The sequence below is a fragment of the Micromonospora sp. NPDC000089 genome, from assembly GCF_042899365.1.
In the GTDB taxonomy this organism is placed as follows: domain Bacteria; phylum Actinomycetota; class Actinomycetes; order Mycobacteriales; family Micromonosporaceae; genus Micromonospora.
The window spans coordinates 57,672-115,342 of the sequence record NZ_JBIAZT010000014.1; the positions used below are offsets into that span (position 1 = coordinate 57,672).

The 57,671-nt window shown below is 72.9% G+C and carries 41 protein-coding genes and 1 tRNA gene (2 of these 42 cut by a window edge); 14 read left to right on the forward strand and 28 right to left on the reverse strand.

Annotation, left to right across the window (positions count from 1 at the left end):
- The 11 genes in view from ACFY3U_RS22510 to ACFY3U_RS22560 are tightly spaced (at most 10 nt apart) and all read right to left on the reverse strand, a layout consistent with a single transcriptional unit that may run on beyond the window.
- Positions 1-142, reverse strand: partial view of an amino acid adenylation domain-containing protein gene (locus ACFY3U_RS22510; protein ID WP_387204955.1) — the beginning only. The gene continues 8,123 nt to the left of window position 1, outside the view; 142 of the gene's 8,265 nt are visible here — the first part of the coding sequence; its start codon is at positions 140-142; its stop codon lies off the left edge, out of view.
- Positions 139-4,407 carry an SDR family NAD(P)-dependent oxidoreductase gene (locus ACFY3U_RS22515; RefSeq protein ID WP_387204958.1) on the reverse strand — a complete coding sequence of 1,423 codons (4,269 nt, stop codon included), beginning with the start codon at positions 4,405-4,407 and terminating at the stop codon, positions 139-141. Before ACFY3U_RS22515 ends, ACFY3U_RS22510 begins: the two co-directional genes overlap by 4 nt.
- A gap of 10 nt (positions 4,408-4,417) precedes the next feature.
- Positions 4,418-5,155, reverse strand: a complete 738-nt coding sequence (locus tag ACFY3U_RS22520; RefSeq protein WP_387204961.1) for an aspartyl/asparaginyl beta-hydroxylase domain-containing protein — start codon at positions 5,153-5,155, stop codon at positions 4,418-4,420.
- Positions 5,152-11,265, reverse strand: a complete 6,114-nt coding sequence (locus ACFY3U_RS22525) for an amino acid adenylation domain-containing protein (RefSeq protein WP_387204963.1) — start codon at positions 11,263-11,265, stop codon at positions 5,152-5,154. The genes ACFY3U_RS22520 and ACFY3U_RS22525 overlap by 4 nt, the downstream gene beginning before the upstream one ends.
- Complete coding sequence (locus ACFY3U_RS22530; protein WP_387204966.1) at positions 11,262-12,875, reverse strand: AMP-binding protein; 1,614 nt, start codon at positions 12,873-12,875, stop codon at positions 11,262-11,264. Before ACFY3U_RS22530 ends, ACFY3U_RS22525 begins: the two co-directional genes overlap by 4 nt.
- Positions 12,872-13,546, reverse strand: a complete 675-nt coding sequence (locus ACFY3U_RS22535; protein WP_387204969.1) for an aspartate/glutamate racemase family protein — start codon at positions 13,544-13,546, stop codon at positions 12,872-12,874. Before ACFY3U_RS22535 ends, ACFY3U_RS22530 begins: the two co-directional genes overlap by 4 nt.
- Positions 13,543-15,381 carry an asparagine synthase (glutamine-hydrolyzing) gene (gene asnB, locus ACFY3U_RS22540; protein WP_387204971.1) on the reverse strand — a complete coding sequence of 613 codons (1,839 nt, stop codon included), beginning with the start codon at positions 15,379-15,381 and terminating at the stop codon, positions 13,543-13,545. The genes ACFY3U_RS22535 and asnB overlap by 4 nt, the downstream gene beginning before the upstream one ends.
- A complete protein-coding gene (locus ACFY3U_RS22545; RefSeq protein WP_387204974.1) occupies positions 15,369-16,130 on the reverse strand; it encodes a thioesterase II family protein in 762 nt (253 codons plus the stop codon). Before ACFY3U_RS22545 ends, asnB begins: the two co-directional genes overlap by 13 nt.
- Positions 16,123-17,334, reverse strand: coding sequence for an MFS transporter (locus tag ACFY3U_RS22550; protein WP_387204977.1), 1,212 nt, complete (start codon positions 17,332-17,334; stop codon positions 16,123-16,125). The genes ACFY3U_RS22545 and ACFY3U_RS22550 overlap by 8 nt, the downstream gene beginning before the upstream one ends.
- Positions 17,331-24,386 (reverse strand): amino acid adenylation domain-containing protein, encoded by a 7,056-nt coding sequence (locus ACFY3U_RS22555; protein ID WP_387204980.1) that lies wholly within the window; start codon positions 24,384-24,386, stop codon positions 17,331-17,333. The genes ACFY3U_RS22550 and ACFY3U_RS22555 overlap by 4 nt, the downstream gene beginning before the upstream one ends.
- Entirely contained in the window at positions 24,386-24,835 is a 450-nt protein-coding gene (locus ACFY3U_RS22560) for a GNAT family N-acetyltransferase (protein WP_387204983.1), read from the reverse strand. The genes ACFY3U_RS22555 and ACFY3U_RS22560 overlap by 1 nt, the downstream gene beginning before the upstream one ends.
- 341 nt (positions 24,836-25,176) lie before the next feature.
- Here ACFY3U_RS22560 and ACFY3U_RS22565 point away from each other — a divergent pair, with 341 nt between their 5' ends.
- The 4 genes from ACFY3U_RS22565 (at position 25,177) to ACFY3U_RS22580 (ending at position 28,160) form a co-directional block, all read left to right on the forward strand.
- Positions 25,177-25,929: a hypothetical protein gene (locus ACFY3U_RS22565; RefSeq protein ID WP_387204986.1), complete on the forward strand. Its 753-nt coding sequence runs from the start codon at positions 25,177-25,179 to the stop codon at positions 25,927-25,929.
- Between the two features lie 15 nt (positions 25,930-25,944).
- On the forward strand, positions 25,945-27,018 hold the full coding sequence (locus ACFY3U_RS22570) for a branched-chain amino acid aminotransferase (protein ID WP_387204989.1): 1,074 nt from the start codon (positions 25,945-25,947) through the stop codon (positions 27,016-27,018).
- Positions 27,019-27,056: 38 nt separating this feature from the next.
- A complete protein-coding gene (locus ACFY3U_RS22575) occupies positions 27,057-27,272 on the forward strand; it encodes an MbtH family protein (RefSeq protein WP_387204992.1) in 216 nt (71 codons plus the stop codon).
- Positions 27,273-27,641: 369 nt separating this feature from the next.
- A complete protein-coding gene (locus tag ACFY3U_RS22580; protein WP_387205101.1) occupies positions 27,642-28,160 on the forward strand; it encodes a hypothetical protein in 519 nt (172 codons plus the stop codon).
- A gap of 344 nt (positions 28,161-28,504) precedes the next feature.
- On the opposite strand, the gene ACFY3U_RS22585 is transcribed toward ACFY3U_RS22580, so the two are convergent.
- From ACFY3U_RS22585 to ACFY3U_RS22595, 3 genes are all read right to left on the reverse strand, one after another.
- A complete protein-coding gene (locus ACFY3U_RS22585; RefSeq protein ID WP_387204995.1) occupies positions 28,505-28,882 on the reverse strand; it encodes a DUF3037 domain-containing protein in 378 nt (125 codons plus the stop codon).
- Positions 28,879-29,637, reverse strand: a complete 759-nt coding sequence (locus tag ACFY3U_RS22590; RefSeq protein ID WP_387204998.1) for a HipA family kinase — start codon at positions 29,635-29,637, stop codon at positions 28,879-28,881. The genes ACFY3U_RS22585 and ACFY3U_RS22590 overlap by 4 nt, the downstream gene beginning before the upstream one ends.
- A 217-nt stretch (positions 29,638-29,854) precedes the next feature.
- On the reverse strand, positions 29,855-30,652 hold the full coding sequence (locus ACFY3U_RS22595) for an MFS transporter (protein WP_387205000.1): 798 nt from the start codon (positions 30,650-30,652) through the stop codon (positions 29,855-29,857).
- A 436-nt stretch (positions 30,653-31,088) separates the two neighbouring features.
- Here ACFY3U_RS22595 and ACFY3U_RS22600 point away from each other — a divergent pair, with 436 nt between their 5' ends.
- From ACFY3U_RS22600 to ACFY3U_RS22620, 5 genes are all read left to right on the forward strand, one after another.
- Positions 31,089-32,270 (forward strand): LLM class flavin-dependent oxidoreductase, encoded by a 1,182-nt coding sequence (locus ACFY3U_RS22600; RefSeq protein WP_387205003.1) that lies wholly within the window; start codon positions 31,089-31,091, stop codon positions 32,268-32,270.
- 48 nt (positions 32,271-32,318) lie between these two features.
- Positions 32,319-33,608 (forward strand): ABC transporter substrate-binding protein, encoded by a 1,290-nt coding sequence (locus tag ACFY3U_RS22605; protein WP_387205006.1) that lies wholly within the window; start codon positions 32,319-32,321, stop codon positions 33,606-33,608.
- 48 nt (positions 33,609-33,656) lie between these two features.
- Positions 33,657-34,607, forward strand: a complete 951-nt coding sequence (locus ACFY3U_RS22610; protein ID WP_387205009.1) for a carbohydrate ABC transporter permease — start codon at positions 33,657-33,659, stop codon at positions 34,605-34,607.
- A gap of 10 nt (positions 34,608-34,617) precedes the next feature.
- Positions 34,618-35,433: a carbohydrate ABC transporter permease gene (locus ACFY3U_RS22615; protein ID WP_387205012.1), complete on the forward strand. Its 816-nt coding sequence runs from the start codon at positions 34,618-34,620 to the stop codon at positions 35,431-35,433.
- Between the two features lie 457 nt (positions 35,434-35,890).
- Entirely contained in the window at positions 35,891-37,372 is a 1,482-nt protein-coding gene (locus ACFY3U_RS22620) for an NADP-dependent isocitrate dehydrogenase (protein WP_387205104.1), read from the forward strand.
- A gap of 151 nt (positions 37,373-37,523) precedes the next feature.
- Here ACFY3U_RS22620 and ACFY3U_RS22625 read toward each other — a convergent pair whose 3' ends face one another.
- Positions 37,524-37,922, reverse strand: a complete 399-nt coding sequence (locus tag ACFY3U_RS22625; RefSeq protein ID WP_387205015.1) for a hypothetical protein — start codon at positions 37,920-37,922, stop codon at positions 37,524-37,526.
- A gap of 747 nt (positions 37,923-38,669) precedes the next feature.
- Here ACFY3U_RS22625 and ACFY3U_RS22630 point away from each other — a divergent pair.
- The 5 genes from ACFY3U_RS22630 (at position 38,670) to ACFY3U_RS22650 (ending at position 42,333) form a co-directional block, all read left to right on the forward strand.
- On the forward strand, positions 38,670-39,122 hold the full coding sequence (locus tag ACFY3U_RS22630) for a hypothetical protein (protein WP_387205018.1): 453 nt from the start codon (positions 38,670-38,672) through the stop codon (positions 39,120-39,122).
- Positions 39,119-39,736: a hypothetical protein gene (locus tag ACFY3U_RS22635; protein WP_387205021.1), complete on the forward strand. Its 618-nt coding sequence runs from the start codon at positions 39,119-39,121 to the stop codon at positions 39,734-39,736. The genes ACFY3U_RS22630 and ACFY3U_RS22635 overlap by 4 nt, the downstream gene beginning before the upstream one ends.
- A gap of 186 nt (positions 39,737-39,922) precedes the next feature.
- A complete protein-coding gene (locus ACFY3U_RS22640; RefSeq protein WP_387205023.1) occupies positions 39,923-40,432 on the forward strand; it encodes a hypothetical protein in 510 nt (169 codons plus the stop codon).
- 23 nt (positions 40,433-40,455) lie between these two features.
- On the forward strand, positions 40,456-41,712 hold the full coding sequence (locus ACFY3U_RS22645; protein ID WP_387205107.1) for an MAB_1171c family putative transporter: 1,257 nt from the start codon (positions 40,456-40,458) through the stop codon (positions 41,710-41,712).
- Positions 41,713-41,721: 9 nt separating this feature from the next.
- Positions 41,722-42,333: a phosphatase PAP2 family protein gene (locus tag ACFY3U_RS22650; protein WP_387205026.1), complete on the forward strand. Its 612-nt coding sequence runs from the start codon at positions 41,722-41,724 to the stop codon at positions 42,331-42,333.
- 316 nt (positions 42,334-42,649) lie between these two features.
- Here ACFY3U_RS22650 and ACFY3U_RS22655 read toward each other — a convergent pair whose 3' ends face one another.
- The 13 genes from ACFY3U_RS22655 to ACFY3U_RS22715 form a co-directional block, all read right to left on the reverse strand.
- A complete protein-coding gene (locus tag ACFY3U_RS22655; protein WP_387205029.1) occupies positions 42,650-43,624 on the reverse strand; it encodes an FAD-binding oxidoreductase in 975 nt (324 codons plus the stop codon).
- A gap of 429 nt (positions 43,625-44,053) precedes the next feature.
- A tRNA-Pro gene (locus ACFY3U_RS22660) sits at positions 44,054-44,127 on the reverse strand.
- 176 nt (positions 44,128-44,303) lie between these two features.
- Positions 44,304-45,710, reverse strand: coding sequence for a ribosome biogenesis GTPase Der (der, locus tag ACFY3U_RS22665; protein ID WP_387205032.1), 1,407 nt, complete (start codon positions 45,708-45,710; stop codon positions 44,304-44,306).
- A 58-nt stretch (positions 45,711-45,768) separates the two neighbouring features.
- Positions 45,769-46,449 carry a (d)CMP kinase gene (gene cmk / locus ACFY3U_RS22670; RefSeq protein ID WP_387205035.1) on the reverse strand — a complete coding sequence of 227 codons (681 nt, stop codon included), beginning with the start codon at positions 46,447-46,449 and terminating at the stop codon, positions 45,769-45,771.
- A gap of 184 nt (positions 46,450-46,633) precedes the next feature.
- Complete coding sequence (locus ACFY3U_RS22675; protein WP_387205038.1) at positions 46,634-47,404, reverse strand: pseudouridine synthase; 771 nt, start codon at positions 47,402-47,404, stop codon at positions 46,634-46,636.
- Positions 47,391-48,386 (reverse strand): SMC-Scp complex subunit ScpB, encoded by a 996-nt coding sequence (gene scpB, locus ACFY3U_RS22680; protein ID WP_387205041.1) that lies wholly within the window; start codon positions 48,384-48,386, stop codon positions 47,391-47,393. The genes ACFY3U_RS22675 and scpB overlap by 14 nt, the downstream gene beginning before the upstream one ends.
- Before the next feature lie 4 nt (positions 48,387-48,390).
- Positions 48,391-49,497: a segregation/condensation protein A gene (locus ACFY3U_RS22685; RefSeq protein ID WP_387205044.1), complete on the reverse strand. Its 1,107-nt coding sequence runs from the start codon at positions 49,495-49,497 to the stop codon at positions 48,391-48,393.
- Positions 49,498-49,540: 43 nt separating this feature from the next.
- Entirely contained in the window at positions 49,541-50,464 is a 924-nt protein-coding gene (locus ACFY3U_RS22690) for a ParA family protein (RefSeq protein WP_387205047.1), read from the reverse strand.
- A gap of 363 nt (positions 50,465-50,827) precedes the next feature.
- The gene (locus tag ACFY3U_RS22695) at positions 50,828-51,814 is read right to left on the reverse strand and encodes a site-specific tyrosine recombinase XerD (RefSeq protein ID WP_387205050.1); all 987 of its coding nucleotides are present in this window, start codon (positions 51,812-51,814) and stop codon (positions 50,828-50,830) included.
- Positions 51,815-51,816: 2 nt separating this feature from the next.
- Positions 51,817-52,932: an alanine dehydrogenase gene (ald, locus tag ACFY3U_RS22700; protein WP_387205053.1), complete on the reverse strand. Its 1,116-nt coding sequence runs from the start codon at positions 52,930-52,932 to the stop codon at positions 51,817-51,819.
- Positions 52,933-53,340: 408 nt separating this feature from the next.
- Positions 53,341-53,976, reverse strand: a complete 636-nt coding sequence (locus tag ACFY3U_RS22705) for an NUDIX domain-containing protein (RefSeq protein WP_387205055.1) — start codon at positions 53,974-53,976, stop codon at positions 53,341-53,343.
- A complete protein-coding gene (locus tag ACFY3U_RS22710; protein WP_387205058.1) occupies positions 53,973-55,736 on the reverse strand; it encodes a CTP synthase in 1,764 nt (587 codons plus the stop codon). The genes ACFY3U_RS22705 and ACFY3U_RS22710 overlap by 4 nt, the downstream gene beginning before the upstream one ends.
- 148 nt (positions 55,737-55,884) lie before the next feature.
- Positions 55,885-57,671: the 3' portion of a hypothetical protein gene (locus ACFY3U_RS22715; protein WP_387205061.1), read on the reverse strand. 658 nt of this gene lie beyond the right edge of the window; the window shows 1,787 of its 2,445 coding nt (coding positions 659-2,445); its start codon lies beyond the right edge, outside the window; its stop codon occupies positions 55,885-55,887.

The window sequence follows — 57,671 nt, forward strand, 5'->3', positions numbered from 1 at the left end:
GGTCGCGGCGGGGCACCCGGGGCGCGGGCGGCGCCACGCCGGCCCCGCCGCCGATCCGCCGCTGGAACTCCGCCCGCTGCTCGGGGGTGAGGCGTCGGAGGCGTTCCTGCCGACGCTCGCCGGGGGACATGGGCTCGCTCATGAACGCTCCAAGTCAGCGACGATCAGGTCTTCGATCCGGGCGGCGAGGTCGGCGACCGTGCCGCCCTCGAAGAGCACCCGGACCGGCACCTCCACCCCGAACCGGTTGCGCAGTTGCGCGATGAGCTGCGCCGCCATCAGCGAGTGCCCGCCGAGCTGGACGAAGTCGTCGTTCACGCCGACCCGGTCGAGGCCCAGCAGGGCCTGCCACACCTCCGCCAACTGCTCCTCCAGCTCGTCGCCCGGAGCGACGTAGGCGGTGGCGAGGTCGGGTCGGGGGTGGCGGACGGTCGGAGCGCTGAACCCACCCGTGCCGGGCAGAGTCAGTCCGTCCGGGCCCGCCGAGCCGGAGCGGACCACCAGGGCCTGCCGCGCGCCGTCGGCAAGGCACTCGGTGAACGCCCGCGTCGCCTGCTCGGTGGTCAGGGCGTCCACGAGCAGATGCCGCTGCAACTCCCGCAGGTCCGCGGGCAGGTCGGCGTCGTGGGCCATGCCGGCCTCCGCCCACATGTCCCAGTTCAGCGACAGCACCAACCGGTCGCCGCCGGCCTGCGCGACCCCGTCGAGGTACGCGTTGGCCGCCGCGTAGTCGCACTGGCCGTACGTGGGCACGACGGCCGCCAACGACGAGCAGAGCACCACGAAGTCGGCCTCGTCCGGGCGCAGCGCCGCCAGCACGTTGCGGGTGCCGTCGACCTTCGGCGCGAGGACGGCCCGCATCTGCGCGTCGTCGCGCCGCTCGACCGCGCCGCCGCCGGGCACACCGGCGGCATGCACGACGCCGTCGATCCGCCCGTACCGCTCCCGTACCCGGGCGAACGCCGCGGCGAGCGCCGCGGCGTCCGTGACGTCGGCCTGCTCGACCACGACGGTGGCACCGGGAATGTCGCACTCCCCCGGCCGCCGGCCGATGAGGACGAGGGTGCCGGCGCCGGCCTTCGCCAGGGCGGCGGCGAGGACGCGGCCGATGCCCCCGAGGCCGCCGGTGACGACGTACACACCGCCGGGACGCACCGGGCTCGGCGCGGGGCGGGGCGCCCGCACCTCCGGCCGGCGGGCCCACACCCGCCCGGCCCGCAGCGCCAGGACGGGCCCGTCCACCGCCATGGCGCGCAGCACCAGCTCGGGTTCCGCACCGGCGGCGGGCAGGTCGAGCTGGACGCAGGAGAGGTTGTCGTACTCGGTCGGCAGCACCAGCACCGGGCCGGAGAGCATGGTGGCCTCGGGCACCGCCCGCTCCACGCCGTTGAGCGCGAACGCGCCCCTGGTGAGCACGCCGATTCGCACCCGGTGCAAGACGCTCTGCGCGGTCATCGCCCGCACCAGACGGACCAGGCTGAAGTAGCCCCGGTCCTGCTCCGGGCTCGACAGGCTCCAGCCGTGCAGCACCACCGTCGGGGTGCGCACCAGCGCCCGCAGGTCGGTGAGCAGTTGTTCGTACTGGGCCGGGTCGGACGGGTCCAGCTCGTACACCCCGCGCCGCACGCGACGGTACCCGTCGCCGGGCAACGCGCAGGTCACGATCTGACCGGAGCGGTTGAGCAGGTCGACCAGCGTGTCGGTACGCCCGTCGGGGTCGGCGAGGACCAGCCACGTCGCCCGGTTGCCGGGCAGCGCGTCCACCGGTGGCGACACCGGCTGCCAGCCGAACCCGGCCAGGGTGGCGCCACCGGCGACCGCCGTGGCCGTCGACGCGGCGGGGGCGCCGGGCTCCACCCAGTAGCGGCGGTGCTCGTACGGGTACGTCGGCAGGTCGGTGATCCGACCGGCACCGCCGACGCGTGCCCAGTCGACGACCGCGCCGTGCGCCCAGAGGCCGCCGAACGCCAGCCGCGCCGCGACCCGCTCGGGCTGCTCGCCGCGCGCCGACAGCGGCGGCGGCGCCCAGCGCAGCTCGGGCAGCCCGGCCGCCTCGGCGAACCGGGTCAGCGTCCCGCCCGGTCCCGTCTCCACCAGCACCGTGCGCCCGCCCGACTCCGCCAGCGCGCGCAGGCATTCGGCGAACCGCACCGGCTGGCGCATCTGCCGCACCCAGTAGCCCGGGTCGGTGGCCTCCTCGGCGGTGAGCCAGGTGCCGGTGAGGTTGGACAGCACCGGCACGCTCGGGGCGCGCAGCGTCATCGCGCCCAGCCGCTCGGCCAGCGGGGCCGCCACGTCGTCCATCGCCCGGCTGTGGAACGCCCGGTCGACCGCGAGCGCCACCACGCCCTCGCCCTGCGCGGTCAGCTCCCCGCTCGCCGCGGCCGCCGCCTCCGGCGGGCCGGAGAGCACGCACGACGCCGGGCCGTTGACCGCCGCCATGTCCAGTCCGTGCGCGGCGGCCACCTCGGCCGCGCGGCTCTCCGGCACGGCGACGGCGATCATGGCGCCGGGGGCGAGCCCGGCCATCAGCCGACCGCGCTCCGCCACCAGTGCGAGCGCGTCACCCAGGCTGAACACGCCGGCCAGGCAGGCCGCCGTGTATTCGCCCAGGCTGTGGCCGAGCAGCGCGGCCGGCGTGACCCCCCGCTCCTGCCACAGCTTCGCCAAGGCGTAGCTGACGGTGAACACCGCCGGCTGGATCTGTTCGGTGCGGGTCAGCTTCTCCGGCGACCACAGCCACTCTCGCAGCTCGGGCAGGTGCCCGACGCACTCGTCCACGGCGGATCGGAACGCCGGCTCGCCGTCGTAGAGATTGCGACCCATGCCGGCGTACTGGGTGCCCTGGCCGGGCAGCAGGAACGCCACCTGCGCCCCGTCGACGTCGGCGCGGCCGGTGACGGTGGCCGGGCCGACCAGCACCGACCGGTGCTCCAGCTCGGTGCGGCCGGTGCGCAGGGTGTACGCGACGTCGGCCGCCCGCCGGTGCGGCAGGCAGGCGCGCACCCCGTCGGCCAGGGTGGCCAGCGCGGTCGGGGTCGCCGCCGACAGCGGCAGCGGCAGCCACTGCCCGTCGGCGTCGGGGCCGTCGGCGGAGTGGGTCGTCGGCGGGGCCTCCTCCAGCACCACGTGCGCGTTGGTGCCGCCGATGCCGAAGGCGCTGACGGCCGCGCGCCGGGGGCCGGCCACCGGCCAGTCCTGGGCCTGCTCGGGCAGGAAGAACGGACCGTCGGCCAGCCCGAGGTCGGGATGCGCCTTCTCCGCGTGCGGCAGCGCGGGGATCCGCCCGTGCCGCAGCGACAGCACCGTGCGGATCAGGCCGGTGACGCCGGCCGCGGTGTCCAGGTGGCCGAGGTTGGCCTTGACCGAGCCGAGGGCGCAGCGGTGGTCGCCACCGCCGTACACCTGGTTCAACGCGGCCACCTCGATCGGGTCGCCGATGGCGGTGCCGGTGCCGTGCGCCTCGATGTAGCCGATCGACGACGGCGCCACGTCCGCCATGGCCAGGGCGTCGGCGAGCACCGCCGCCTGCCCCTGGACGCTCGGCGCGGTGAAGCCGACCTTGCGGCGGCCGTCGTTGTTGACGGCCGAGCCGAGAAGCACGGCGTGGATCCGGTCGCCGTCGGCGAGGGCGTCCGACAGCCGTTTGAGCACGACGACGCCCACCCCGTTGCTGAACACGGTGCCGTTGGCGTCGGCGGAGAAGGGCTGGCAGCGCCCGTCGGGCGACTCGATGCCCTCGTCGGCGGCGAGGTAGCCCACGCGGTGGGGCACCGTCACCGACACGCCCCCGGCGAGCGCGACGTCGCACTCGGCCGCGAGCAGGGTCTGGGCGGCCAGGTGCACCGCCACCAGGGAGCTGGAACAGGCGGTCTGCACGGTCACGGCGGGGCCGGTGAGGCCCAGCTTGTACGCCACCCGGGCGGCCAACTGGTCCGGCTGGTTGGCCTGGTAGAGCATGGGCAGGCCATGGCGGGCCAGCAGGTCGGGCCGGGGCAGCAGGTTGTGGATCAGGTAGCTGCTGAGCATCCCGGCGGCGTAGACGCCGACCGCGCCGTCGACCCGGCGCGGGTCACAGCCGGCGTCCTCCAGCGCCGTACGCGCCACCTCCAACAGGAGGCGCTGCTGCGGGTCCAGCACGGCCGCCTCGGCCGCGCTGTAGCCGAACAGGGTCGCGTCGAACCCCTCCACGTCGTCCAGCACGCCCTTGACCGGCACGTAGTTCGGGCTGTCCAGCAATTCCGCGGGGACGCCCTCGGCCCGCAGCTCCTCACGGGAGAACCGGGTGAGCCCGCTGTCACCGCGACACAGCAACTCCCACAGCTCGTCCGGGCTGGCCGCTCCGGGGAACCTGCCCGCCATGCCGACTACCGCGATCCGGTCGACCTCGTCCATGTCCCTGTCCAATCGGTGCTTCTCAGACGGCCATCAGGTAGTGGCGGAACGACGGCATCAGGTATCCGATGGCGGCGATCTCCTTGTCGGTGAGCTCCGGGTGCCAGACGTCCCAGAGCAGCACGGCCCGCTGGGCCGTACCCCGGTTGGCCGCCTCGTGGATGAAGCTGTCGTCGAACAGCACGCAGCGGCCCTCGGTCCAGCCCCGCTCGTCGCCGGCCACGGTGATGCTGCAACCCGGCGGCACGACGAGGGCGAGATGGCAGGTCAGCAGCAGGTTCACCCCGCCGCTGTGCGGGGTGATGTGCACTCCCGGGTTGAGGATCGTGAACATGCCGTCGCGCGGGCCGTGCGGCGTGCGCTCCAGCACGTCCATGGTCACCGGGCAGCGCTCCCGCGCCTCCGGGCGCACCTCGCCGTTGCGGTACAGGCTGAAGGTGTCCCAGCCCTGCCAGCCGAGCTCCTTGGTGTACGAGTCCTCGTACGGCGCGAACGGCACCTGGTCGCTGCGCAGGCCGAGGAACTCACCCTTGATCTCCGGGTACGCCCGCTCGACCTCGGCCACCCAGGCCAGCCCGGCGGTGTCGTGCCAGGGCAGCGCGCTGATGCCGGGGAAGAAGAGGCGGGTCGGCTCCTGCTCGTCGTGCAGGTAGTCGGGGGCCTGCTGGCCGGTGAACACGGCCAGGCACTCCTCCACCCGCTCCAGTCCGTCCCCACCGAAGCGCTCGGCGAGGTCGGCCATCACGTCGTCGACGTTCACGTCTGGTCTCCTTGTCTGTTGTCCTTACGGACCCGGGCCAGGGACTGCAGTCCGGCCCGTCGTCGGGCGCCGCGCGTGCCGGCGGCCGGTGCGTCGGCCACCGGCTGGCCGCCGAGCCGGCCGGCCAGCTCGGCGATCGTGGGGTGGGCGAAGATGTCGACCAGCCGCACCGGCTGAGCCAGTCGCTCGGTCAACAGCACCTGGAGCCGGGCGGCCAGCAGCGAGTTGCCGCCGGCCTCGAAGAAGTTGGTGCGCCGGCCCGGCCGGTCGGTGCCGAGCACCTGCTGCCAGGCGTCGGCGATCACCCGCTCCAGGTCGGAGCGGACCGGCTCCGACCTGACCGGGTCGGGCGCGGCGTCCGGGCGCGGCAGCCTCGACCGGTCGACCTTGTTGGTGGCGGTGCGGGGCAGCGCCGCCACGACCAGCACCGCGTCCGGCACGCTGGGCGCGGGCATCCGGTCGGCCAGGTGCTCGCGCAGCGCCTGCGCGGTGACTGCCGGGTCGTCCAGCACGGCGTACGCGTACAGCCGGTGGTCGTGCACGGCGGCGGCCGCCTCCCGGACGCCGGGGTGCGCCGTGAGGCGGGCCTCGATCTCGCCCAGCTCCACCCGGTTGCCGCGCACCTTGACCTGGAAGTCGACCCGGCCGAGGAACTCCAACTCGCCGGTGGGCAGCCAGCGGCCACGGTCCCCCGTGCGGTAGATGGTGTGCCCGGGCCGCCATGGGTCGGGCCGGTAGGCCGTCGCCGTCTCGGCCGGCCGGCGGTGGTAGACACCGGCCAGATACGGCGAGCGCAGGTAGAGCTCGCCGGGCACCCCGACGGGGCAGGGCCGCAGCCGCGCGTCGAGCACCAGCGCCTGCCGGCCGCCGATCGGCGACCCGATCGGCACGCTGGTGGGGTACCGCTCGCCGACCACGATCTCGCGGTGGGTGGCCAGGATGCACTCGGTGGGGCCGTACAGGTTGTGTAGCCGCCAACCGTCCGCCGGGTGCGCCTCGGCGACGGCGGTGGGGAAGACCTCGCCGGCCAGTAGCACATGCTCCAGCCGCCCGAGGTCGCCGTCCGCGACCTCGGCGAGCAGCCGGTAGAACGCGGGGACGGTCTGGATCTGGGTCACGCCCTCCGCGCGCAGCCACCGGACCATGCCGACGGGGTCCCGGCGAATGCCCTCCGGTGGCAGGCACAACGTCGCCCCCGCGCCGAGCGCGGCGAAGACCTCGGTGTACGCCGCGTCGTAGGTGAACGGGGCCCACTGGGCGATCCTGCTGCCCGGCCGGATGCCGAAGCGGTCCCGCTGCCAGAGCGCGAACTGCGCGAATGCGTCCGTGCCCAGCAGGATGCCCTTGGGCCGGCCGGTGGAGCCGGAGGTGTACACCAGGCAGCAGTCCGTCCCGGCGGTCGCCGGTACGGTCGGCGTGCTCACCGGCCCGGCCGGCGGCGCGGGCTCGACGACCACGGCGGGCAGGCCGGTCGGTGGCGGGGCGGCGGTGGTGACGACGCACGCGGGGTCGGCGTCGGCGACGATCTCGCGGCGGCGCAGCTCCGGGTCGCGGGGGTCGAGCACCACGAAGGCGCGGCCCACGCGGAGCACCGCAAACGCGGCGGCCACCTGGACCGGCCCGGGCGGCAGCAGCAGCGCCACCAGCCGGCCGGCCGGCACGTCGAGTCGGGCGGCGATGTCGGCCGTCCAGGCGTCGAGCTGCCCGTAGGTCACCTCGCCGTGCTCGTGCCGCAGGGCGACCGCGTCCGGGTCGGCGGCGACGAGCAGGTCGACCAGCGCGGGCGGGGCGGCCGGCTCGACCGGCGACGGCACCGGCCCGAGGCACACCCGGTCCAGCGTGGCGTCCGGATCGGCCAGACCGGCGGTGAGCAGCGCCGTCAGGTGCTCGACCAGGCGGCCGGCGGTCTGCTCGCCGATGACGGCGGTGGCGTGCTCCAGCCACCCCCGGAACCCGTCGCCGTCCTCGTCGAGGGTGAGGCACAGGTCGTACTTGGCGCAGCCGGTGTCCACCGGGACGAGCCGGCTGGTCACCCCGGGCAGCGCGGGCGCGGGCGGCGGCGTGTCGCCGTAGACGAGCATGGCCTGCACCAGCGGCGTGCGGTGCGGGTCGCGGGGCAGTCGCAGCGCGTCGACCAGCCGGTCGAACGGCACCCGGGCGTGGTCGAGGTCGATCAGCACCACGTCGCGGGTACGCCGGACGAGTTCGGCCAGCCCCGGGGAGCCGGACACGTCGACGCGGACCGGCAGGGTGTTGGCGAAGCAGCCGACCACCTCCTCCAGCACCGGGTCGGGCCGGTTCGCCGTGGGAACGCCGACCACCACGTCGCCCGTGCCGGCGTAGCGCCCCAGCAGCGCGGCCCACGCGGCGAGCAGGACGGTGAACGGCGTGCTGTGCAGCCGCGTCGCCAGCTCCCGCACCGCCCGGCCCAGCGCCGGTGGCACGACGACCTCGCGGACCGCGCCCGCCACGTCGCGCACCGCGCCACGGCCGGCGTCGGCGGGCAGGTCCAGCACCCCCGGGTAGCCCCTCAGCCGGTCCAGCCAGTACGACAGGTCGGCCTCGCTGTCGAGCGCACCGGCGTAGGCGGCGTACTGGGCGGCGGGCGGCGGCGGTGGGTCCGCCGCGTACCCGGCGCGGTGGGCGTAGCAGGCCGCCAGGTCGGCCATGGCCACTCCGATGGACCAGCCGTCCATCGCGATGTGGTGGGCGACGACGACCAGCACCGCGTCGGCGTCGCCGCGGCGCAGCAGCGTGGCCCGCAGCAGCGGCGGACGGGCCAGGTCGAAGGGGCGGACCGCCTCGGCGCGTACCAGCTCGTCGGTGTCGTCGGCGGTGGCGGCCACCACCCGCAGCACCCCGGGGACGGGATCGGCCGGCACGGGGTGCAGCGGGTCGGCGGCGGTGGTGGCGAAGCCGGTGCACAGCACCGGGTGCCGGACCAGCAGGTCGTCGACGGCGGCGGCGAGGGCGGCGACGTCCAGCGGGCCGGTCAGGTCGACGCGGGCCGCCAGGTGGTACATCGCGGTGCCGGGGTGCAGCTGCTCGACCAGCCACAGTTGCCGCTGCTGGGACGACACACGACCGGGCTCGTCGGGCGCGGGCAGGGGCGCCGACGCGGGCGCCGGAGCCGCCTCGCGGACGAGCTCGGCGAGGCGCGCGACGGTGGGCGCGGCGACGAAGTCGGCCAGCCGCACGGCGACGCCCATCTCCTGACGGACGCGCGACAGCAGCCGCGTCACCGACAGGGAGCTGCCGCCGGCGGCGAGGAAGTCGTCGGTGACCCCGAACCACCCGGGCGGCACGTCGAGCACCGCCACGCACAGCTCGAACAGCGCCGCCTCGGTCTCGTCGCGGGGGGCGACGAGGTCCGCGGAGTCGGGCCGGGCGTGCCGCGCGGCCTCGCGCAGGGCGACCCGGTCGGCCTTACCGTTGGTGGTCATCGGCAGTTCGGGCAGGACGGTGAACGCGGCGGGCACCATCACGGCCGGCAGGTGCCGAGCCAGCTCGGCGCGGAGCCGACCCGGGTCGGGATCGTCACCGACGACGAAGGCGACCAGCCGGTCGGTGTCGGGCTGCCGCACCACCACGGCCTGCCGGACGTCGGGCTGCCCGGTCAGCACGGACTCGATCTCGCCCAGCTCCACCCGGTGTCCACGGATCTTGATCTGCTGGTCGACGCGGCCCAGCAGGGCGATCCGGCCGTCGGGCAGGTACCGGGCCAGGTCGCCGGTGCGGTACACCCGGTTGCCGGGGTGCAGCGGGTCGTCGACGAACACGGCCGCGGTCAGCCCCGGGCGACCCCAGTAGCCGGTTGCCACCCCGTGTCCACCGATGACCAGCTCGCCGACGGCACCCGTCGGCAGGGGCCGGCCCCGCCCGTCGACAATCCGGCAGTACGTGGCGGCCACCGGCCGGCCCACGGTGACGGGCTCGCCGGGGCGGACCCGCTCCACCGTGGACCAGATGGTGGTCTCGGTCGGCCCGTACAGGTTCCACAGCCCGCCCACCCGGGCGAGCAGCGCCTCGGCCAGCGCGGGGGTCAGCGGTTCCCCGCCGCAGAACGCGCGCAGCGTGCGCGCGCCGGGCCAGCCGCTGTCGAGCAGCATCTGCCACATCGACGGGGTGGCCTGCATCAGGGTCGCGCCACTGGCCGCCAGCGCCGCGGCGACGGCCTCCCCGTCGCGGTTCCGCCCAGCCGGGAGCAGTTCCACCCGCGCGCCGGCGACCAGCGGGGCCAGCAGTTCCAGCAGGGAGATGTCGAACGACAGGGCGGTGACGGAGAGCAGCACCGCGTCAGACGGAACGCCGGGCTCGGCCACGACGCTGCGCAGCAGGTTGGTGAGGTTGCCGTGCGGCACCGCCACGCCCTTCGGCGCGCCGGTGGACCCGGAGGTGTACATCAGGTACGCCAGGTCCGTCGCCGCCGGGGGCGCCGGCAGCGGCCCCCGGGCCGGCGCGGCCAGCAGGTCGGCCAGCTCGGCGTCGGCGACCACGAGGCGGGCGCCGCTGTCGGCGACGACGTGCGCCGTCCGAGCGGGCGGGTGATCCGCGCCAAGGGGCACGGCGACGCCACCGGCTCGCCAGATGCCCAGCAGCAGCGACACCAGGTCGACGCCACGGTCGACCCGCACCGCCACTCGGTCGCCGCGCTCGACCGGCAGGGCGGCGGCGATCCGTTCGGCACGCCGCCGCAGCTCGCCGTAGGTCAGCACCGCGCCCGCGCAGCCCACCGCGGGCCGTTCCGGGGCGTGCCCGGCGATCAGGTCGAGCACGGTCTCCGAGGGCGGCGGCCCCGGCAGCTCGCGGCCGAACCGCTCCCGTTCGGCCGCGGTGAGCAGCGGCAGGTCACCCACCGGGCGGTCGGGCTCGGTCGCCGCCGCGGCGAGCACGGCCCGGAACACCTCGGCGAACCGGGCCACGGTCTCCGGGTGGAAGAGCTGCGTACGGTACTCCAGCGTCAGCCGCTGGCCGCCGTCGCCGTCGGGGCGCACGAACGCCGACAGGTCGTACTTCGCCATGCCGTTGTGCGCCGGGACGCGGGTGGCCTCGACCCCCGGCAGGTCCAGCTCCACCTCGGGGCCGTTGTGCACGGCGAGCAGAAGCTGGAACACCGGCGAGTAGCCGGCGTGGCGGGTCGGGCGCAGCAGCTCCACGAGCCGTTCGAAGGGCAGGGTGCGGTGCCGCAGCGCGCCCTTGAGCGTCTCGCGGGTCCGCGCCAGCGCCTCGACGAACGACGGGTCGCCGGTCACGTCGGTGCGGCAGGCGACCATGTTGAGCAGGGGTCCGCCGGTCTCGGCGAGGCCGGGCCGGCCGCGGGTGGCCATCGGCATCCCGACCAGCACGTCGTCCTGGCCGGCGAACCGGTGCACCGCCAGCGTGAACGCCGTCAACAGGGTGGTCGCCAGCGAGACCCGGTGTTCCCGGCTCAGCGCGGCGAGCCGCGCGACCAGCGGCGCGGGCAACTCGGTCTCGTGCAGCGCGCCGCGCAGTTCCGGCCGGGCGGGGCGCGGGCCGTTGGCCGGCAGGGTGACCACCGGCAGGTCGCCGGCGAGCCGCTCCCGCCAGTACGTCACCGCGGCGGGGTCGTCGCCGGCTGCGCGTTCGGCGCGGGCGTGGTCGAGGAAGGCGGCGGCCGGCGGCTGTGGGCGACCACCCCGGTAGCGCACGGCGAGCCCGGTCAGCCACGTGCCGACCGACCAGGCGTCGGCGACGAGGTGGTGGGCGACCAGGAGCAGCACGTGGTCCTCGGGGCCGGTGCGCAGCAGGTGCACCCGCACCAGGGGCGCGACGGTGAGGTCGATCGGTTGCGCGGTCAGCTCGGCGAGCAGCGCCGGCACCTGCGCCTCGGTCGTGTCGCGCAGCCGTACCGGGATGGTCACCGCGTCGGCGGCGACCTGCCGCGGCTCGTCCCGGTCGGGGTCGGTCACGAAGGCGACCCGCAGGACGTCGTGGTCGACGACCAACCCGTCGACCGCCGCCCGCAGCGCCGCCACGTCGAGCGGCCCGCGCAGGCGGAACGCCACCGCCTCGTTGTGCAGCGCGGAGGCGCCCAGGAACTGCTCGGCCCGCCAGATCCCGAGCTGGGTGTGCGACAGCGGGGCGGTCATCGGCGCACCAGCCGGGCCAGCGCGGCCACGGTGGGCTCGTCGAGGAACTCGGCCAGGCGGACCTCCGTGCCGAAGCGCCCCCGGACGACGTCCAGGAGCCGGGCGATCGCCAGCGAGTCGCCCCCGAGCATCATGAAATCGTCCTGCCGCCCCACCGTGGGCAGGCGCAGCAGCTCCGCCCAGATGGCGGCGATCCCGGACTCCACCTCGTCGCAGGGCGCGTCGCCCGCGCCGGCCAGGGCCACCGCCGACGGGGCGGGCAGCCGGCGACGGTCCACCTTCCCGCTGAGTGTCCGGGGCAACTCCGGCAGCCGCACGACGGTGCCGGGCACGGGCAGCAGGGCCGTCAGCTCGGTCTCGGTGACGGCGCCGGCCACCACGTAGGCGCACAGGTACGCCGACATGTCGTCGTCGACGGCGACCGCGCAGGCGTCGCGGACCTCGGGATGGCGGCGCAGCCGCTCCTCGACCTCGCCCAGCTCCACCCGCACGCCGCGGACCTTGACCTGGGTGTCGGCCCGGCCGAGGAGTTCCAGCACGCCGTCCGGGCGCAGCCGACCCAGGTCGCCGGTGCGGTAGGCGTCGCCGTCACGGAAGCCGCCCCGCTCCGGCCCGAGGTATCCGGCCAGCGGAAAGGGGGTGCCCAGCTCGACCTCACCGATCGCGCCGGCCGCCGCGAGGACCCGCACCCGCACACCGGGCAGCGGCGACCCGACGGGGACGACCTCGGCGCCGGCGTCGGCGGCCGTGGTCCGGTGGTACGTCTTGGTCATCGTGGTCTCCGACGGCCCGTACAGGTTGACCAGCTCCTTGCCGGCCCCGAAGAGGTCCCGCCACCACCGCACGTCGGATGGGCGGACGACCTCCCCCGCGACGAGCGCGACCCGCAGGTCGGGCAGCGACCCGGCGGTCAGGTCGGCCGACCGCAGGGTGCGCAGCACGGTGGGCACGCAGTGCAGCACCTGCACCCGGGCCGCCGCCAGCCACGCCGCCAGCCCGGCGCCGACGGGCCGGTCGCCGGCCGGCACGCAGACGGTGCCGCCGGAGCAGAGCGGGGCGAACGCGTCGCGCAGGAACGCGTCGAAGCCCGGCGAGGTGAGCTGCGAGACCCGGGTTCCCGGGCCGAAGCCGAACTCCCGGATCTCCCAGTCGACGAAGTGCGCGACGCCGGCCAGGCTGCCCCGGATGCCCTTGGGCGCACCGGTGCTGCCGGAGGTGAAGTAGACGTACCCGCGGTCGGCGCGCTCGTCGGCGGCCCAGCCGGGCAGCAGCGGGGCTGCGTCGACGGCGGGTGCCCCGCCGGTGAGCGTCGCCGCCGGCGCCAGCAGCCGGGTCACCTCCTCGCGACGCTGCGCGGGCACCGCCGCATCCAGCGGCGCGAACGGGCGTTCGACCACCATGGCGGCCAGCATCGCCGCGATCACGTCGACCGGGTCGGGGCAGACCAGCAGCACGGGGGCCTCGGGCGGGGCCGGGTTGCGGGCCAGCTCGGCGGCGACCCCGGCGACCAGGTCAGCCAGCTCACGGTAGGTCAGCACCCGTGCTCCGGCGACGGCGGGCGCGTCCGGGCGGGCCAGCACCGCGGCGGCGAACCGTTGTAGGACGGTCACAGTTTCCCCTCTCGGATCCGGGCGGCCATGGTCGTCAGGGGGTCGAGGTTCGGCAGGTCGGTGGCCCTGGTGACGAGGTGGAACTCGGTGCAGCCGGCGACGAAGTCGGTCACCCCGTAGCGGGTCAGCGCCTCCCGGACGAACTCCCCCGCGGCCGGCACGGTCCCGCCCCGCTTGATCTCGTAGGCGAGGTCGTGCACGCGCTGCGCGTCGGCGGGCTCCGGCAGCACCAGGTGGCGGCCGAGTTCCGGCCAGCGGTGGTGGCTGGTGAAGATGCCCGCCCGGATGCTGCCGAGGGTGCACAGCAGCAGGTGCGGACGGCGCCGGAGGGCCAGCTCCTCGAAGATCACGTCGACCGGGGAGATGCAGCGTTCGGCCAGCTCGGGGGCGAGACGCCGGACGGCCACGTGCGCGGTGACACAGGCGACCACCACGCGTTGGGCGCCCACGGAGAGCAGTTGCTCGACGGCGTGCGCCACGGACTTGGTCAGCTCATCGACCTCCTGCTGGGCGATCGCCGTGGTCCGGTCCGTCACGGCGGGGTCCGACCAGAGCAGCACTCGGGGGCAGTCCTGCTCGACCGGCAGCGGAGGGGCGTAGATGCTACGGACGAACTCGGCCGATGCCAGCGGCCCCATGCCGCCGAGAACGCCCACGATGGGTGCGGTCATAGCCCGAATTCCTCGACCAGCAGGGTGAACGTGGCGATCAGCAGCAGATAGTCGGTGTCCAGGTGGGGATGGACCGAGGCGTCCGGCGCGGTCTGCCGCCGTACCAGCTCGGCGACGACGTCCGGGGCGAAGTACCCCTGCTTGGCGAGCACGTCCGGGGCCAGCAGCTCCCGGAACCAGTCACCGTGCTCCCGCAGCAGATGGGTGCTGCTGTGGGCGCGGAAGCCGAACTTCTGCCGCAGGCGGATCTCCTCCGGGACCAGCCCGGTGGCCGCGTGCCGCAGCACCGCTTTCTCCTGGCCGTCGCGCAGCATGAGCTCCGGCGGGATCGTGGCGGCGTACTCGACCAGGTCCCGGCTGAGGAACGGCAGCCGCAGCTCGACCCCGTTGGCCATCGCCATGCGGTCGCCGTGGTCGCCGAGCAGGTGATCGGCGAGGCGGAGGGTGAAGTCCAGATAGGAGCGCTGGTGCAGCGGATGCCGGCCGCGCAGCCGATCCGGATCCACCAGGCGCTGGGTGGTCACCGCATGGTCGTCGAGGACCGCGGCCACCTCGCTGCTGTACAGCTCACGGCGCAGCTCCAGCGCCGGCAGCATGTCCTGTTCGTAGCGCAGGTCGAGCCCCCACATCCGCTCGGCGGCCTCGCGCTCCAGGTGGGCCTCCAGGCCGCCGGCGGCGCGGGGCACCAGGGCGTCGAACCGGTAGCCGGGGTAGCCGCCGAAGAACTCGTCGGCCCCCTCGCCCGACAGGATGCCGAGCACCCCGTCGGCGCGGGCCTGCCCGGACAGCAGCAGGGAGCACACGTTGTACGTCTCCCGCACCGGCATCTCGGCGTGCCGCACCATGCGCGGCAGCAGGTCAACCACGTCGGCGGAGGTGGCCCGCACAGACCGGTGACGCGTGCCCAGGGCCTCGGCGGCGAGGCGCTGGTGGCGGCCCTCCGTCAGGGACGCCTCCGCGAAGTCGATCGAGAAGCTCCGCGTGCCCGGCCGGTGCCGGGTCATCAGCGCACCGATGAGGGTGGAGTCCAGGCCGCCGCTGAGGTACATCCCGATGGGCACGTCGGCCCGCATCCGGGCCCGCACCGAGCGGGTGAGCCGCTCCCGCACCCCGTCGGCGTAGTCGTCGAGGGTGCCGGGAGCGCCGGCCGGACCGACGGGGTAGTCGAGGTCCCAGTACCGCTCGGTGCGCACGCCGGCCTCGTCGGCCAGCAGCCGCTCGCCGGGGCGCAGGCTCACGATCCCCTCGAACATGGTGCGCGGGCTGACCAAGCCGGGCAGGGTGAGGACCTGGTCCAGCCCGGCCAGGTCGACCCGGCGGGGCACGTCGGGGTGCCGCAGGATGCTCTTGATCTCGGAGCCGAAGACGAGCTGGCCGGCGACCACGGTGTAATGCAGCGGCACGATCCCGAAGTGGTCACGGGCGAGCATCAGCCGGCGCCGCCAGGCGTCGTAGATCGCGAACGCGAACTGTCCGTCCAGGTGGTCGACCAGGTCCGGGCCGTACTCGAGGTAGAGGTGCACCAGCACCTCGGTGTCCACGCCGGTGCGCAAGACGTGACCCCGCGCGGCGAGGCGGGACCGGAGCTCCTCATGGTTGAAGATCTCGCCGTTGGCCACCGCCACGACGGATCCGTCGGGTGAGTGGTGCGGCTGATTGCCGCCGGGCAGGTCGAGGAAGGCCAGCCGGCGGAACCCGAGCCGTACCGCCGGGTCGTGGTACGCCCCCACGTCGTCGGGCCCCCGGTGGACCAGCGCCTCGGCCATCGTGACGACGTCGACGCCCGGTGGCACCGGCCGGCCGGCCAGCCCGAAGACCCCCGCTATGCCGCACATGTCGACATCCCCACCGCGCTGCGGAACTCCACCGGGTGCTCCTGGAGGAAGAAGTGCCCCCCGGCGAATGTCCGGTGCGTGAAGGAACGCCGGGCCAGCACCCGCCACCGGCTCAGCCATTCCGGCCCGGCGAGTTGGTCGGACTCGCCGCCGTAGGCGCTGATCGGCACGTCCAGCGGCGTGACCAGCGACCGGTCGTAGTTGGCCAGCATGGTCAGGTCGGCGCGGATCACCGGCAGGGTCATCCGCAGCAGCTCCTCGTGCTCGAGAACCGCCTTCGGGGTGCCCTCCATCTCGACGAGCGCCGCGAACAGCCGCTCGTCCGACAACTCGTGCAGCGGCCGGGCCAGCGGGCTGCCCGGCGGGCGGGCGCCGGAGACCAGCAGCGCCACCGGCGCGTCCAGGCCCCGCGCGGCGAGCTGGCGGGCCGTCTCGTACGCCAGACAAGCGCCCAGGCTGTGGCCGAACAGCGCGAACGGCTGCGGGTGCCCGGGGGCGAACACGGCGTCGACGAACTCACTGATCACGTCCGCCATGTCGAGCGCCGGCCGCTCCCGCATGCGCGTCCCACGGCCCGGCAGCTCGACCGGACACACCTGGAGCGGCCCCCCGGTCAGGGACCGGGACCAGTCCAGGTAGGCGCTGGCCGCCCCGCCAGCGTGCGGGAAGCAGTACAGCCGACGCACCCCGTCGGGGACATAGTCGCGCCGCGGCGGGTGCCACGGCACCCAGCGCCGTACGTCATGCATATGTCGTCGACTCCTGTTCCAGTTCGCGGACCGCGCTGCGCGTGAAGCACACCGCCGCCGCGACGGCTACGGTGATCCCGGCGCCGGTCAGCAGGGCGGGAATGTGGCCACCGGCGAGTTCGGCCAACGGCCCGGTGACCGCGTACGCCAGTGGTACGGACGCCTGCGCCACCGCCAGCCGGGTGGCGTACACCCGCCCGTGCAGGTCGGCCGGCACCCGCAGGTGCCACAGCGTCTGGCTGGACGAGCTGATGACGGGCAGGGCGAGGAAGAAGCAGAAGGCCCCGACGGTGATCGTGGTGACGGTCGGGCGGATTCCCGCGCCGACCACCACCGCGCCGGCCGCCGCGCCCGCTCCGCAGATCAGCGGGACGAGCCGGCGGCGGGGTGCCCACGCCGACATGGCCAGCGCGCCGCAGACCATCCCCACGCCCCCCGTCGCCGAGATCATCCCGAGGGTCTGCTGGCTGGCCACGGCGAGCACCAGCGGCGTGATGAGCACGGTGACCGCGCCGGTGACGAAGTTGACCACGGCGACGAAGAGCAGCACCCCGAGCAGCCCGGGTCGGGCGGCGATGAACCGCCACCCGACGCCCAGGTCGTCGACGAGCCGGGGCGGAGCCGCGGCGTCCGAGGACCGCGGAGTCGGCCCCGGGAACCGTACCGCCAGCAACGTCACCATCGCGATGCCGTACGACAGCAGGTCCAGCGCGATGACGGTCCTCAGCCCGGAGACGGCGATGAGGGTCGTGGCCAGCGGCGGACCGCAGATCTGGGCCGCGCCGAACGCGAGCTGAGTCAACCCGTTCGCCCGGGCCAGCGACGTCCTCGACACCAGTCGGGGCACCACGGCCGTCAGCGCCGACATCTGGAACGCAGTGACCAGCGAGTGGACGACATCGAAGCCGTACACGTGCCATCGGGTCAGGCTGCCGGTGCCGACCGCCACCGCGACCGTCGTCATCGCCGCCGCGCTGACCAGCATCCCGGTGAGCATCACCCGCCGCAGGTCGTAGCGGTCCACCACGCTGCCGGCCAGCGGCGCCACCAGCACGCTCGGCAGGTACGCCACGAGCAGCCCGATCGCGAAGTAGGTGACCGAGCCGCTGTCCTGGTAGATCCACAGGCTCAGCGCGAAAGCGCTCGCGCTGGACCCGAGGAGGGTGACGAGCTGACCGACCCACAGGGCGCCGAACACCCTCATCGCAGCTTCGACGCCAGCGTCCGACCGATCGCAGCCGCCGGCTCCGGGTTCATGAGCTGGTCGTGGCCGGCGGGTATCTCGTGTACCTCGAATCTGCCGGTGACGTACGGCTGCCACAGCCGCCAGGTCAGCTCGTCGGTGCGGGCGGCGGCGAAGTACAGCAGGTCGCCGTCGAAGACCTCCGGGTCGAAGTGCCGACGCAGCAGGCAGTTGCCGGCGTAGACGTCCACGAAGTCCAGCAGCCGCCCCTCGACCATCGAGGTCAGCTCCCCGTACCCGCCGCGCAGGAAGTCCAGCAGCCGCTCGCGCGCCTGCCGGTCGTACGCCAGCTCGGCCCGGTCGGTGATGCCGGCCTCGTCACGCAGCAGTCGTGCGACGTACTCCTCGTCGCTGTCGGCCCCGCGCTCGGCCTCGGCGGCCGGGTAGGCGTCCATCATCGCCAGGAGGGCGACCTGCTCCCCCTCGGCCCGCAGCCGGGTGGCCAGCGCGTGCGCCACCACCCCGCCGAAGGACCAGCCGAGGAACTGGTACGGGCCGTGCGGCTGGACCGACCGGATGGCGGCCAGGTAGTCGTCGACCATCTCGGCCATCGTCCCGGCCCGGTTCTCGGGTTCGGTCAGTCCACGCGCCTGCACGCCGTAGACCGGCACGTCACCGCCGAGGTGTTGCAGCAGCGACGAGTAGGACCAGCTGATCCCGTGCCCGGTGTGCAGGCAGAACAGCGGGGTGCGCCCCCGGTCGCCGACGCGCAGCGGCAGCAGGACGTCGAAGCCCTCTCCGTCGCCGCCGTCGCCGTCCAGCCGGACGGCCAGCTCGGCCACCGTGGGCGCATCGAAGACACTCCGCATGGCCAGTTCCTGGCCGAGCCGGGCGCGGACCCGACGGATCAGCTTGGTCGCCAGCAGGGAATGCCCGCCCAGGTGGAAGAAGTTGTCGTCCACCGAGACCGAGGTGACGCCGAGGGTCTCGGCGAACAGCTCGGCCAGGATCCGCTCGGCGCGCGTCCGCGGCCGACGGCCGCCGCCGGTGGTGACCTCCGGGGACGGCAGGGCGCGGCGGTCCAGCTTGCCGTTCTTCGTCACCGGCAGCGCGTCGAGCAGAACGAACGACGAGGGCACCATCTGGTCGGGCAGGTGCCGGCGCAGGTCGGCGCGGAGGCGCTCGGGCAGCCCCGCGTCGGGGGCGTCGGGCACCACGTAGGCCACCAGCCGGGGGTCACCGGGAATGTCCTCCCGGACGATCACCGCCACCTGCCGGACCCGGTCGAACTGGCCCAGCACCGACTCGATCTCGCCCAGCTCGATCCGCACCCCCCGCAGCTTCACCTGATGGTCGACCCGGCCCAGGTACTCCAGGTCGCCGTCGGTGGTCCAGCGGGCCAGGTCACCGACGCGGTACATGCGGCTGCCGGGCTCGCCGAACGGGTCGGCCACGAACCGCTCCGCGGTCATCCCGGGCTGACCGGCGTACCCCCGGGCCAGGCCGTCCCCGGCCAGGTAGACCTCTCCCGGCACGCCGAAGGGCACCATCCGCAGGTGCTCGTCCAGGACGTACGCCCGGGTGTTGGCCACGGGGCGGCCGACCACCACCGGCTCGCCGGGTTCGAGGACGGCGGTGGTGGCGTAGACGGTGTCCTCGCTCGGCCCGTACGCGTCGAGAATGCGCCGGCCCGGCGCGGCCCAACGCCGCACCAGCTCGGCCGGGCACGCCTCGCCGCCCACGGCCATCGTCCGCAGGTCCGGCAGCTCTCCGGGCGGCAGCGACATCGCCGCGGACGGGGGCAGGAAGACGTAGTTGATCCGGGAGTCCCGCAGCCGTGCGAAGAGCTCGTCGCCCAACCGCTCCTCGCTGACGGCGATGTGCAGCTCCGCGCCGGCGACGAAGGCGAAGACGAAGTCGGAGACGGCCACGTCGAACCCGAAGGAGACGAACTGGAGCATGCGGTCGCCCGCGTCGACGTGGAACGGCTCCCGGACGGCGACGGCGAGGTTCGCCAGTGCCGAGTGCGCCACCGCGACCCCCTTGGGCCGGCCGGTGGACCCGGAGGTGAACAGGACGTACCCGAGGTGCTCGGGTCGCAGGTCGTCCAGCCAGGGCAGCGCGTCCGGCGGCGGCGGGGCGTCCACGCCGGAAGGCGGGTCGACGCGCAGCAGCGGCACGCCCAGCTCGGAGGCCCGTTCGAGCGTCCGCGCGTTGGCAAGCACCAGGGCCGCGCCGGAGTCGACCACCATCGCCCGCAGGCGGGGGCCCGGCTGGTCGGCGTCCATCGGAACGAACGCGCCGCCGGCCCGCAGCACCCCGACGACCGCGACGGCCATGTCCGCCGCCCGGGGCAGGCACAGCCCCACCGCCACGTCCGGCCCGACCCCGGCGGCGCGCAGCCGCACCGCCAGGGCGTCCGCCCGCTCGAGCAGTTGCCGGTACGTCAGCCGTTCCGCGCCGCACACCACGGCCGTGCTCTCCGGTCGCCGCGCCGCCTGCCGCCCGATCAGCTCCGGGATCAGCGTCCCGTCGAGCGGCACCCGGGTGCGGTTGACCGCGTCAAGGGTCTCCCGCTCCGCGTCGTTGAGCAGGTCCAGCTCGCTGAGCCGCAGGTCGGGCTCCGCCACGGCCGTGGCCAGCAGCCGGGTCAGCCGGTCCACCAGGGCCTGCACGGTACGGGCGTCGAACCGGTCGGCCGAGTAGTCGACGAGCACGTCGATTCCGTCGGGGCTGCCGTCAGGGTCGTAGCGCTCGTCCACCTCGACGGTGAGGTCGAACTTCGCCGCGCCGGAGCTGGCGGCCATCGGCTCGATGCGCAGCCCGGCCACGGCCGTGCTGGGCAGGGCGTTGCGTTGCAGCACCAGGGCGACCTGGAACAGCGGGTGCCGGTTGAGCAGCCGGGGCGGGTTGAGCGCCTCGACCACCCGTTCGAAGGGGACGTCCTGGTGGGCGAAGGCCGCCAGGTCCGCCTCGGCCGTGCGGGTCACCAGCTCGGCGAACGTCGGGTCGCCGGAGGTGTCGGTGCGCAGCACGAGGGTGTTGACGAAGAAGCCGATCAGCTCCTCCAGGGCGATGTCGTCGCGGCCGGAGACGGCGGTGCCGATCGGGACGTCGGTGCCGGCGCCGAGGCGGGTCAGCAGCGCGGCGAGTCCAGCCTGCACGGCGCTGAACAGGCTGGTGCCGAGGCTCGTCGTCAACCGGGACAGCCCAGCGTGCAGGGCCCGGTCCCAGGACGCGGAGAGCACACCGCCGCGCTGCCCGGCGGTGGTCGGCCGGGGCCGATCGGCGGGCAGCGGGATCTCTTCGGGCAGGTCGGCAAGGGTGCGCTGCCAGAACGCCAACTGGGTGGCGATGCGGCTGCCCGCACCGTCCTCCTCCTCGAGGTACGCCCGCTGCCACAACGCGTGGTCGGCGGACTGCACGGGCAGCGGCGCCCACGCCGGCTCGCGCCCGGACCGCCGGGCGTCGTAGGCGGTGGCCAGGTCCGTCGCCAACGGCTGTAGCGACACCCCGTCCCCGGCGATGTGGTGCAGGACGAGCAGCAGCACGTGCTGCTCCGGCCCGGCCCGGAACAGGTGCGCCCGCAGCGGCACCTCCCGGGAGAGGTCGAAGGGCTCAGCGCTGGCTGCGGTGATGGCCTCGCCCAGCTCACCGGCCGGCTCCGCCACCCGCAGCGGGCACGCCCCGTCGTCGAGGCCCAGCAGCAACTGGTGGGGTTCCCCGTCGGTCTCCGGGAAGACCGTGCGCAGGCTCTCGTGCCGGAGCTGCACGTCGGCCAGGGCCCGGCGCATGGCCTCCACGTCCAGCGGGCCGGTCAGCCGCAGCGCCAACGGGATGTTGTAGGCCACGTCGGTCGGATCGAGATGGTTGAGCAGCCACAGCCGGTGCTGGGCATAGGAGAGCGGCACCACGTCGGGCCGCTCCTGGTGCCGCACCCGACTGCGGGCGGGGGCCGCGGCGGCCACCTGGTCGGCGAGTTCGGCCACGGTCGGGGCGCGGAACACCGCCTTCAGGGGCAGCTCCGCGCCGAGGACCGCGCGGATGCGGCTGATCAGCCGCGTCGCGGTCAGCGAGTGCCCACCGTGGGCGAAGAAGTTGTCGTCCACACCCACGCTGTCGCGGTCCAGCACCTCGGCGAAGAGGTCGCAGAGCACCCGTTCGGTCTCGGTCGCGGGAGCCCTCCCGGTGGCGGGCCCGGCGGTGGGCGGCGGCAGCGCGGCCTGGTCGGCCTTGCCGCTGCTGGTGACGGGGATCCGCTCCAGCACCACGATCGCGGAGGGCACGAGATAGTGCGGCAGGGCGGCGGAGAGCGCCGCGCGCACGGCCGCCTCGGTCACCTCGCCGGCCGCGTACCCGACCAGGCGGGGCTGCCCCGCCCCGTCGGTGTCCACCAGGGCGACCGCGTCGCGGACCCCGGGTACGGACCGCAGCGCGGCCTCCACCTCGCCCAGCTCGATGCGGAAGCCCCGGACCTTGACCTGGCGGTCGGTGCGGCCCAGGTAGTCGATCCGGCCGTCGGCAAGCAGGCGCACCCGGTCGCCGGTACGGTACATCCGGCCGGGGTGGAAGGGGTCCGCCACGAACCGCTCGGCCGTGAGCCCGGGGCGGCCGAGGTACCCCCGGGCCAGGCTCACCCCCGCCAGGTACAGCTCACCCGGCACGCCCGGCGGCAGCGGCCTCAGGTACTCGTCGAGCACGTAGGCGCGGGTGTTCCACAGCGGGCGGCCGATGACCGGGCGGGGCGACTCCGCCAGCCGGCACCACACGGTGTCGACGGTGCACTCGGTGGGGCCGTAGTAGTTGTAGGTGACGGTGCCGGTCGCCTCCCGCAGGGAGTCCCACAGCGACTGATCGACGCTCTCGCCGCCGAGCATCAGCGCGGGCGGCGCGGTAGCCGGGTTGGCGAGCAGGCCCGCGTCCAGCAGAATCCGGGCGTACGACGGCGTGACGTCCAAAAGGTCGACGCCCTCCCTCGCGACGTACTTCACCAGGGCGTGCGCGTCGCGACGACGGTCGTCGTCGATCAGATGCAGTTCGTGGCCGGCCACCATGGCCAACGGCCCCTCCCACGACGTGTCGAAGGACATGGCCGCCGTGAGGGCGACGCGGAGGCGGCGGCCCAGCGCCGCGGATTCCACGTCGAATATCTGCGCGGTGTGGTGGGCCAGCATGTTCGCGAGACCACGGTGCTCCAGCAGCACCCCCTTCGGGGTGCCGGTCGAGCCCGAGGTGTAGATGACGTAGGCCGGGTGGCGCGGATGGGGCCGTACGCCGAGATCGTCTGCGACCAGCTCGTCCAGGCCCACCAGGAACGCAGGGTCGACCACCACCACCGGCTTGACGTCGGCGAGCATGAACGCCACCCGCTCGGCCGGAAGATCCGGTTCGATCGGCAGATACGCCGCGCCGGCCTTGAGCACGGCCAGCAGGGCCACGATCAGGTCGGTGGTGCGCGGCAGCGCCAACGCCACCACGGTCTCCGGGCCGGCGCCGTGGGCGACCAGCTTCCGGGCCAGCCGGTTGGCGCGGGCGTCGAGTCGCGCGTACGTCAGGCGGCCGTCGACCGCGACGACGGCGACCGCGTCCGGCGTGGCGCGGGCCTGCTCCGCGAAGACCTCGGGCACTGACCGGGAGACCGGCACGTCCGCGCCGGTCAGCAGCGCGGGACGCTCGTCGTCGAGGAACAGGTCGATCTCGCTGAGCCGCTGGCCGGGGTCGGCCGATACCGACTGCAGCAGCCCCTCGAGCCGGTCGAGGAGAGCCTGCACGGTCTCCCGGTCGAAGATGTCGTCGTTGTACTCGACGAACCCCACGGTGCCGTCGCTCGCCCCGGACCGGTCGGCGGCGTGCCAGTCCCAGACGTAGAAGGCCAGGTCGAAGGGGGCCGTGCCGCCGCTGGAGACGGACTCGACGGTGACCTCCAGGCCGGGCAGCTCCAGCCGGGCCTGCGGCACGTTCTGGAAGGCCAGCATCACCTGGAACAGCGGGCTGTGCGCCAGCCCCCGGTCGGGCGCGACCGCCTGCACCACCTGGCGGAAGGGGACGTCAGAGTGGGTCAGCGCGGCCAGGTCGGCACGGCGCACCCGGCGCAGCAGGTCGCCGAAGGTGGGGTCGCCCGCCGTGTCGGTGCGCAGAACCAGCGTGTTGACGAAGAAGCCGACGAGATCCTCGAGAGCGTCCTCGGTGCGGCCGGCGACGGGGATGCCGATCGGGATGTCCGTTCCGGCGCCGGTCCTGGTCAACAGCGCCGCCAGGGCCGCCTGCACGACCATGAAGGGGCTCACCCGGCTCTGCTTGGCCAGCCCGGACATCGCGCGGCGCAGCTCCGGGGTCCACCGGATCTCCAGGTGGCCGCCGCGGTTGCTGGTCTCGGCCGGCCGGGGGCGGTCGGCCGGCAGCGTGAGCACCTCCGGCAGGCCGGCGAGTTGCTCCCGCCAGAAGGCCAGCTGCCGCCCGGCCGGGGAGGTCGGGTCGTCAGCGTCCGCCGTCAACCGCTCCTGCCAGACGGCGTAGTCGCGGTACTGCACGGGCAGCGGCTGCCAGTCGGGCTCCTCGCCCCGGCAGCGCGCGTCGTAAGCGGTGATCAGGTCCCGGGCGAACGGGGCGATCGAGGAGCCGTCGAAGGCGATGTGGTGGAAGCACAGCAGGAGCAGGTGCTCCTCGGGCCCGAGGACGTGCAGCGTGGCGCGTACCGGCCGGTCGGCGGCCAGCTCGAAGGGCTCGCGGACGGCCGCGAGGAGCAGCTCGGGCAGCTCCGCCTCGTCGCACCGGACGGTGGTCAGCACCTCGTCCGCCGGTGGCGGGTCGAGCACCCGCTGCACGGGCCAGTCGGCGCTGACCGTGTAGACGGTGCGCAAGATCTCGTGACGGGCCTGGACGTCGCCGAGCGCCGCCGCGAGCGCCACCGCGTCGAGGCGGCCCCGCAGCCGGACCGCGATCGGGATCACGAACCGCGGGCCGGTGCCGATGCGCTGGTCGTGCAGCCACAGATTGAGCTGCCCGGGCGAGACGAGGGACTTGTCGCCGTGCGGGTAGGTCTGCAGTTCCGGGCGGCTGACGACGGAGTGCATCAGTGGTGTCCGCGCCAGACGTAGGTCATGTCGGGCTCGTTCTCCTCGTTGCGGCTGCCGTCGTTCTCGTCGACCGCGCGGAAGCCGTGCCGCTCGTAGAAGGCGCGGGCGTCGGTGTTGCGGGTGAACACCCGCAGGCTGAGTCCGCCCGGGCTGGCCTGCCGCACCTGCTCCAGCAGCGTCGTGCCGATGCCCTGCCGGCGCACGTCGGGCCGCAGGTAGAGGTGCTCCAGCACGTCGCCGTCGAGCGCGGCGAAGCCGAGGATGTCGCCGGTCTCCGGGCTCTCGGCCACCCAGGTCACACATTCGGGCAGCACCACGTGCGTGATCCAGGCCCGGGTCTGCTCATCGTCGTAGAGCCGGGGCAGGTAGGACATCGCCGCCGCCCGGGACGCCAGGAAGACCTGGGTGATCGCGTTGACGTCGTTATCGTCGGCTCTCCGGATCACGACTGCTCGCCCTCTCACTCATGTGGGGTTCCACTGATCGGATCCACCGACGACTAAGCATCCACCCTAACGATGACTGAGGTCGGCCTGCGAAACGGACGGTACACAGTGGTCGAACTACACCGCAACAACCATGACGGAGAATCACGAAAAGAGCCGCGCCGTGCTACATTACGCCCGGCCGCCCTGTCCGCGAGGGCCATTGAGTCCCGCCGGGGCGGCATCGACCCCCGACCACCCGTGAGGTCACTCCGGACACAGTAACGCCGGCGCGCCCGCGTCCCGGGCCGCTCGCCGATCGGTTGCACAAGCGTATTGACTGGACAATTAATGAGATCAGCATGAGGAAGCCACCAGCATCCCTGCTGGCGACCGTTACCGTACTCGTCGTCGCCGCCCTCGCCGTGCTGTTCGACGTCCGGGGCGCGGGCCTCGTCGGCGGCGGCGACCAGGGCTTCTCCGTCGACCGCGCGGGGGCCGACCTGTCCGTCGTGGGACAGGCGCCGCACCCGTCCGGGACCCCGGAGCACGAGGCGGTCCGCGACCACCTCGTCCGAGCGCTCGCCGCGTCATCGCTGAACCCGCGGGTCTCCGTCGACACGCCCGTGCTGCCCATGCGCGACCAGTCCCAGCTGTCCGAGAACCCCACGCCGCACCCCTGGGCACGCCGGCACGTCGGCGACCGGTCCACGCGGCTGGACGGCGTCTTCCCCAACGTCAGCGCCCGCGACGTGTGGGCCGATGACGCCCGGCTGGCGCGCATCCCCACGGGCGGGCAGCCGGCGTTACTGGCGCTGTACGTCGACACCACGCAGGCGTCGGTCGAGGGCACCACCCTGGGCGGTACGCGGCTGCCGGGGGGCGTGAACCGAGTCTCGGTGAGCGGCCCGTGGCGATGGGGTCTGGTCCTCGCTGCTCCGTCGTCCGAGGTGGAGTTGGTGCTCACGGTGCGCGGCGGACCGGCGCGGTTGCTGGCCCTGGCGCAGGTGCCCGAACTGCCCGCCATCGCGCTGGCCGAGCCGCAGCCGCGGACGGTGACGTGGGGGTCCGACGCGACCGGAATGGCCTTCGCCACGGGGCTCGTGCAGATCTAGCCGGAGGTACGACACATGAACGGCGCCGACAAACTGGGGTTCGGCAACTTCTTCACCCCGCACATGGTGCAGGCGACCTGGACCACCGCCGACGGCTGGTCTCCCCTGGAACTCACCGCCCACCAGGCCTTGAGCTTGTCCCCCGCGGCGATGGCGCTGCACTACGGCCAGGCCATCTTCGAAGGGCTGAAGGCCTACCCACGGCCCGACGGGTCGGTCGCGCTGTTCCGCCCGCGGGCCAACGCCGTGCGGTTCCGCGCCAGCGCCGCCCGGCTGGCGATGCCGGAGATGCCGGAGGAAGTCTTCCTGGCCGCCTGCGAGAGCCTGCTGCGGGTCGACCTCGCTCATGTGCCGCGCGGCGACGGTCAGAGCCTCTACCTGCGGCCCTTCATGATCGCCACGGAGGCGAGCCTGGGCGTGCGACCCGCTCGAGAGTTCTTGTTCGCGGTCATCGCCTCGCCGGTGGACCACTTCTTCGACAAGGGCTTCACCGCCGTCGATGTCTGGTGCGGCGTCGACGACATCCGCGCCGCGTCCGGCGGGACCGGCGCGGCCAAGTGCGCCGGCAACTACGCCGGGAGCCTGCGGGCGAAGGCGCAGGCCGTCGCCAACGGTTGCAGTGAGGTGCTCTGGCTGGACGCTGCCGAGCGGCGGTGGATCGAGGAACTCGGCGCGATGAACTTCTTCTGCGTTGTCCGGCACCCGGACGGGGCCCTGGAACTGGCGACCCCGCCCCTGTCGGACACCATCCTCGCCGGCAACACCCGCGACAGCGTACTGACGCTCGCGGCGGCTCACGGCCTGCGCACCTCGGCCCGACCGATCGCCATCGAGGAGCTCACCCGGGCCGACAGCCCGGTCGTGGAGGCCTTCGCCAGCGGCACGGCGGCGGCGATCTCCCCGATTGGCGCCGTACGTACGAGGCGGGGACGGTTCGTGGTCGGCGACGGGCAGCCCGGCCCGGTGACGACGACGCTCGCGCAGGAGTTGAGCGCGATCCAGTACGGCCGCCGGCCCGACGCCCACGGATGGATGGCCTGCGTCGAACCCGCGACGCAGCCGGCCGATCCGGTGCTGTCCGCCGGCTGACCGGCCGGACCACCAGACACCGCACGAGAGGAGATGGCATGAGCAACCCGTTCGAGGATCCCGACGGCAGCTATCTGGTCCTGGTCAACGACGAGGGCCAGCACTCGCTGTGGCCGGCGGCGATCGCGGCGCCGGCGGGCTGGACGACAACCCACGGTCCCGCCCCCCGCCGGGAGTCCCTGGAGCACATCGAGCGGAACTGGACGGACATGCGGCCGAAGAGCCTCGTGGAGGCCACGCGCGCCGAGGAGTGACGCGCGGTTCGCCGGTCGCCGTCGGGTGCTCACCCGGCGGCGACCGGCGCGTCCGCTCACCGCGCCGGATCGTGGCCGGAACGCGGCGCGACGACGACGAATCGGACCAGCCGAAGCACCAGACCGACTTCGTTCTGCCGTTTCGTTGACAAGCGAGCACGGAAAAATGCGCGTGCGACCCACAAACAGGAAAACCAGAATCGCAACCCGCACGTAACGAGCAACCGGCGTTGTCCCAGCCCAGGACCACAGCTCGAGCACACGAACGCCGGATTGCGGCGCTTCGCGACTACTACCGGCTCTATCCGCTCCACCCGAGTAGCCCGGGTTGTCACCGAGATCTTCGCGCCGGCCGTCTTCGCCGCCGCAATGCCGCTGATCATCGCCCTGCACAGCACCGCTCCCGTGGCGTTGACCGGCCTCGGCTGGGCAGCACTCGCCATCCTGTCCTGCTCCGTCGTCCCGTACGGCGTCATCTGGATCGGGGTACGGAAGGGGCGGCTTACCGACCACCACATCGGCGTACGCGAGCAGCGCCGGTGGCCTCTGGGCTACGGACTGTTGTCCGTCCTCGTCGGTCTTTCCCTGCTCGTCCTCGCCGGCGCGCCACGGCCGCTGATCGCCATGGTCGTGGTGATGTTCGCCGTCCTGCTCGTCGTCACCGCGATCAACCAGGTGTGGAAGTTGAGCGCTCACGCTGCGGTCGCTGCCGGCTCGGTCTCCGTTCTGATCATCGTGTTCGGGCCGGTGCTGATCCCAGCGTTGGCGCTCGTCGCCCTGGTGAGTTGGTCCCGGGTGCGGTTAGGTGATCACTCGATCAGCCAGGTGTTCACCGGCGCGCTGGCCGGCATTCTCATCGCTGTGCCGACGTTCCTCGCCCTTTCATGATGCCCGGCAAACAGTTGGTTGCGATCACTACTCGACGTTGACAGGCCGTCAGCCAGGCCGCACGCAGGCGGTCTGGCCTAGGGCCCGCGCGCACGCCAGGATGCCCTTCCCGCAGCTCAAGGATCCCAGCCAGCACCGCGACGATCGCTTCACCGATCAGCCATCAAGCCGGTTCCGGTAAACCAGGGCACCACGCTGCAGCGGCCCGAGCAACAGCCTGCACCGTGCGGCCGCCGGGCAACCCTACGCGCCCAGTATCCAAACCCGAGACCGATGCCTGCAGATGCGACTCGTCAAGTAATCGGCAATCCATGGCAGTGCGGACAGAATTTTCTCAATCCCCCTTAGTGCACCAGGAGGGTCAACAGCCGGTCCAGATCGGTGGCCGGGTCGGCGGTCAGCCCGGTGTGCACCGGCCCGGGCTGGATGAGGGTGCTGCGGGGCGCGGTCAGCCAGCGGAAGCGTTCACCCAGGCGCATGGCGGCGGCCGGTCCACCGTGCTCGCCGCCGGCGCAGGTGAGATCCCAACCGCCCAGGGCGGCGGTGACCTGCTCGACGTCGACGTCCGGGGACAGCGCGCGCAGCCGTCGCTCGTCGAGATGGGTGCGGGCGGACAGGAAGTCCATCGCCTGACAGTAGAGGATGACACCGACGTTGATCTGTTCGCCGCGTTCGACCCGCGGCACGGCGCGGATCAGAGCGTACTCGAAGGGGCTTCTCATGCGGGCGCTCCCGACGGTAGCCAGGCGGAGCTGTCGGCCACCCGGCCGGCCAGGTGGTCCCGGTACGCGGCCCGGGCCGTGGCCGAGTCGGCGAAGTCCGCGCCTGCCAGCCAGCCGTCCGGCACCAGCGCCAGCACATGGTCGAGCAGATCGGTGGTGATCCGTGGGGCGAGGTCGGCGTCGGCCTCGGCGAGCCGGGTGGCGTACGGCGCCAGGGCATGGTCGTCGGCCTTGAACGGTCGGCGTACGGCGGCCTGCGCGCGCGACCAGTTGTGGTGGAAGTACAGGGCGGCGCCGTGGTCGATCAGCCACACCGCCCGGTGCCAGACGAGCAGGTTGGGGTTGCGCCAGCTACGGTCGACGTTCTCGACGAAAGCGTCGAACCAGAGCACCCGGGAGGCCAGGTCGGGGTCGACCGGGTGGGCCAGCGGATCGAAGCCGAGGGCGCCGGGCAGGAAGTCCATCCCGAGGTTGGTGCCGCCGCTGGCCCGCAGCAGCTCCTGCACCTCCTGGTCCGGTTCGGCGCGGCCGATGACCGGGTCGATGTCGACCACCACGAGCGGTGGTACCGACAGGCCCAGCCGGCGGGCCAGCTCACCGCAGATCACCTCGGCCACCAGGACCTTCGGTCCCTGGCCGGCGCCGCGGAACTTCACCACGTAGGTGCCGAGGTCGTCGGCCTCGACCAGCCCGGGTAGCGAGCCACCCTCCCGCAGCGGGGTCACGTACCGGATCCCGGTCACCTCGCGCAGCATTCGGCCAGCCTAGCTCTCGGGCGGTCGAGCCCGGCCGAGGACCTCATCGCCCTCGGCGCGTCTTCCTGGGGCACCGGCGGCCGATCCGTCGGCCCCGACCGGCCCGGACGTCGACCTCCCACCCGGACGGGGCCGACAACCGCCGGGTCTCGTCGAAGGGTGCCGGGGACGGTCGCGTCGGCCGGTGGCCGTCAGCGGCGGGGGCCGAGTCATCGACTCAGGGCATCGTAGCGGTCGCGGCCGGCGGGCTGGTCGGCGCCGCCGGTGGGGTGTCCAGCGCGCAGTGCACCAGGTGTGTGGTCGGGGCCGTGGCGACCGTGCCAGCCGTCCGGCGAATGGTCAGCGCCGCGAGCAGTCCACCGGCCAGGCACAGGGCCGCGCAGATCAGTACCGCGGTGTGGAAGCCGGTGGAGAATCGGGCCGGCTGCTGCCAGTCACCGCCGGTGATACCGGCGGCCGCGGGCAGCACCGCGACGGCGATCAGGCCGGCGGCGCGGGCCACGTCGTTGTTGACCGCCGAGGCGATGCCGGCCTGGTGGGCCGTCGCGGCATCGAGCGCGGTCGCGGTCAGCGGGGCCACCGTCGTGGCCAGGCCCAACCCGAACACGATCACCGCCGGCAGGACCTGGGTCGCGTACGTGCCGTCGGAGCCGACCCGCACGAGGAGGGCCAGGCCGGCGCCGACCAGCACCGGTCCGACGCTCATCTGCACCCGTGGGCCGATGCGGGCCGCCAGAGCGCCGGAACGCGCCGACAACAGCAGCATGATGAACGTGACCGGCAGCAGCGCGACACCGGACTCCAGCGGCGTGTACCCGCTCACCTGTTGCAACTGGATGGGCAGCAGGAACAGGGCGCCGCCGAGCGCACCGTAGACGATGAAGGTGATCGCATTGGTGGCGCTGAACCGCACCGAGCGGAACAGCCCGAGGGGCAGCATCGGCATCGCGGAGCGGTATTCCCAGGCCAGGAAGCCGGCCAACGCCACCGCCCCGCCGACCGACGACGCCAGCACCGCGGGGTGGGTCCAACCGCTGCTCGGTCCCTGGATCAACCCGTAGGTCAGCCCGACCAGCCCCCAGGGTAATCAGCGCGCCGCCGGTGGCGTCGATGCGGCCGATCGCGTCCCGGTCACGTGACTCGGGCAGCCCCTCGGCGCCCAAGGCCCGAAGCGCGCGACCGATCAGCACCAGGACGGGCCCGAAGTTCCACGAACCAATCCAGGACGGAACCGCGGAGCCGGACACCACATGCAGGCCTGGCTCAGCACGGTGCATGTCGCCGCCTTGGGACCTGGCATCGCTCTGGCGGTCGCGCTCGTGCCGGACAAATGGCAGGCCGTTTAGCCTACTAAACCGGTAGGTTTTATGGGTAGGCTGTGCGCGGTGTCGGCAGGGTGACCTGCCCGGACCACCCGCCATCAGTCCGTCACAACCTCAGGAAGACCTGACATGACGCTGACCTTCCACTGGTTCCTGCCCACCTACGGCGACAGCCGGGACGTGGTCGGCGGCGGGCACGGCACGCCGATCGGCACCGCCGGCGGCGCCCGACCCGCCAGCGTCGCCTACCTGGGCCAGATCGCCCGCACCGCCGAGCAGCTCGGGTTCGTCGGCGCGCTCACCCCGACCGGCGCGTGGTGCGAGGACGCCTGGTTGAGCACGGCGATGCTCACCGAGGTCACCGAGCGGCTGAAGTTCCTGGTGGCGTTCCGCCCCGGTCTGCTCTCGCCGTACCTGGCCGCGCAGATGGCGTCGACGTTCCAACGCCTCTCCCGCGGCCGGCTGCTGCTCAACGTGGTCACCGGCGGCGAGTCGGCCGAGCAGCGCGCGTACGGCGACTTCCTTGACAAGGACGCCCGCTACGCCCGCTCCGACGAATTCCTGCACGTCGTACGGGCGTTGTGGCGCGGCGAGACCGTCGACCACCACGGCGAGCACCTACGCGTGGAGCAAGCTCGGTTGAACCGGCTACCCGACCCGACGCCACCTGTCTACTTCGGCGGGTCGTCCGCCGCCGCCCTGCCGGTCGCGGTCCGGCACAGTGACGTCTACCTGACCTGGGGTGAGCCGCCGGCCCAGGTCGCCGAGAAGCTCGACCGGGTCCGCGCGCTCGCCGCCGGGGCCGGGCGCGAGCTGCGCTTCGGCATCCGGCTGCACGTCATCGCCCGGGACAGCGCCGAGCAGGCATGGGCGCAGGCCCGCCGGCTGCTCGACGCCATCCCGGAAGCCGACGTGCGAGCGGCGCAGGAAGGGCTGCGCCGCAGCGAGTCCGAGGGGCAACGCCGGATGCTCGACCTGCACGGCGGCTCCCGGGACCGGCTGGAGGTCTCCCCCAACCTGTGGGCCGGCATCGGGCTGGTCCGCGGCGGCGCCGGGACGGCGCTGGTCGGCAGCCACGCCGAGATCGCCGACCGGATCGCGGAGTACCACGCGTTGGGCATCGACGAATTCATCCTCTCCGGCCATCCGCACCTGGAGGAGGCGTACTGGTTCGGCGAGGGCGTGCTGCCGGTGCTGCGCGACCGCGGTCTCTGGCGGCACCCCGACGGCGCCGCGCAACCCCCGGCACCGGCCAGCATCCCGTTCGCCCCCGCACCGTCCCCCCGCCCGGCGACCAGCCCGGCCCGGTGACCGACAACGTCCCCTGACCCACCCCTCACCTCGAAAGGCGCCACCCGCATGACGTACGAACTGCCCGCCCTGTCCCGCCGCCGGTTGTTCGCCCTCGGCGGACTGGCCGGCGCGGCCGGCCTCCTGACCGCCTGCGCCGGCCCCGGCGGCGAGCAGGCCACCCCCGCCAGCGGCGGCTTCGACGGCCCCGTCGAGGGCGAACTGTCCTTCGCGCACTGGCGGGCCGAGGACAAGGAGGTCTTCGACCGGATCATCGCCGATTTCGTCAAGAAGAGCCCGAAGGTCACCGTCCGGCAGGACATCTCGCCGTCGAACGACTACCAGTCCACCGCCTTGCAGAAGCTGCGCGGCGGCAGCATCGGTGACGCCTTCACCGCCTTCCGCGGCGCCCAGTTCACCGACATCGCGACCGCGGGCGTCTGGTCCGACCTCACCGAGCAGGATCTCGTCGGACGGTACGAGCCGACCCTGATCACCGCGGGCGCGCAGAACGGCAAGCAGCTCGGCCTGCCGTACCAGCTGGTGTTCAACATGCCGGTCAGCAACCCCGAGCTGCTCGCCAAGGCCGGTTACGCCGAGGCGCCGAAGGACTGGGACGGCTTCCTCGCCCTGGCCGAGGCGCTGAAGAGCAAGGGAATCACCCCGATCGCCTGGCCCGGTGGCGACGCCGCCAACGCCGGCCAGCTGCTCAACGTCATGGTGGTCAACAACGCCCCTTCCGACGACGCCCTCGCCAAGATCCAGTCCGGGGACCTCAAGGTCACCGACGACTGGTTCCTCACCGTCCTCAAGCAGTACGCCCAGCTGCGGCCCTACTTCCAGGCCGGCGCGACCGGCACCGGCAACGAGGCGGCGCAGCAGCTGTTCGTGCAGCAGAAGGCGGCGTTGCTGGCCACCGGCTCGTTCCAGGCCGCGGCGCTGCGCAAGCTCGGCGCGACGTTCCCGCTCGGGCTGCTCGCGCCGATCACCACCACCGCGGACAAGGCACGCTACGAGGGCGTCTTCAACGCCACCTTCATCCTGGGCGTCAACGCGAAGTCGGCGAAGAAGGGCGCCGCGCTGGCCTGGCTGCGCCACCTGTCCGACCCGGCCGTCGCGGGCGTGTACGCCAACGGCACCGCGCAGCACGTCACCGTCAAGGGCGTCGAGTACACCAACCCGGACCTCAAGGCATTCGCGCCGTGGCTGACCCGCAAGACCGCGCTCGCACCCCGCTTCCAGTTCACCAACCTCGACGTACGCGGCGCGGTGGAGAACGCCGCCGTGCAGGTGGTCGGCGGGACCGCCCCGGAGCAGGCCGCGGAGGCGGCCCAGCGCGTCATCGAACAGAAGCGGTGAACGCGGAATGAGCCGGCAGTGCCGATCTCGGAAAACGGGGACGACAGCATGAGCCTGACCGTCCACGCGGCGCGGGGTGACGGCAGCCCCGCGCCGCACCCGTCACGCCCGTCGGCAAGCCGCCGCAGGCGTCGACGTGCTTCCCGCCTGCTGTACCTGTTCGCCCTGCCCGCGCTGCTCGTCTACGGCGCGTTCTTCGTCGTGCCCGCGCTCCAGGGCCTGCGGTACGCGACCACGGACTGGGACGGGTTCAGCCCGACGTTCCGGGACGTGGGGCTGGACAACCTCGTCGAGGTCACCACCGCCGACGACCTGTTCCGCAACGCGCTGACCAACAACCTGACGTTCATGCTGATCGTGGTCGTCGGGCAGACCGCGCTGTCGCTGCTGCTCGCGGTGCTGCTGGCGGCCCGTAGCCGCTCCTCGACGCTGCTGCGCGGGTTGTTCTTCCTGCCCACCGTGCTGTCGTCGGTGTCGGTGGCGTTCGTCTGGCGGTTCGTCTACGACCCCAACTTCGGCCTGGCCAACACCGTCCTCGACACGGTCGGTCTCGGTGTGCTGCGGGGGTCGTACCTCGGCGACGCGGGCAGCGCCATCGTCTGGGTCGCGATCGCCCAGATCTGGTTCCACGCCGGGCAGATGATGGTCATCTACATCGCCGGCCTCAACCAGATCCCCGCCGAGCTGTACGAGGCGGCCAGGACCGACGGCGCCAACCGGTGGCAGCTGTTCAGGCACGTCACCTGGCCGATGGTCGCCCCCGCGACCGCCCTGGTGATCGCGTACACCACTATCCAGTCGTTCAAGGCGTTCGACCTGATCCTGGGCCTCGCCGGCAACCCGCCCCGGGCGTCGCTGGACATCCTGTCCACCCGGATCTACACCACGTTCGCCAACTCGCAGCTCGGCTACGCCGCCGCCGAGTCGATCGTGTTCATGCTGGCCATCGCCTTGGTCACCTGGTTGCAGAACCGGGCCGCCCGACTCACCCACGGATAGGAGCCCACCCGTGCTCGCCAGGCTCGGACGCCGCGGAGTGCTCGCGGTGTACGCACTGCTGGTGGCGGTGCCGCTGCTCGTCGTCGTCGGCGGCAGCCTCAAGACCACCACGGAACTGTTCGACGCGCCGTTCGGGCCGCCCACGAACCCCCGGCTGGACAACTACGTCGAGGTCCTGGCCGATCAGAACCTGCTACGGGTGCTCGGAAACAGCATCCTCGTGGTGACCGTCTCGGTGCCGACCACGCTGGTGCTGGCCAGCCTCGTGGCGTACGCGATCGCCCGACTGCCCGGGTGGCCCGGCCGCGCGCTGTACGCCGTCTTCGCGGCTGGACTGGCGGTCCCCGCGCAGGCGATCATGATTCCCCAGTACGTACAGTTCGACCGGCTCGGTCTGCGCGACAGCCTGGCCGGGCTGATGCTCGTCAATGTGGTGGTCACGCTGCCGGTGGCGGTGTTCATCCTGGCCGGCTTCCTGCGTACGCTCCCCGCCGAGTTGTACGAGGCCGCCGACCTCGACGGCGCCGGGCCATGGGCCGCGTACCGGCGGGTGGTGGTGCCGTTGTCGTATCCGTCGCTCGCCGCCACCGCGATCTTCCTGATCGTGATGCACTGGAACGACCTGCTCTATCCCCTGCTGTTCATCGACGACCCGGCCAAGCGGACCCTGCCGCTGGCGCTGCTGGACTTCACCGGCGAATACCTCACCGACTACCCGCTGCTGTTCACCGGCGTGGTCGTCGCGTCCACCCCGATGGTCGTCGCGTACGCGCTGCTGCAGCGCCACTTCGTCGCTGGCATCACGGCGGGAGCCGTGAAGGGCTGACCAGGACCGGCCGCTGGTGGCCCGGCACCGGGGCCGGGCCCGCACCGGGTGGGCTACACCTGGCGAGCAGCCTCGACGTCCCCAACGCCAGCACCACCAACGGCACCCGGGTGGCGATCTGGACCTGCACCGGCGGCGACAACCAGCGCTGGTCCCGCTGACCGTCCCGGCCCGGCGGCGAAACACCGGAACAACCGGATCGGCCGTGGCTCACCGGGACACGGCCGATCCGCCGGTCGCTCCATCCTCCTCGCGCACGACGGCGGGGAGACGCCGGGGCGGTGGTCCGGCGCGGCGGAGATCAGTGACGGACAGCCGTGGGGCCCGGTCACCCGCAGGGCAGGGTCCGCCGACGGGGGGTGGCGGCTGCGAGGCGCTCGGTCACTGCCTAGATACGATCCACCTTTCGTGTAATGTGCTTCGTATATCGGAGTGGGAGAGAGGTGCGACGGTGAGCATGTCGAAGCTGTCCGAGACCGGCGACTCGGCGGGGGTGCCGATGGCTGCGCCGGTGACGGTGGCGCGTGGCGACGGGATCGGGCCGGAGATCATGGATGCCACCCTGCGGGTGCTGGACGCAGCCGGGGCACGGCTGGCGGTGGAGGAGATCGAGATCGGGGAGGCGGTGTACGGCCGCGGGCACACCGCCGGCATCGAGCCACAGGCGTGGGAGTCGCTGCGCCGGACCCGCGTGTTCCTCAAGGCCCCGATCACCACCCCGCAGGGCGGCGGGTTCAAGTCGTTGAACGTCACGATCCGCAAGTCGCTGGGACTGTTCGCCAACGTGCGGCCCTGCGTGGCGTACCCGCCTTTCGTGCCGACCCTGCATCCGAAGATGGACGTGGTGATCGTGCGGGAGAACGAGGAGGACCTCTACGCCGGCATCGAGCACCGGCAGACCGACGAGGTCGCCCAGTGCCTGAAGTTGATCTCCCGCCCGGGATGTGAGCGGATCACGCGCCACGCGTTCGAATACGCCCGCCGCAACGGCCGGTCCAAGGTCACCTGCATGACCAAGGACAACATCATGAAGCTCACCGACGGCCTGTTCCACCGGGTCTTCGACGAGGTGGCCGCCGACTACCCCGAAATCACCGCCGAACACTGGATCATCGACATCGGCACGGCGAAGCTGGCCGACACCCCCGAGGCCTTCGATGTCATCGTCACCCCGAACCTGTACGGTGACGTGCTTTCCGACGTGGCCGCGCAGATCGCCGGGTCGGTCGGGCTGGCCGGCTCGGCCAACATCGGCGAGCAGGCGGCGATGTTCGAGGCCATCCACGGCTCCGCACCGCCCCTGGCCGGCAAGGACGTCGCCAACCCGTCCGGGCTGCTGCTGGCGGCGGTGATGATGCTCGTGCACATCGGCCAGACTGACGTCGCCGAACGCGTCCACAACGCTTGGCTGGCCACCCTTGAGGCGGGAGTCGCCACCGCCGACATCACCGCCCCGGGCGCGACACCGGTGGGGACGCGGGCGTTCGCCGACGCGGTCATCGAACGGCTCGGTCAGCGCCCGCGGACCCTGCCGCCGGTCTCCTACCCGACCGGGCAGCGGCAACCGACCCTCCCGGCCACCCCGGCCACCCCGGCACAGCACAAGACGATGGACGGGGTCGACGTGTTCCTGCATCACCGCGACCGTGACCCCGACGCGCTCGCCACCGCACTCCAACACGCCACCGCAGGCTCCGCCCTACACCTTCAGATGATCACCAACCGAGGCCTGAAGGTGTGGCCCGACGGGCTCCCCGAGACCTTCTGCACCGACCACTGGCGAGCCCGCTTCCAGTCCTCCCGACCCGGCGAGGCATCCCGGCGAGACGTGGTGGACCTGCTCGACCGACTCGACCGGGCGGGGCTCGACTTCGTCAAGACCGAGGGCCTCTACCGCTTCGACGACGCCCCGGGCTACTCCCTCGGGCAGGGCCAGTGACCGCCTACCGGAATGCGGATCGCCGGTACAACTTCGGATATGCAGCCAGCCCGCCCGGCACGGTGACAGAGAGCTGGACCTGGATTCGTGCCGGATCCGCACCACCCCTTCCGAGCCCGGCAACCCCGCCGACCCGGCTGCCTACACCCAGTCAGGCGGTGCGGGCCACTGCCCGTACCGCCCCGGCGATCAGCAGGCCGAAGCCGGCGGCCATCACGGGTAGTCCAACCCCGAACGGCAGGTGTGCGATCGCATCGCTGTAGCCCCGCTGGGGGAACTCGGTGAAGCTGGCGGCGACCACGGTCAGCGCGAAGATCATCGCGCCGATCCCGCCGGTGAGAGCGGTCAGGGCTGCCGCGGAGGACGCCCGGGCCCAACAGCCCGCGACAGCGGTGACCGCCAGCCACACCAGGGTGATCAGCGTCCAACCCCCTCCGCTGTCGAGCGAGGCGTAGGTCCAGCCGGAGAAGGACCAGGAGTAGCCGGCGGCGATGCGGAACCAGGGCATCAGGTAACCGGAGGTGGCCAGCAGCACCCCGAGGACGACCACCGCATCGGTGCGGGACGCGGGTCGACAGGCGCGCGGTTCTCGGTCACGCCGACACGATAACGGTTCACCGCGGCGGAGTCCCCGGGCTGTCGTCACCCGCTCGCACTCACCGTCGGCCCCGGTGCGACATCGCCGACCGCTCGACGGCAGCCTGCGAAGCGGTCAGCCAGCGTGCGCGCTTCCTGGTTGCACAGGGGTCAGCGCGATCGTCTATAGCTCTGCGCCGAAGCGGCATCGGCTCCCGGACTGGTCGACGCCTCCGTCGTCGGAGACAGTGGTCGCGGAGGTCTGGGAAACGCTCGAGCCGCGACTCTCGGGCTTCCGTCAGCGGCGTCTGGCTGGCGGATCCGCGCGAGGCCGTCGGTCAGGTCCTGCACCATGCCGTCGTCGCTCACAGCTGGTCGCCACCGTTCTGCGGCCCGGTAGATCAGTCAGCCCGCCGGACGGGTCAGTGGCGCCTCGGCCTGACGAACAGTTCGCCTCGCCGAAGGGTGGCGGCGAGCCCCCGGCGGAGAACGGCCGCCAAGAGCGGCAGCTCCGCGTGAGGCTCCAGCGGTGCAGGCACAACAGCATCCAACCCGCGACGCAGAAGCGGTCTGGCAGCGGGTGATGACACACTCCCCCTCTGCGGCCACACCCGCTGCCAACCGCCGGTAATGGTAGACACGCGGAGCGCAGCCGTGTCAATGCTTGCTTCCAGAAGGGACAGTGGTGTAAACCTTGTGTTCCAAGGCGCAAGGAGTCGCGATGGCCGAGGCTGACGAACCAGTGGGCGAGACGTTCGCCCAGCGCCTCAACTGGCTGTTCCTCCATGTCACGGACCCTGCGGGGAAGCCCTACAGCGTCCGTCACGTCGCGAACGAACTTACGCGACGGGGTTTCAAGATCTCCCACACACATCTGAGCAACCTCCGACAGGGCCGAACTCCCGATCCCCGCCGCTCGGTCGTCGACGCCATCGCAGCCTTCTTCGGGCAGCCGCCCAGCTTCTTCGCTGAGGCGTCGGAAGATCAGCATGAGCAGAGGCTCGTTCGGGCGTTGAACGATCCGCACATCAAACAGGTGGCCATGCGTCTGATAGACGCCCGGCTGTCACCGGAGGGTCATGCGGCAGTCGTCGCGATGATCGAGCAGGTGCAGCGACTGGAGACGGCCGCGCGCGGTCGGCTGGAAGGCGCTGAACGGCAGCGTCGCTCATGACCGACGTCCTGCCACGATCGAGCGATCGACCACCGGCCACCGCCGGCTGTGTTCGTCTGCAGAGCTGGTGGTCGCACGACGACCCGACCGCAGCGTGGCAGGAGCGGCAGATTCGCCGCTGCGATGCAATCCTCCACGGCCTGGCCGTGGCAACGCCCTTCACTGTGGATGATCTCTGCACCGTGCTGGAGCGGGTTCGCGGTCGGCAGCTGGTGGTGTCGACCCTCCGGACACGCCACACGGACGCTCGCGCCATGTGGTGTCGTGGCGCGACGACGGATCACATCCTGCTCGGGTCGGCTCACCCTCGCCTTCACCGGGACCATCTCATCCTGCACGGCATCGGCCACATGATCTTCGATCACGTCGGTAGTCCCGCCGTCGGCCGCGACATCAGGAAGGTACTTCCCGCGGCGGACGGGGCCGGCATGCGGCGCGGCGTCAAGCGCGTCGTCCACACCCAGCGCGAGGAGCGGCAGGCCGAGGTCTTCGCCACTCGCGTGCTGCAACTGAGCGACACCTGGGGCGCACCGGAGCCGCCCACAGAATCCCGCGCGCTGCTGGAGCAGCTCTCCTCGGCGCTCGAGTACCACCCTGGCAGGGCAGAGCATTGAGTCCGCGCTGCCGCTCGGCCCGCCCGGCAGCAGAGCGAAGGACGTCGTCGACGGCGCTGATCATGCCCTCGACAGCGCGGCTGGTGCGGCCGACGGGTCGAACTCATCGCAGAGCTCGCCGCGGTGCCAGACCATGCCGGAGCCTGATGAACAGGGAACTCGATGCGACGTCACACCGATAGAAGTGTGAGCCACCTGCAACGGCAGGCGACTCAGCTCCTGTCTGCACTCAAGCTGCCTGCGAGCTTCACCTTCGCTCAACTCCACGACCGGATCGAGCAGCGCCGAGGACGGCCGGTCAACCTGATCCCCCGCCATCTGCCCGCCCTTGCCCCGCACGGGCTCTGGGTCGCGGGTGCGCTCGCTGACTACGTCTTCTATGACGCCAGTGCCAGCAAGGTGCGGCAGAGCCTGATCATCGGCCACGAGTACGGGCACATGATGTTCGATGATGTCGCTCTCCCGAACGATCTCGAATGTTCCGCGGCCACGCTCATGCCGTCGATGGATCCGTCCGTAGCCGAGATCGCACTGGGGCGTCTCGCGTACGACGAGCCGATCGAGCGCCGAGCGGAGGTCTTCGGGACCGTCGCCGTGCAACGCGCCGAGTCCTGGTCGGCGATTCCGACCTCGACGCCAGCTGATCCTCACGTCTCGGCACGGCTGGTCGCGACGCTGGAAGGTCGGGCCGCCTGATGGTGAGGATCGCTCACGGTGTGATGTTCGCCGTGACGTTCGTCTGCTGGGCTATGAGTCTCTACAAGCTGCGTGATCTGGCCCGGGACCGCGGCAATCGCCCGCTTCGTGCTCTCTGCCTTGCCCTGATCACGATCACCGTCTCGATGACCATCCAGCCGTTGGCACCGGGGATCAATCAGCTCGTCGGGATTCCGGATATTGCCCGCCTGACGTCCAACTGCCTCTCGCTGGTGTGCGTCACGGCGGCGCAGGCCTTCCTCTTCTACATGACGGGTGGCGACGCCGGCACCAGGCGACGCGTGCGGCGCCGCATGATCGCCGTGGCGCTCACCATCGCGGTCATGATCGTGCTGTTCGTCGCCGCACCCTCGAAGGCCATCCCCTCCGATCCCCCGGTTCGCAGCGGGGAGTATGTCGCCGATCCGATCTACGCTCCGCTCCTCTTCGTCTACCTGGCATTTCTCGGCTGGTCACTGACGCAGGTGGTGGTCTTGGCGAACCGTTACGCCGGCATCGCTCACCGGCCACTGTTGCGCTTAGGACTCCGGATGATCACCGTTGGCTCGCTGTGGGGGCTCGCGTACGTAGCCGCCAAGCTGGTGGCCTTCGGGCTGGGCAGACGCTTCCCACACTGGGCTCTGATCGGGGACGCGGTCGTGGTGCTGACGTTCAGCACGTCGATCCTGTTGGTTCTGATCGGATCCACGATCCCGTCCTGGGGGCCCCGTGTGGGCCTGGACCGGCTGTGGGCCGGCGCCGCGGCGCTTCGCGACTACTACCGGCTCTATCCGCTCTGGGCGCGGATTCACGCAGTGCTGCCCGAGATAGCGCTGCTTCCGCCGGGATCAGGTGTCAAGGGCGCTCTTGCGGTCGCCCGGGACGCGTCCCTACGACGGGTCAGGATCACCGTGGAGATCCTGGACGGCTACGCCACCCTTCGGCCATGGATGTCGACTGCAGTAGCGGCAGAGGCGAGGCGGGTCGCCGAGGCAGCCGGCCTTGAGGGCGAGCAGCAGGCGGCGATGGTGGAAGCCATCGTCATCGGCGCCGCCCTGGCGTCCCGGTCGGACGGCACGCCCCCCGCCGGCGAGGCCACCGAGGTTCCGGCCCTACCGCTGGGGCCGCCCGGCAACCCCACCACCGGTGACGTTGGCGCGGCCGAACAGGTCACATGGCTTACCCAGGTCGCCAGGGCGATCTCATCCCCGGCCGCTACTGCGGCCATCGCACGGGCCACACCCGCAGCCGCACCCACCTCGCAGCCGGCCAAGGGGTAGAACTGTCACGTGCCTCGACTCGTTGATCCGCCCGCCCGAACCTCCACCCGCGCAGCACGGGTTGTCACCGAGATCTTCGCGCCGGCCGTCTTCGCCGCCGTGATGCCGCTGATCATCGCCCTGCACAGCACCGCTCCAGCCGTGCTGACCGGCCTCGGCTGGGCAGCGCTCGCCATCCTGTTCTGCTCCGTCATCCCGTACGGCATCATCTGGCTCGGAGTGCGTAGGGGGCGGCTGACCGACCACCACATCGGCGTACGCGAGCAGCGCCGCATGCCTCTGGTCTACGGAATGCTGTCCGTCCTCGGCGGTCTCTTCCTGCTCGTCCTCGCCGGCGCGCCCCGACCGCTGATCGCCATGGTCGTGGTGATGTTCGCCGTCCTGCTCGTCGTCACCGCGATCAATCAGGTATGGAAACTCAGTGCCCACGCTGCGGTCGCTGCCGGCTCGGTCTCCGTTCTGATCATCGTGTTCGGGCCGGCGCTGATCCCAGCGTTGGCGCTCGTCGCCCTGGTGGGTTGGTCCCGGGTGCGACTGGGTGATCACTTGACCAGTCAGGTGATCGCAGGTGCGCTGGCCGGCATCGTCATCGCCGTGCCAACGTTCCTGCTTCTCGCCTGAAGAGCAGGTGGGCCAGAGGCCGAGGCCGCCGTCACTGCAAGACGCAGGTACGGCTGCGCCGCACGCCACGGCACCATGAGTAGTGAGCACTGCGGGGCGCTACCGTCAACGCCGGCTGAACCTTGGCCCCCTCGGTACCTGGAACCCGCCAGGAACCACGGGTCAATTTTCAGGCGGAGCCGACACCTACCCTGGGGAGCCGCGCCGCTGGCGCGGACGGAGACTGCGCCTCACGCCCGAGCGGTCACTGGTTCGCTGGTCTGCCAGCACGGCGGTGCTGCGCGACGCGACGCACTGGGATGAGGTGGTCGGCCCGCTAAGCTTTGAGTACCTGCGGCGGCACGACCTGCGGCACACCGGGCGGGTCCAGGTGGATCGTCGCAGCCTGCGCATACGGCTGGTCGGCGACCGTCTCCATGACGATCGGCGCGAGTCTGCGCAGCGGCTCGATCAGCCGGGCGCCCTCGTCCGCAGGCCCGGTGTAGGCGATCCGGACGTGCAGCACGAACGCGCCACGCAAGGGCTCAGGCAGGTTTGGATCCTGCGGCAGGCGCTGGACGGCGATCGAGGACGACATCTCCGAGGGTAGCGAGGGCACCCATTGCCGCCAGCCGTGTAGAACCGCGCGCATGTCCGCACCGGCGAACCAGAGGCCGCCGGCGAAGATGCGGGCAACCGGGAACACCCGTGTCTGGATGGCGGTGACCACGCCGAAGTTGCCCTTCGTCCCGCGTACGGCGAAGAGGAGGTCGGGATGCTCGTCGGCGGTTACCCGGCGCGCCCTGCCGTCGGCGGTGACGATCTCGACGGCGCTGACGTGCTCGGCCGCCCAGCCCAGGGATCGACCCAGCGTAGGACTGTGACCACCGCCGAGCAGGTAACCGATGGCGCTCACGGTCGGCGATGAGCCGTTCATCGGGGCCAGGCCGAGCGGGGTCACCGTATCCAGGACGTCCTGCCACAGAGCCGATCCCTCGATGCGCGCCGTCTGCGCGTCGGCGTCGACGGTGACGGCGTTCATCGACCGCATGTTGATCAGCACACTTCCCTCGGACGAAGCCGCGACGACGTACCCGCCGCCGCGGATCGCCACACTCATCCCGTTGACGGCGGCAAACCGGACCGCGGCCTGGACGTCGGTGACGCTGGTCGCGCCGATGGCGATGTCCGGACGCAACGGGGTCACCAGGTTGTACGTCGAGCACAGACCGTCGTAACCCGCCTCGTCAGGCAGGAGAACGGGTCCGGCGACTGCGTCACGCAGTTCAGCCGTACGGGCCGGGTTGATCATGCTTGGTCCTTAATCGTCAGCGGGTGGCCGCGGTGACCCGTCACGGATCGACCCAGGCAGGTCGGGGAGGAAGCTGCGCGATGCATGTGAGCCCGGAAAAAGCGAAAGGTCTGACCTGTTCCCACCCATCCGAACCTGCGCCGTAGCGGCATGGTCAAGTGGCGGATCACCGGGTACGCCCTGTCTCCTGCCGGCGGCGGTAGGCAGAGCCGTCCGAGGGCGACGGGTCGCAGATGCGACCGTCGCGGCTGCGGGGATCGACCACGACCACTCGACCAGGAGACCGCCGCGGGCGCGGCGTGGACTGTACGGGTAACCCCGGTGACACGAATTTCAGCAGTACGGGCCTACATGAGAAATTGTGAGACAGAACAGCAGAAGGCCTCGACCCACCGAGGTGAATCAAGGCCCTGACCTGCTGTTTTACTGTCGGGACGACAGGATTTGAACCTGCGACCCCTTGACCCCCAGTCAAGTGCGCTACCAAGCTGCGCTACGTCCCGATGCTCCCCGCGCGGTCTCCCCCGCGGCAGCCGGTACAGCTTAGCGCAAGATCGCCCCAGCCCCCGCATCGCCCCCACCGCGCCGCGCGGGCAACGCATGCCACACCCTCTAAAGCGTCCTAGGACAAAGGAGTGCCCGGGGAGCCGAAGCTCCCCGGGCACCAGGACGAACAGGGTCAGCCGTGCGCCTTGCCCCGCCCGCCCGGGCCGAGCTTCTTGCGCGGGCGTACCGAGATCTCCACCGGGCTGCCCTCGAAGCCGAACTCCTCGCGCAGCTTGCGCTCGACGAAGCGCTGGTAGCCGGCGTCCAGCGGCGCGGTGGTGAAGAGCACGAACCGGGGCGGGGCCACCCCGGCCTGGGTGGCGAAGAGGATCTTCGGGGCCCGACCACCGCGCACCGGGTGCGGGGTGGCCTGGACCAGCGCGGTGAGCCACTGGTTGAGCTGCGCGGTGGGGACGCGGGTCTCCCAGCTTTCCAGCGCCTTGCGCAGCGCGGGGGCGAGCTTGTCGACCGCGCGGCCGGTCTTCGCGGACAGGTTGAGCCGGATCGCCCAGGGGATGCGGCGCAGCTCGCGCTCGATCTCCTTGTCCAGGTAGTACCGGCGGTCGCCGTCGACCAGGTCCCACTTGTTGAAGGCGATGACCAGCGCCCGGCCGGACTCGGTGACCATGGACAGGATCCGCTGGTCCTGCTCGCTGATCACCTCGCTGGAGTCGAGCAGCACCACGGCCACCTCGGCCGCCTCGATCGCGCCGGCGGTGCGCAGGCTGGCGTAGTACTCGGTGCCGCTGGCCCGGTCGACCCGCTTGCGCAGGCCTGCGGTGTCCACCAGCTGCCAGGTCTCGCCGCCGATCTGCACCAGGCTGTCGACCGGGTCGACGGTGGTGCCGGCGACCGAGTCGACGACCGCCCGCTCCTCGCCGGAGAACCGGTTGAGCAGGCTGGACTTGCCGACGTTGGGGCGACCGACCAGGGCCACCCGGCGCGGGCCGCGCGGTCGATTCTCGACGATCTTCGGCGCCTCCGGCATGGCGTCCAGGATGGCGTCGAGCAGCTCGCCGGCGCCGCGACCGTGCAGCGCGGAGACCACGTGCGGCTCGCCGAGGCCGAGCGACCACAGCGAGACGGCGTCCATCTCGATCGCGGCGTTGTCGGCCTTGTTGGCCACCAGCAGGACCGGCTTGGCGCTGCGCCGCAGCATCTTCACCGCGGCCTCGTCCACGTCGGTGGAGCCGACCATGGCGTCGACCACGAAGATCACCACGTCTGCGGTGGCCACGGCGATCTCGGCCTGGGCGGCGATCGCGGCGGCTCGGTCCCGGGCGTCCGGCTCCCAGCCACCGGTGTCCACCACGGTGAACGTCCGGCCGTTCCACTGCGCGTCGTACGGCACCCGGTCCCGGGTCACCCCGGGGACGTCCTCGACGACCGCCTGCCGGCGGCCGATGATCCGGTTGACCAGGGTCGACTTGCCCACGTTGGGCCGGCCGACCACGGCCACCACGGGCTGCGGGCCGGTCGGCTCCTCGACGTCGAGGTCCGGCTCGCGCAGCTCCACCCAGCCGGCGGTGTCCTCGCTCATGCCGGGCCACCCTTCGTTCGCGACTGCGGGGCTCGCAACACCGGCTCACTCCTCGCGCTCACAGGACGCCCCGCTCGGTGAGCAGCTCGCGCAGCCGGGCGACGACCTCGTCGATGCCCAGCTCGGTGGTGTCCAGCTCGACCGCGTCGGTAGCCTGCTGCAACGGGTCGGCCTTGCGGGTCGAGTCCAGCTTGTCCCGGCGGGCCAGGTCGGCGGCGGTCGCCGCGACGTCGGCCGCGTCCTCGGCGCTGCGCCGCTTCGCGCGCGCCGCCTCGGAGGCGGTCAGGTAGACCTTCAGGTCGGCGTCGGGGGCCACGACGGAGCCGATGTCGCGACCCTCGACCACGATCCGGCCGGCGTTCGCGATCATCTCCCGCTGGCGGGCCACCAGAAGAGCGCGCACGGCCGGCACGGCGGCCACGGCGGAGACCGCCCCGGTCACCTCGGGCCCGCGGATCTCCCGATCGATGCTCACCCCATCGGCGGTCACGCCGTACCCCTGGGGGTCGGTGCCGATGCGCAGGTCGACCTCGCCGGCGACCTTGCCCACGGCGGCGGCGTCGGTCAGGTCGACCCCGGAGCGCAGCACGGCCCAGGTGATCGCCCGGTACATCGCGCCGGTGTCCAGGTAGCGGGCGTCGAGGGCCACGGCGAGCCGCCGCGACACGGTGGACTTACCCGAACCGGACGGCCCGTCCACAGCGACCACGCAACGCCCGGCCGGTACGTTCTTCTCCACCGTTGTCCTCCTCAGCCCGTACCTCGCGGGCGCCCGGTGAGTGCGGCGCCGTTGAGCGGTTTGTCGTTCGTCGTCGATTCTGCCCCGCGCCCCGATGCGGGCCGCGCGGGAGACCGCCGGGCGCGACCCGCGCCACCCACGGCCGCGACGAAGCCTACCCGCACGCTTACCCTCATCGACCGGGTCAGTCACCCACGGCCTTGAACAGCGCGGCGACCTCCGCGTTGGTCAGCCGCCGCAGCCGCCCGGTGCGCAGGTCACCCAGCTTGATCGGCCCGATCGAGGTGCGGATCAGCCGGGACACCGGGTGCCCGACCTCGTCCATCAGGCGCCGGACGATGTGCTTGCGCCCCTCGTGCAGGGTCAGCTCCACCTGGGCGGTCTTGCCCAGGGTGTCCACCAGTTTGAACGAGTCGAGCTTGACCGGCCCGTCCTCCAGCTCCACCCCGGTCAGCAGCCGCTTGCTCAGGTTGCGCGGGATCGGCCCGGCCACCTCGGCCAGGTAGGTCTTGAGCACCTGGTACGACGGGTGCATCAGCTTGTGCGCGAGGGTGCCGTCGTTGGTCAGCAGCAGCAGGCCCTCGCTGTCGGCGTCGAGCCGCCCGACGTGGTAGACCCGCTGCTCCAGCCGGGCGCCGAGGAAGTCGGCCAGCTCGGTGCGGCCCTTCTCGTCCGCCATGGTGGTGACCACCCCGCGCGGCTTGTTCATCGCCGCGTAGACCAGCCGGACGTCGGCCTGCAGCCGCTCCCCGTCCACGACGATCACGTCCTTGGTCGGGTCGGCCTTGTCGCCGAGCTGCGCCACCCGCCCGTTGACGGTCACCCGGCGCCGGAAGATCAGGTCCTCACAGGCACGCCGGGAGCCGACGCCGGCGGCGGCGAGCACCTTCTGCAGGCGCTCGGCGCTCTCGTACACGGGGGCGTCGGGCTTCGGGGAACGGTCATCGCGTGGCATCGGCAAGCTCTTCTACGTCGTCGGGGAGGAACGGGGCCAGCGGTGGCAGGTCGGCCACCGAGTCGAGTCCCAGCTTCTCCAGGAACATCGTGGTGGTCCGGTAGAGGAACGCCCCGCTGTCCGCTTCGGCGCCGCACTCCTCGACCAGCCCGCGGGAGACCAGGGTACGGATCACCCCGTCACAGTTCACACCCCGGATGGCCGAGATCCGCGAACGGGTCACCGGCTGCCGGTAGGCGATCACCGCGAGCGTCTCCAGCGCGGCCTGGGTCAGCCGTACCGACTGCCCGTCCAACACGAACCGTTCCACGTACGTCGCGTATTCCGGGCGGGTGTAGAGACGCCAGCCACCCGCCGCCCGGCGCAGCTCGAAACCGTGCCCGGCCGCGGTGTACCCGGCGGCGATGTCGTCCAGCACCGGCCCGATCCGCTCCGGGGACTGCTCCAGCACCTGGGCCAGGGTCAGCTCGCTGACCGGCTCGTCCACCACCAGCAGGATCGCCTCCAGGGCGCCGCGCAGCTCCGCGTCGGCCAGCACCGGCGCCGGCTCCGGCACGACCGTCGCGCGCCGTCGCCCCGCCCGCTCCTTCGAGGGTACGCGGGCAGCCTCCCCCGCCCCCGCCACGCGACCCTCGGCAGGCGCCGGTGCCGGGGTGACCGCCTCGCCCTCACCTACCGGCGCTCCCCCGCCCGGCTCCCCTTGCTCCGCCGCCCCGCCGCTCTCCGGGGCTGCCGCGGTGAGATCTTCGCGACTGTCGGTTCGCAGCGAACCGGAACTCGCCACGATCTCGGCCTCGGCCGGGTCGGTCGGCGCCGGCTCCTCGGCCGGGGCGGGCGGCACGGCAGGGTCGGCCGCGGCGTGCGGCTCGGCCGAGGCGGCCGGGGCGGGCTCCTCGGTCGGGTCGGGGGTGGGGCGCGCCCAGGGTGGGATCCAGGCGGCGGCCTGGTCGGCCAGCGAGTCCCGGCGCTCCTCGTCGCTCATCTCGTCACTCCTGCCTCGGGTCGGGTTCGCCCGGTTCGGCCCGCTCGGGTGCGCTCGCTTCGGCCCGCTCGGGTTCGCCCGGTTCGGCCCACTCGGGTGCGCCCGAGTCGGCCCACTCGGGTGCGCCCGGTCCGGCCGGCTCGGTGTCGGCCGGCTCGGTGTCGGCCGGTTCGGTGTCGGCCGGCTCGGTGTCGGCCGGCTCGGTGTCGGCCGGCTCGGCGGTGCCGGCGTACTCGTCAATCTGCAGGTCGGCGCCGCCGTCGGCGGGCCCGGTCCAGCGGACGGTCAGCTCCTCCAGCGCCTGTTCCTGGACGAACGCGACCAGGCCCTCCCGGTAGAGCTCCAGCAGCGCCAGGAACCGGGCCACCACCTCCAGGGTGATCTCGCAATCGGCGCAGAGCAGCGAGAACGGGGCGGTACCGGCGCGGCGCAGCCGCTCGGTGAGGATCGCCGCGTGCTCGCGGACGCTCACCCGGACCATGTGCACGTGCGCGGTGGAGACCTCCGGCACCGGCTTCGGGGTCATCGCCCGGATCGCCAGCTTCAGCAGCCGCTGCGGGCCGACGCCGAGCACCAGGTCGGGCAGCGCCTCGGCGTACCGGGGCTCCAGGGTGACCGCCCGGGGGTACCGCCGGCCGCCGACCGCCTCCAGCTCGGCCAGGTGGGCGGCCGCCTCCTTGTACGCCTTGTACTGCAGCAGCCGGGCGAAGAGCAGGTCCCGCGCCTCCAGCAGGGCGAGGTCCTCCTCGTCCTCCACCTCGGCGGCGGGCAGCAGCCGGGCCGCCTTCAGGTCGAGCAGGGTGGCGGCGATCAGCAGGAACTCGCTGGTCTCGTCCAGGTCCCACTGGTCGCCCATCGCCCGGATGTACGCGATGAACTCGTCGGTGACCCGGTGCAGCGCCACCTCGGTGACGTCCAGCTTGTGCTTGCTGATCAGCTGCAGCAGCAGGTCGAACGGGCCGGTGAAGTTCGCCAGCCGGACGGTGAAGCCGGCGTTCTCCGTACCCTCGGGCACCCCGGCGGCGTCGGTCGGCACGTCGGCGGCGGCCTCCGCGGCCGCCACGGGCGGCGGCGTCGGCGTCGCGGGCGGGTCGAGCGGGGGCGCGGTCACCGGAAGACCGTAGTCCACGTCCCGGCCATCAGGCGTTCGGCCTCTACCGCTCGGACTGGGCGGCGATCACCTCGCGGGCCAGCTGGCGGTAGTTGCGCGCGCCGGAGGACGCTGGGTCGAGGCTGGTGATCGGGGCACCGGCCACGGTGGACTCGGGGAACTTCACCGTCTTGGTGATGACCGTCTGGTAGACCTTGTCGCCGAACGCCTCCACCACCCGCTGCAGCACCTGGCGGCAGTGCGTGGTGCGGCTGTCGTACATGGTGGCGAGGATGCCTTCCAGCTCCAGGTCGAAGTTGAGCCGCTCGCGCACCTTGTCGATGGTGTCCAGCAGCAGGGCCACGCCGCGGAGGCTGAAGAATTCACACTCCAGTGGGATGAGCACGCCGTGCGCGACGGTCAGCGCGTTGATCGCCAGCAGGCCCAGCGAGGGCTGGCAGTCGATCAGGATGTAGTCGTACTCCTTGCGGATGGTGCGCAGCACCCGGGCCAGGGCCATCTCCCGGGCGACCTCGTTGACCAGCTGGATCTCGGCCGCGGATAGGTCGATGTTGGCCGGCAGCAGGTGCAGCCCGGCCACGTCGGTCTTGATCAGGACGTCCTCGGCGGTGACGTCGTCCTGCATCAGCAGGTTGTAGACCGACAGGTCGAGGTTGTGCGGGTTGACGCCGAGCCCGACCGAGAGCGCGCCCTGCGGGTCGAAGTCGACCAGCAGCACCTTGCGGCCGTACTCGGCCAGCGCGGCGCCCAGGTTGATCGTCGTGGTGGTCTTGCCCACCCCGCCCTTCTGGTTGGCCATCGCGATGATCCGCGCCGGGCCGTGCCGGTCGGTCGGCATCGGCTCGGGGATCGGCTTGCGCATCGTGTACGCGGCCGGGTCCGCCGGGCCCAGGTCCGCGCCGAGCGACGCCTGCTGCTCGCGGAGCTCCGACGTCCAGGCGTCGGCACGGTCACCGTTGCCAGCCATGTCCTCGTTGCCCCCTCCCGACGACCACCCGGCGTCGGAGCCTTCCGACGTCCTTCGCGGCGCCGCTGCGCACCCCGGATGTCGCTCCCAGGAGGTCCGCGCCGAAGCCGACTCTACGCCACCGACCAGCAGCGCGTTCGGCACCGCCTCCGGCGTGTCGATCGCCGGCCGGGCGGCGGATCAGGCGCGACTCTGTTCCTTCGCGACTGCGGGGCTCGCAACCCCGGCTCACTCCTCGCGCTCACCCGGGACACTCTTCGTTCGCGACTGCGGGGCTCGCAACCCCGGCTCACTCCTCGCGCTCACCCGGGACGCTGTTCGTTCGCGACTGCGGGGCTCGCAACCCCGGCTCACTCCTCGCGCTCACCCCAACGCACGGGGGTGGGCGGTGGCGTACACCTCGCGCAGCCGGTCCACGGTGACCAGTGTGTACACCTGGGTGGTGGTCACCGAGGCGTGGCCGAGCAGCTCCTGCACCACCCGCACGTCCGCGCCGCCGTCGAGCAGGTGGGTGGCGTACGAGTGGCGCAGGGTGTGCGGGGAGACCGCCGCCGGGCCGTCCACCGGCAGCTCGGCCCGCTGGGCGGCCCGGCGCAGCACGGTCCAGGCGCCCTGCCGGGTCAGCGCACCGCCGCGGGCGTTCACGAAGACCGCCGGGGTGCCTCGGCCGGCGGCGACCAGCCCCGGGCGGGCGCGCACCAGCCAGGCCCGCAGCGCGTCGGCGGCGTACCCGCCGATCGGCACCAGCCGGGTCCGGCCGCCCTTGCCGCGCAGCAGCGCGGTGCCCTCGTCGACGTCCAGGTCGTCCACCGCCGCGCCGACCGCCTCGGAGATCCGCGCGCCGGTGCCGTACAGGAACTCCAGCAGCGCCCGGTCGCGCAGCGCCAGGGCCGCGCCGTCGCCGGTCGCGGTGACCGGGCCGGCGGTCTCCAGCAGCCGGACCACGTCGTCGACCGGCAGCGCGCGGGGCAGCCGGCGCGGCGGGGTGGGCGGACGCACGTCCCGGCTCGGGTCGGCGCCGGCCAGGCCCTCGCGCAGCGCGAAGCGGTGCAGGCCGCGCACCGCGGACGCGGCGCGGGCGGCGGACGCGACCGCCAGCGGCGGGTGGTCGTCGTCGCCCGCGCGCAGCCGGGCCAGGTGCGCCTCCACCGTGCCGGGCCCGACCGAGGCCAGGTCGGTCACCCCGACCGTGGCCAGGGTGTCGAGGTAGCGCTCCAGGTCCCGCCGGTACGACGACAGCGTGTTCGCGGACAGGCCACGCTCGACGGTCAGGTGGTCGAGGTAGCCGCGCACGGCACGCCGCAGGGCCGGCGCGGGCGGGGTGCCCGGGCCGGCCCCGTCGGTGACCACGGTCAGGCCAGCACGTCCGACAGCGGCAGGGCCGCCATGCCGTGCGCCTCGGCGACCGGGCCGTAGGTGACCTGGCCGTCGTGGGTGTTCAGGCCCAGCGCCAGCGCCGGGTCGCGGCGCAGCGCCTCGCGCCAGCCCTGGTTGGCCAGCTCCAGGGCGTACGGCAGGGTGACGTTGGTCAGCGCGTACGTGCTGGTGTGCGGCACCGCGCCGGGCATGTTCGCCACGCAGTAGAAGATCGAGTCGTGCACCTGGTAGGTCGGCTCGGCGTGCGTGGTGGGCCGGGAGTCCTCGAAGCAGCCACCCTGGTCGATGGAGATGTCCACCAGCACGCTGCCCGGCTTCATCCGGGACACCAGCTCGTTGGAGATCAGCGTCGGGGCCTTCGCGCCCGGCACCAGCACCGCGCCGATGACCAGGTCCGCGTCCAGCACGGCCCGCTCGATCTCGTACGCGTTGGAGGCCACCGTCTGCAGGTGCCCGCGGTAGATCGCGTCGGCCTGCCGCAGCCGGGCCACGTTCTTGTCCAGCAGCAGCACCTCGGCCTGCAGGCCGAGCGCGATGGCGGCGGCGTTCATGCCGGACACGCCCGCGCCGATGACCACGGTCTTCGCCGCGTACACGCCGGAGACGCCGCCCATCAGGATGCCGCGCCCGCCGCCCTGCCGCTGCAGGTGGTACGCGCCGACCTGCGGGGCGAGCCGGCCGGCCACCTCGGACATCGGGGCCAGCAGCGGCAGCGACCGGTCCGGCAGCTCGACCGTCTCATACGCGATGCCGGTGACCTTGCGGTCGACCAGCGCGTCGGTGCACTCCTTGGACGCGGCCAGGTGCAGGTAGGTGAAGAGCACCTGCCCCGCGCGCATCCGGTGGTACTCCTCGGCGATCGGCTCCTTGACCTTCAGCACCAGCTCGGCGGTCTCCCACACCTCGTCGGCGGTGCCGAGGATCTTCGCGCCGGCGGCGGTGAACTCGTCGTCGGCGATGCTGGACCCGACGCCGGCGCCGGCCTCGACGAAGACCTGGTGACCGTGGCGGACGAACTCGTTGACGCCCGCCGGCGTGATCGCCACGCGGTACTCGTGGTTCTTGACCTCGCGTGGGATTCCGACCTTCACGATGCAGTCACCTCTCTTCGGGGCGGCTCGCCCCGACTGCGCGGTGCCGCTCCGGCCCCATTGCCGGCGCGGTCCACCGGTCCCGCCGGCGGCAGTCTAGGCCGGTGGCCTCCCTCGGGAAGCCAGCACAGTGACATCCGGTGCCCGGTACGCCTGACGAAGTGTCAGCCGGGCGGCGGCCACCCCGCGCGACGATCCGTCCCCATCGTCCCACCGCCCGCCCCCACCCGCCCGCCACACCCCCGCGACACACCCCCGGCCCCCCGCCCCCGACCCCCCGACCCCCGGCCCCGCGATCTAGGGATAGATGCTGCGATCGGAGATCGACTGACAGCAACTACCCCTAGATCGACGCAGCTGGGTGCGGCGCGGGCGCCGGACGGGGGCGGGTCGGGGCGGTGGACGGGGTCAGCGGGGTAGGGGGGCGTCGGGGCGGCGCAGGGCGGACCAGGCGGTGTCGCGGGCCCGGGCGGCGGCCAGGAGGCCGGCCACGCACGGGCCGTTGGTGATCTCGCCGGCCAGCGCCATGCCGACCGCCTCGTCCAGGTCGAGTCGGACGACCTGTAGGTCGGCCTCCTCGTCCCGGCGCTCGTGCCGCTGGTCGGCCGGCATCTCGGCCAGGTCACGGGCCAGGAACACCCGCACCAGCTCGTCGGAGAAGCCGGGCGAGGTGTGCACGTCGACCAGCAGGTCCAGCCGGCCGGCGGTCAGGTCGGCCTCCTCGGCGAGCTCCCGTGCGGCGGCCGCCGCCAGGTCCTCGCCGTCGACGTCCATCAGGCCGGCGGGCAGCTCCCACAGGTGCCGCCCGACCGGCTGCCGGTACTGCCGGACCAGCACCACCTGACCGGCGTCGTCCAGCGCCACCACGGCGACCGCCCCGACGTGCCGGACGTAGTCGCGCTGGGCGGTGCCGCCGCCGGGCATGGTCACCTCGTCGGTGACCACGTCGAAGATCTTCCCGTGGTATCGCTCGGTGCGCCCGCGCAGCTCGTACCGGTGCTCGACCGCGCTGCCCGGGCCGGTGCGCTCGTGCCCCGCGCTCACGAGGCGGACGACGCCTTCGCCGAGGCCCCGTTGCGGGCGGCCCGGCCGGCGGGGGTGTCCGCCGCCGCGCCACCGGTAGCCGGGTCCAGGTCGACCGGCAGCCGGTCGGCCTCCGAGTACGCCACGGTCGCCTTGACGAACGCCGCGAACAGCGGGTGCGGGCGGGTCGGGCGGCTCTTCAGCTCGGGGTGCGCCTGGGTGGCCACGAAGAACGGGTGCAGCGAGCGGTCCAGCTCGATGAACTCGACCAGCCGGCCGTCCGGCGAGGTGCCGGAGAACCGCAGCCCCGCCTTGGTGAGCTGGTCGCGGTAGGCGTTGTTCACCTCGTACCGGTGCCGGTGCCGCTCGCTGATCTCGGTGGCGCCGTACGCCTCGGCCACGATCGACCCCTCGGCCAGCGTCGCCGGGTACGCCCCGAGCCGCATGGTGCCGCCCAGGTCGCCGCGGCCGGCGACGATGTCCTGCTGGTCGGCCATGGTGGCGATGACCGGGTGGGTCGCCTCCTCGTCGAACTCCAGCGAGTTGGCCCCCTCCAGGCCGGCCAGGTGCCGGGCCACCTCGATGGTCATGCACTGCAGGCCGAGGCAGAGGCCGAGCAGCGGGATGCCGTTCTCCCGGGCGTACCGGGCGGTGCCGATCTTGCCCTCGATGCCGCGGACGCCGAAGCCGCCGGGGATCACGATGCCGTCCACGCCGGCCAGCGCGGCCGCCGCGCCGGCCGGGGTGACGCAGTCGTCACTGGGCACCCACCTGAGCTGCACCCGGGCCCGGTGGCCGAAGCCGGCCGCCCGGATCGCCTCGCTGACCGACAGGTACGCGTCGGGCAGGTCGACGTACTTGCCGACCACCGCCACGGTCACCGTGTGGTGCGGCTGGTGCACCCGGTCCAGCAGGTCGTCCCAGCTGGTCCAGTCCACGTCCCGGAACGACAGCCCGAGCCGGCGCACCACGTACGCGTCGAGGCCCTCGCGGTGCAGCACCTTCGGGATGTCGTAGATGCTCGGCGCGTCCGGGGCGGCGACGACCGCCTCGGAGTCCACGTCGCAGTAGAGGGACAGCTTCTCCTTGAGCTTGTCCGGGATCTCCCGGTCGCAGCGCAGCACGATCGCGTCGGGCTGGATGCCGATGTTGCGCAGCTGCGCGACCGAGTGCTGGGTCGGCTTGGTCTTCAGCTCGCCCGACGGGGCGAGGTACGGCACCAGCGAGACGTGCAGGTAGAAGCAGTTGTCCCGGCCCAGGTCGTGGCGCACCTGGCGGATCGCCTCGAGGAACGGCAGCGACTCGATGTCGCCGACCGTGCCGCCCACCTCGGTGATCACCACGTCCGGCAGCTGGCCGTCGGCGTCCGGGTCGGCCATGCCGACGATCCGGGCCTTGATCTCGTTGGTGATGTGCGGGATGACCTGGACGGTGTCGCCGAGGTACTCACCGCGCCGCTCCTTGGCGATCACGTCCGAGTAGATCTGGCCGGTGGTGACGTTGGCCTTGCCGGAGAGCGCCCGGTCGAGGAACCGCTCGTAGTGCCCGACGTCCAGGTCGGTCTCCGCGCCGTCCTCGGTGACGAAGACCTCGCCGTGCTGGAACGGGTTCATCGTCCCCGGGTCGACGTTGAGGTACGGGTCGAGCTTCTGCATCACCACCCGCAGCCCGCGCGCGGAGAGCAGATTGCCGAGGCTGGAGGCGGTGAGGCCCTTACCGAGCGAGGAGGCGACGCCCCCGGTGACGAAGATGTGCCGGGTCGTGCGTGCTGAAGGGGCCAAGGCCTGCTCCCGTGTCGTCCGTAGCGGTCAAGCGAACCGCCGTGCCGATCAGCAAAGTGATCACGCGATCCACGGGATTCCACGGTAACACCTTCCCGACCGGGGCCCGGCGTCGCACCCGAGGTGGGGGCCGTGGGCCGGTCGGGGCTCAGGGCGCCGGGACCTCGGTCGACGCCCGTACCGGGCCGTCGGGCCGCCGCGCGGCGGGCACCCCGGCCCGGCCGGCGTCGGCCCCGCCGTCCCCCGGCTCCCGTCGCGCACCGTCACCGCCGTCCGCTCCGGCGTCCCCCGGGGTACGCCCCGCTGCGGCCGTCCCGCGGCCCTCCGCGCCGCCACCGGACGGCCCGCCGGTCGACGGCCCCGCGCTCGACGGGCCGCCGGTCGACGGCGGGACGCCGGACGGGTCGGCGGCGGACGGGTCGGCGGCGGCGGGCGGGCCGCCGTCCGGCTCCGGTGACGCGCCGCCCGGCCCGTCGTCGCGCCGGCGACCGGGGTCCGGCTGGGTGCGGTCGGTGGAGTGGTCCAGCACCCGCAGCGAGGCGAGCGCCGCCATCGGCACCACCAGCGCGGCCGCCGCCCCCGCCACGTCCAGCGCGGCACCGCCGAGCAGGCCGCCGATCACCGCGGCCACCGCCGTGCCGGCCAGCGCGGCCCGGATCGCCGGGTAGATGCCGAACAGCCGCATCAGCCCACCCCAGGGCTGCAGCAGGGCGAACCAGACCAACAGGCCGCCCACCACCGCGAGCACGGTCAACGGGCTGTGCAGCAGCGTTTCCAGGTTCGCCGTGCTAGCCCGGTGCACGGTCAGGCCGCCCGTGCCGTCGCCCAGCGCGGTGAGGAAGCGACCCAGCGCCCCGCGCTCCTCGACCGGGCGGCGCAGGTCCACCAGGGCGAAGCCGATGGTCAGCGCCAGCCCGGCCATGGTGGCCCAGAGCAGCCGGCTGACGGTCAGCCAGCCGCCGGCGCTGATCGCCGCGGCCACCGCCACCCCGGCGGTCAGCGCGACCGCGCCGATCGGGTCCGCCCCCAGGTACGGGCTGCCGACCAGCACCACGGCCAGGCCGCCGACCACGCCCACCACCATCGGCCGGGACTCCCGACCGACCCGCTGGGCCAGCCAGCCCGCGCCGAGCAGGGCGCCGGCGAGGAACACCCCGAGGCCCACCGTGCCCAGCCCGGCGAACCGGCCACCCTCCAGCGCCGAGTACCCGACCACGCCGTTGAGCTGCAGCCGGGCTCCGCTGAGCACGTCCGCGCCGACCACCGCGGTGGCCAGCGCGGCGACCGCGCCCAGCGGCCCCAGCGTCCGCCGGTGGCCGGGCGCGAACCGGACCAGCGCCGTGGCGGCCCCGATCAGGGCCACCGTGACCACCGCGAACCACACCCCGGCGTGGCTCCCCCGCCACCACGGCACGGCGTCGGCGAGCAGCGCGGCGGGCACCGCCAACGCGGCCGCCACCAGCAGCAGCTCCACCACGCCGACCACCCGGGGTGAGACCGGCGGCGGGCTGTGCGGGCCGGCGAGCCGCCGGGCCCGGCGCAGCAGCGGCAGCACCGCCACGGCGAGCGCCAGCTGGGCCAGGGCGAGCAGGCCGAAGAACCAGCCGGCCACCTTCCGCTGCGCGGCCGCCTCCCGGTCGGCGTCGGCCGGCGCGGTGATCGCCGCGGCCAGCTCCTCCGGCCGGTCGGCGATCCGCCCCGCCGGGCGGCCGAGGAACAGCCGCTCCGGCATCGGCCGGCCCAGCACGGTCAGCGCGGTCGGGGCGAGGTCGACCAGTTGCAGGTAGCCCTCCCGCCCGGTGCTGGCGGAGGTGAGCCAGCCCCGCTCCCAGCCCGGTCCGTCGACCACGGCGGCGTGCAGCCGGGCCGGCGCGTCGGTGTCGGAAACCCCGGCGACGACGACCGTGGAGCGCGGGGGGCGGGCGGCCAGCACCC

Coding starts and splice junctions, on each gene's coding strand:
- ACFY3U_RS22655 (WP_387205029.1), bottom strand. CDS start 43,624: ATGATCAACCCGGCCCGTACGGCTGAACTGCGTGACGCAGTCGCCGGA.
- ACFY3U_RS22585 (WP_387204995.1), bottom strand. CDS start 28,882: ATGAGAAGCCCCTTCGAGTACGCTCTGATCCGCGCCGTGCCGCGGGTC.
- ACFY3U_RS22525 (WP_387204963.1), bottom strand. CDS start 11,265: ATGACCGCCCCGCTGTCGCACACCCAGCTCGGGATCTGGCGGGCCGAG.
- ACFY3U_RS22570 (WP_387204989.1), top strand. CDS start 25,945: ATGAACGGCGCCGACAAACTGGGGTTCGGCAACTTCTTCACCCCGCAC.
- ACFY3U_RS22590 (WP_387204998.1), bottom strand. CDS start 29,637: ATGCTGCGCGAGGTGACCGGGATCCGGTACGTGACCCCGCTGCGGGAG.
- ACFY3U_RS22555 (WP_387204980.1), bottom strand. CDS start 24,386: ATGCACTCCGTCGTCAGCCGCCCGGAACTGCAGACCTACCCGCACGGC.
- ACFY3U_RS22635 (WP_387205021.1), top strand. CDS start 39,119: ATGACCGACGTCCTGCCACGATCGAGCGATCGACCACCGGCCACCGCC.
- ACFY3U_RS22675 (WP_387205038.1), bottom strand. CDS start 47,404: ATGCCACGCGATGACCGTTCCCCGAAGCCCGACGCCCCCGTGTACGAG.
- ACFY3U_RS22600 (WP_387205003.1), top strand. CDS start 31,089: ATGACGCTGACCTTCCACTGGTTCCTGCCCACCTACGGCGACAGCCGG.
- ACFY3U_RS22545 (WP_387204974.1), bottom strand. CDS start 16,130: ATGCATGACGTACGGCGCTGGGTGCCGTGGCACCCGCCGCGGCGCGAC.
- ACFY3U_RS22550 (WP_387204977.1), bottom strand. CDS start 17,334: ATGAGGGTGTTCGGCGCCCTGTGGGTCGGTCAGCTCGTCACCCTCCTC.
- ACFY3U_RS22690 (WP_387205047.1), bottom strand. CDS start 50,464: ATGGCTGGCAACGGTGACCGTGCCGACGCCTGGACGTCGGAGCTCCGC.
- der (WP_387205032.1), bottom strand. CDS start 45,710: ATGAGCGAGGACACCGCCGGCTGGGTGGAGCTGCGCGAGCCGGACCTC.
- ACFY3U_RS22535 (WP_387204969.1), bottom strand. CDS start 13,546: ATGACCGCACCCATCGTGGGCGTTCTCGGCGGCATGGGGCCGCTGGCA.
- ACFY3U_RS22565 (WP_387204986.1), top strand. CDS start 25,177: ATGAGGAAGCCACCAGCATCCCTGCTGGCGACCGTTACCGTACTCGTC.
- asnB (WP_387204971.1), bottom strand. CDS start 15,381: ATGTGCGGCATAGCGGGGGTCTTCGGGCTGGCCGGCCGGCCGGTGCCA.
- ACFY3U_RS22645 (WP_387205107.1), top strand. CDS start 40,456: ATGTTCGCCGTGACGTTCGTCTGCTGGGCTATGAGTCTCTACAAGCTG.
- ACFY3U_RS22630 (WP_387205018.1), top strand. CDS start 38,670: ATGGCCGAGGCTGACGAACCAGTGGGCGAGACGTTCGCCCAGCGCCTC.
- ACFY3U_RS22620 (WP_387205104.1), top strand. CDS start 35,891: ATGTCGAAGCTGTCCGAGACCGGCGACTCGGCGGGGGTGCCGATGGCT.
- ACFY3U_RS22605 (WP_387205006.1), top strand. CDS start 32,319: ATGACGTACGAACTGCCCGCCCTGTCCCGCCGCCGGTTGTTCGCCCTC.
- scpB (WP_387205041.1), bottom strand. CDS start 48,386: ATGAGCGACGAGGAGCGCCGGGACTCGCTGGCCGACCAGGCCGCCGCC.
- ACFY3U_RS22610 (WP_387205009.1), top strand. CDS start 33,657: ATGAGCCTGACCGTCCACGCGGCGCGGGGTGACGGCAGCCCCGCGCCG.
- ACFY3U_RS22580 (WP_387205101.1), top strand. CDS start 27,642: ATGCCGCTGATCATCGCCCTGCACAGCACCGCTCCCGTGGCGTTGACC.
- ACFY3U_RS22575 (WP_387204992.1), top strand. CDS start 27,057: ATGAGCAACCCGTTCGAGGATCCCGACGGCAGCTATCTGGTCCTGGTC.